This window comes from Variovorax sp. GW458-11-26-14-LB1, from assembly GCF_059423965.1.
Genome location: NZ_JBWKYW010000046.1, coordinates 1 through 52,630, shown reverse-complemented (window position 1 = coordinate 52,630; position 52,630 = coordinate 1). Strand labels below are relative to the sequence as shown.

Sequence of the window (52,630 nt, the reverse complement as noted above, 5' to 3'; positions counted from 1 at the left end):
GGGGAAAGATGGGGCCGCCCATTGTGGCCCCGTCGCCGACTCAGCCTGCGAGGGCCTTGACTGCGATGCGCGTGGCCGAGGCGACCACGTCGTTGCGGCCCTTGGCGTCCTTGTCGGGGAAGGTCAGGTAGACCGACAGCACCAGCGGCGCGCCCGACGGCGGCCACAGCACGCCGACGTCGTTGGTGGAGCCGTACGAGCCCGCGCCGGTCTTGTCGCCCACACGCCAGCCTTTGGGCACGCCGGCCAGGAAGCGCTCGGTGCTGGTGGTGTTGCCGAGCAGCCATTCGCGCATCTGCTCGCGCTGCGGCGCGCCGAGCGCGTCGCCCAGCGCGAGCCGCTGCACGGTGTCGCTCATGGCGGCAGGCGTGGTCGTGTCGCGCGGATCGCCGGGGATGGCGGTGTTCAGCTCGGGCTCGGTGCGGTCGAGGCGGAAGGTGGTGTCGCCGATGCGCCGCGCAAAGGCCGTGACAGCGGCCGGCCCGCCCAGCACCTTCAGCAGCAGGTTGGCGGCGGCGTTGTCGCTGTACTGCATGGTGGCAGCGCACATCTCGTTCACGGTCATGCCGGTGGCGAGGTGCTTCTCGGCGACCGGCGAGTGCGACACCAGGTCGCCCTTGCCGACACTGATGCGGCGCCCGAGCAGGCTGGCGTCGGTCGTGCTGCGTTCGAGCACCGCCGCGGCTAGCACCAGCTTGAAGGTGCTGCACAGCGGAAAGCGCTCGTGCGCGCGGTGTTGCAAGCGCGCGCCGCTGCCGGTGTGGAAGCCCGACACGCCCAGGCGTCCGCCGCAGGCGCGCTCGAGTTCGGCGAGCTGCGTTTCGGCGTCCGACTGCGCGCCCTTCTTCGGCCATGCGCTGCAGGCGCCGGCGAGCGGGGTCACGGCGGCGGCGAGCAACAGGGTGCGGCGCTGGATCAGAGGGTTCATGTGCGTGCGTCTTTCTTTTCGCGAGTGGATGGAATGAAAGGCATCGTAGGAGCGCCGCCGCCGCGCTTCCAGCGCCCGGAGCGCGCACGGCGTCCCGGGTGTATCAGGTGTAACGCCATTTCATCATTCAACCTTCGGGTTGAATTTTATTCGGAACCGATCTACATTCAACTTCATGGTTGAACTTGAAATCGAAGACGAACGGCTCGACGCCGTGTTCCACGCCCTGGCCGACAGCACGCGGCGCACCATGCTGCAGCTGCTTGCGCAGGGCGAATGCAGCGTGGGCGAACTGGGCGCGCCGTTTCGCATGTCCTTCGCGGGCGCCTCCAAGCACGTCAAGACGCTGGAGCGCGCGGGGCTGGTGTCGCGCACCGTGCAGGGCCGCGCGCACGTGTGCCGGCTGGAACCGGCGGCGCTCGCCACGGCCGATGCCTGGCTGCGCGCGTACGAAGTCTTCTGGAACCACCGCCTGGACGCCCTGGCGGATGCGCTGCGGCGCGATGCCCACGATGACGGCAGCAGCCGCGCATGAACAACGTCTCTCCCCTCATTCACCCAAGGAGCACCGCCCCATGACCACGACCCTGAAGCACAGCCTGGGCACGCAGACCGAGCCCGGCACCCTGCGCATCGAGCGCACCCTGCCCGCGCCCATCGACCGCGTGTGGACCTACCTCGTCGACCCCGAGAAGCGCCGCAGCTGGCTGGCCGGCGGCACGATGGCGCAAGCGCCCGGCGCGGTGTTCGAGCTGCGCTTCCAGCACACCGAGCTGTCGGGCGAGGTGGCGCCCGAGCGCTTCGCGGCCTACCGCGAGACCCATGTGCAGCACTCGCGCGTGCTGCGCATCGAGCGGCCGACCCTGCTGGTCATCAGCTGGGGCAGCGAGCGCGAGGACGCGTCCGAGGTCAGCTTCGAACTGTCGCCGCAGGGCGCGCAAGCGACGCACCTGGTGCTCACGCACCGCCGCCTGCCCGACCGCAAGGAAACGCTGAGTGTGGCCAGCGGCTGGCACGCGCACCTGGGCGTGCTCGACGAGGTGCTGCACGGGCGCGCGCCGCAAGGCTTCTGGACGCAGCTGGAGGCCGCCGAGGCGGCCTACGCGACGCACATCCGCTGAAGGGCGTCGGGCCGCGTCAGGCCCGGCGGGCGGGCTGCGAAGGCGCGCGGCAGGGCTGCACGCGGACTGCGCGGCTGATCACCTGGCGCTGCTCGCGCGCCCCCTTGAGCAGGCGCTCGGCCGCGACCCTGCCGTGGGGCACCGGCGCGCCCTCGCCCATTTCCGACACGGCCACGAACACCGTCTGCCCGCCTTCGAGCACGGCCTGCGTCTTCGGTTGCGACTTGCCCGCGTACAGCGGCGCGTCGTCGATGTAGGCCTCCAGCGAGTGCGCGCCCGGCGCCACGCACAGGCGCGTGAAGCCGTTGGGCATCAGCGCGGCATGGAACTCGCCATCGACATACACATGCGCGGCGCCCGTGCTGGGCGTGGACGTGGCGCGGCGGAAGAACACGACCTGCGCCAGCTCGGGCACCACCGCGGGCGCGGGCCGGTACACCGCCCCCTTGCGCGCGTTCGTGGCCGATACCGCGACGGGCACGGCCATGTTCATCGGCTCGGAAGGCGGCGGCATCGGCGGCAGGGGCACGTACGCCGTGACGGCGACGGGGCCGCAGCCCGCGACCAGCGTGGAGGCGGCAAGCAGCCAGCGGCCCGCGCGCAGGCGGGGATGGAAGGAAAGGAATCTGGACAAGGACATGGCGTGCTTCGAGCGCCTTCAGAAAAAAGGCAGCCATCTGGCGAAGAGAAGGAAGAGCGGGCCGGCCGGAAAACGGCCAGCGCTCAGGGAACGAAGCACTCTAGGAAAAACCACCGAGGCAGGCCATCGGACGAATCCGAAAGCGATGCGCGATGGCGTGGGCCCGCGCTGAAAACGCGGGCCCGGCGACGCGTCGGCTCAGGCCGCGCGCAGCCGGCCGGCCGCGATGCGCACTGGCATCGACAACAGGATCTGCGCCATGCTCTTGCCCAGCGGGTCGGTGCGCAGCGACGCCATGCCGCCGCCGCCCAGCGCCGCTTCGCAGACGAAGTTGAAGGCGCCGATGCCGGGCAGCTCGTAGCGCGTCACCTCGCCTTCGACCAGGTGCGACATGTAGGCGCGCACGGCCTGCGCGCTGAGCTGCTCGCGCAGCACGGGCAGGTAGTGCGGCTCGCGCGCGAGGATGCCGATGTTCGAGACGTCGCCCTTGTCGCCGCTGCGGCCATAGGCCAGGCGGATCAGCGGCACCTCGAGCCATTCGTCGTCCGCGTCCGGGTCGGTGGCGTCCGCCTGCGGCGCCACCTCATCGGCCACAGCGACCTCCGTCGCCTGCGCCCTCACGGCCACGGGCCACGACTCGCCCGCCATCTCGACCACGGGCGTGAACAGCGCCTTGTCCACGAGCAGCGGAAACTGCCGGATCGACAGCGCCACCGACGGCCGCCCACCGCCCAGGCCGGTGGTGCCGGGCGCCCACGAGGTGCCGGCCGCCGAGATCTCGCGCGCGAAGAGTTCGAGCGGCGGCTTGTCCGCGTGCGTCACGGCCACGCGCAGCACCGCCTGGCGCGGCGGCTGGGCGGTGGCGCGCGGGCCGTAGCATTGCTCGGCGCCCAGCACGTCGATGTGGGTGGCCGAGAAGTCGGCCCAGCCGCGCTGCGCGAACAGGTCGCGCGTGCGGCGCAGCATGGCTTCGCCGCTGCGCCGCGCCTTGGCGGCGGCGTCGAAGCCGACGATCAGCAGCTCGGCGTTGCAGCGGTAGCCCGCGGCGTAGGTCGCCGTGACCTTGTAGCGACCCGAGGGCGCACGTCCTCTCGCGCCCGAAACGCGCACCCGGTTCGCGCCCACGGCCTCGATCTGCACGGTGCGAAAGTCGCAGGTCACGTCGGGCAGCAGGTAGGCCGCGGGGTCGCCGATCTCATACAGCAACTGCTCGCCCACGGTGGCGCGGCTCACCAGCCCGCCGGTGCCGGGCGGCTTGCCGACGACGAAGCTGCCGTCGGCCGCGCATTCGACCACCGGGTAGCCGATGTGGGCCCAGTCGGGCACCTGCTCCCAGTCGGTGTGCAGGCCGCCGGTGGCCTGCGCGCCGCATTCGATGATGTGGCCGGCCAGGCTGCCGCCCGCGAGGCGGTCCCAGTCGTCGTCGTCCCAGCCGAATTCGTGCATCAGCGCGCCGAGCGTGACGGCGCTGTCGACGCAGCGGCCCGTGATGACGATCTGCGCGCCGGCATCGAGCGCCCGCGCGATCGGCACGGCGCCCAGGTAGGCGTTGGCGCTCACGAGGCGCTCGGGCAGCGGCGCGCCCGTGCTCATGTGGCCGATGCCCTGCGCGCGCAGCGCTTCCGCATGGGGCAGCGCATCGTCGCCCATGACCACGGCGATCCGCGGCGCGAGCCCCATGCCGGCCGCCAGGTGCGTGAGCGCGGCGGCGCAGGCGCGCGGGTTCACGCCGCCGGCGTTGGCGATCACGCGGATGCCCTGGCGCATCACGTCGGGCAGCACGGCGGCCATGGCGGTGGTGACGAAGTCGGTGGCGTAGCCGGCGTCGGGGTTCTTCAGCTTCGCGCCGGCCAGCAGCGACATCGTGAGTTCGGCCAGGTAGTCGAACACGAGGTAGTCGATGCCGCCGTGCGCCACGAGCTGCGGCGCGCCGGTGCTGCTGTCGCCCCAGAAGCCCGAGGCGCCGCCGATGCGCACGGTCTTCTGCTGCGTGTGGGGGCTGTTCATCGCGCGGCTCATTCGGGCTCGATGCCGGCAGCGCGGATCACGCGGCCCCACTTCTGCGACTCGGCGGCCTGGAACTTCGCGAGCGCCTCGGGCGTGCCGGTGGCGGCCTCGCCGCTGGAGATGGCTTGGTAGGCGACGATGGCAGGCGAGGCCGACACTTTCACCAGCATCTCGTTGAGCTTGCGCGTGACGGCCGCGGGCGCGCCCGGCGGCAGGTAGACCGCCGTCCAGTACGACATGTCGTACCCCTTCACGCCCGCCTCGGCCACGGTCGGCAGCGCGGGCACGGCGGCCAGGCGCTTGTCGCCGCTCACGGCCAGCGCGCGCAGCTTGCCGCTCTTGACGTGCGGCAGCGCGGTGGGCGCGTCGGCGAACATGAAATCGACCTGCCCGCCCAGCAGGTCGGTGATGGCCATCGGGTTGCTCTTGTAGGGCACGTTCACCATGTCGATGCCGGCCATCTGCTTGAGCAGCTCGCTCGCCACGCGGCTGGACGAGCTGCCGCTGCCGAAGTTGAGCTTGCCCGGCGACTTCTTCGCCGCCGCCACGAGGTCGGCCACCGACTTGATCGGCGAATCGGCCCCCACCAGCAGCAGCATGTGGCCCTTGGACAGCAGCGCGACGGGGGTGAAGTCTTTCACCGGGTCGTAGGGCAGCTTCTTGTACAGGTGCTCGTTGGCGGCGTGCGTGGTGTTGGTGGTCATGAGCAGCGTGTAGCCGTCGGGCGCGGCCTTGGCGACGTACTGCGCGGCCAGGAAGCCGCTGGCGCCGGCGCGGTTCTCCACGATCACCGGCACCTTGTACTCGGTGGTCAGGGCCTGCGCGATGCTGCGTGCCTGCTGGTCGGTGCCGCTGCCGGCCGCGAACGGCACGACGACGGTGAGCGGCTTGGCGGGATAGTCCTGCGCGTGGGCAGGAGCCGCCGCCGCGACCGCGAAGGCCAGGACCGCGCCGAAGCGGAAGATGGAAGTGCGCATGGGTGATGTCTCCGGTGGGATGTAGTTTTTGAGAAGGGAAAGGGTGCGGTCGCTCAGGCGCTGTCGCCGTGCGGCACCGGCGGCGCGCCGAGCGCCGCGTTGTGCTCGCCCAGCCGGGGCGCGACCGCGCGGTGCGCGGGCCGCACGCCGTCGATGGACATCGGCAATGCCGTGAGGCGGAAGTCTTCGCCCGGCACAGGCTGCAGCATGCCCAGCGCCTCCACCTGCGGGTGCGCGACGGCCTCGGGCACGGTGTGCACCGGCGCGCAGGGCACGCCGGCGGCGGTGAAGCGCGCCATCCAGTCGGCGCGGGCGCGCGCGCGCAGCAGCGGGCCGATCTCCTCGAACAGCGCCGCCTTGTGCTGCAGCCGCTGGCGGTTGCCGGCGAAGCGCGCGTCGGTGGTCCAGTCGTCGCGCCCGAGTTCGTGCGCGAACTTGGCGAAGAGCCGGTCGTTGCCACAGCAGATCAGGAGCGGCGCATCGGCGGTATCGAAAGATTCGTAAGGCACGAAGCCCGGGTGGCCCGAGCGGTGGCGCTCGGGCAGCCGGCCTTCGTTGACGTAGGCGTCGGCCTTCTGCCCGGTCCAGACCAGCGCCGTCTCCAACAACGAGGTGCTCACCACACCGCCCCGCCCCGTGAGGTGGCGCCGCTGCAGCAGCGCCAGCGCGCCGATCACGGCCCACATGCCGGTGCCCTGGTCGCAGACCGAGGCGCCGGTGCGCATGGGCGGATCGTCGGGCCCGCCGTTGATGCTCGACAGCCCGCTGAAGGCCTGGATCAGCGGCTCGTAGCCCGGCTGCATGCGCAGCGGGCCGGTGTGGCCGAAGGCCGAGATCTCGCAGTAGATGAGCCGCGGATGGCGCGCGCACAGCGACGGGCCGTCGATGCCCATGGACTGCGTGACGCCGGGGCGCAGGTTGTGGATGAGGATGTCGGCGCCGGCCGCCAGGGTCTCGAAGGCGGCCATGCCCTCTTCGCTCTTCAGGTCGATGGCGACCGAACGCTTGCCGCGGTTGAAGACGTGGAAATTGAGCGCGTCGCCGTGGCGGAACGCCGGGCCCATGTGGCGCGCGTCGTCGCCGCCCTCGACGCGCTCGAGCTTCACGACGTCGGCGCCGAGGTCCGCCAGGATCGCGCCCGCGAAGGGCCCCGCCAGCACCTGCCCGAGCTCGAGCACCCGGATGCCTTCCAGAATTTTGGTGTCCATGTCACGGGGGCGCGTAGGCCCCTTGTCTCCGTGTATCGAATGCGCCAGTCTCGGCGTCGCGCATTGATCTGTGAAGAACAATATTCCTATATCTGTGATAACTTGGATGGATCAATCCACCGCCACCTCGAGAGGCCCCGTTCGTGCGAGTCGACATCACGCTGCAGCAGCTCGAGGCCTTCGTCGAAGTCGCGAAGACCACCAACTTCCGCGCCGCCGCGCAGGCCCTGCATGTGTCGCAGCCGGCGCTGAGCCGCACGGTGCGCATCGTCGAAGACCTGGTGGGCGCGCGCCTGTTCGACCGCGACACGCGGCACGTCGAGCTCACGCCGGCCGGGCGCGAGCTGCTGCCGATCGCACTGCGCATCCTGGAGAACTTCAACAGCTCGTTCAGCGAGCTGTCGCAGTTCCTCGAAGGCCGCAGCGGCCACCTGACGATCGCGGCGCTGCCCTCGACCGGCGTGGCGCTGCTGCCCGGCGCCATCGCCGAGTTCCGCCAGCAGCATCCGCAGGTGCAGTTCTCGCTGATCGAAGGGCCGGCCGAGGCGGTGCGTGCCGCGGTGGACGAAGGCCGCGCCGACTTCGGCCTCAGCGTGCGCCCCGGCCCGCACGAGCCCCTGCTGTACCGCCACCTGCGCGACGACCCCTTCGTGCTGCTGTGCCGGCGCGACGACCCGCTGGCCGCGCGCGCCTCGGTGTCGTGGTCGGTGTTCGCGACGCGGCCCTTCATTGCGAGCAGCTTCCAGAGCAGCATCCGGCCGATCACCGACGCCGCCTTCCTGCAGCGCGGCCTGCAGGTGCAGCCCGCGCTCGAATACCCGAGCGTGGCCGTGGCGGGCGCGCTGGTGGCGGCCGGGCTGGGGCTCACTGCCCTGCCCCGGCTCGCGCTGCAGCTGTCGCAGAACGACGAGCTGGCCACCGTGCCGTTGCAGCGCCCGCTGATGTCGCGGCCCATCGGGCTGGTCACGCGCGCGGGGCGCTCGCCCTCGCCCGTGGGCCGTGCCTTCATGGACCTGCTGCACCGTCGGGAATCCTCCCGGCGCTGACCGGCGCACGGTGCGCTGCGGCATGATCGACGCCATGCACAGCACGCCCCCGTATCCCCTGGTCATCGTCAAGGTCGGTGACACCCATGACGCGCTGCGCGAAGGCCGCGGCGACTTCGAGCACTGGATCGCCGACGGCCTCGGCACGCAGACCCTGCCCCTGGTGGTGGTCGACCCGCGCCGCGGCGACACGCTGCCCGCACCCGGCCAGGTCGCGGGCGTGGTCGTCACCGGCTCGCACGCGATGGTGTCGCACCGCGAGCCCTGGAGCGAAACCACCGCCGCCTGGCTCGCCGAACTGGTCGCACGCGACACGCCCGTGCTCGGCATCTGCTACGGCCACCAGCTGCTGGCGCACGCGCTCGGCGGCGAGGCCGGCCACCACCCGCAAGGCCCGGAGGTCGGCACGGTCACCGTCACGCTCGACGCGGCCGCCGCCGGCGACGCGCTGCTGGGCGACCTGCCCGCGCAGTTCCCGGCGCAGGCGATCCACTGGCAGAGCGCGCTGCGCCTGCCCGAGGGCGCGGTGAAGCTGGCCCACAGCGCGCACGAGCCGGTCCACGCCTTCCGCGTGGGCGCGCAAGCCTGGGGCCTGCAGTTCCACCCCGAGTTCGACGCCCAAACCATGGGCGGCTACATCGACCTGCTGGCCCGCGACCTCGCCGCGGACGGGCTCGACGCCGCGGCGCTACGCGAAGGCGTGCGCCCCACCGACGCGGCGGCGGGCCTGCTCGGGCGCTTCGCACGGATCGTCGAGGCCAAGGCGCAGCCAACCGTCTGAGGGCGCCGACGGGGCGTCGGCGCGCGACTACAAAAAGCGGGCCCCGCTTGGGTTAAGGTGCGGTTCCTTTCGCAGCTTTCCCCGCCTCATGACCACGCCTTCGTCCCCGCCGGCCCGCAAGCACTTCTCGATGATTCGCGGCTTTCACCTGGCCGATGTGTTCACGCTCGGCAACGCGGCCTGCGGCGTCGGGGCGGTGTTCTTCGCGATGGCCTTCATGCGCAGCCAGTCGCTCGCCCACTTCTACTGGGCCGCGGCGCTCGCCCCGGCCGCCTTCATCTTCGACGTGCTCGACGGCCGCATCGCGCGCTGGCGCCAGACCCAGTCGGCGCTCGGGCGCGAACTCGACTCGCTGGCCGACGTGATCTCCTTCGGTGTGCTGCCCGCCGCGCTCGGCTTCGCCGCCGGCCTGGACGGCGGCTGGGACTGCGCGGTGCTCATCTACTTCGTCGGCTGCGGCGTGAGCCGGCTCGCGCGCTACAACGTGACGGCGGAGGCCCTCTCGGCCGGCGCCGACAAGGTGAAGTACTTCGAAGGCACGCCGATCCCGACCAGCGTGGTGCTGGTGGGCGTGCTGGCCTACGCGGCCTCGAAGGGCGCCCTCGGCGCCAACGTGTGGGGCGGCGCCTGGACGCTCGGCCCCTGGCAGTTGCACCCGCTGGTGCTGCTGTTCGCGCTCTCGGGCACGCTGATGATCAGCAAGACCCTGCGCATTCCCAAGTTCTGACAACCCGCCCATCTCACCCACCTGACAAAGGGGACCCCGCATGGCGATGAAGCTGTATTTCGACCCGCGCAGCCGTGCGCAGGTCGCCAAGTGGATGCTCGACGAGGCCGAGGTCGACTACGAGATCGTGCCCACGCTCATCCGGGAGGGCGCCCACAAGCGCCCCGAGTTCCTGAAGATCAACCCCGCCGGCAAGCTGCCCGCGCTGGTCGACGGCCGCACCCGCATCTTCGAGAACGCGGCCATCTGCATGTACATCGCCGAGAAGTACCCCGGCAAGCGCCTGGCGCCAGCGGTGGGCACGCCCGAGCGCGGGCGCTACCTGTCGCTCATGGTCTATTCGACCGCGCAGCTCGAGCCCTCGATGGGCGACAGCCTGCTGAAGATCAAGAGCAACAACAGCGCGCGCGGCTGGACCGATTTCGAGCAGGCCAAGGACGCCGTCGAACGCGAACTCGGCGACGGCCCCTACCTGTTCGGTGCCCAGTTCACGGCCGCCGACGTGATGATCGGCTCGATGCTCATCTGGCACCGCGCCTTCGGCGGGCGCACCAACCGGCCCAAGCTCGACGCGTACATCCACCGGCTGCAAGCGCGGCCCAAGGGCATGAAGTTCGGCTGAGGTAAGTGGCAAGGCGTGCCGCGCTGGCGACAGTGCGCGGCGGAGGTTCATCCTCTAATCGGTCCCTCTTTTTCGACCCTTTTCCCACCTCACGCCCGCCCCATGACTTCGAACACCTCGCGCTCCCGGTTCTCGTTGACGGCCCTCTCCCTGGGCCTGGTCGCCCTGCTCGGGGCCTGTGCCAGCACGCCGCCGCCCGGCAGCCGCAGCGTGAGCATCGAGCGCACCACCTTCGGCATCGCGCACATCACGGCGCCCAACTACGAAGGCCTGGCCTACGGCACCGCCTACGCGCATGCGCAGGACAACGTCTGCCAGACCGCCGAGCACCTGCTGACGCTGCGCGGCGACCGCGCGCAGTTCCTCGGGGCGCAGAACACCGGCGACTTCGGCCTGGGCCGCATGCCCAACGCGCAGATCGACCTGTTCGTGCGCTACCACATGGACGACGCGGCGCTGGCCCGCGCGGCGGCCACCACCAACGACGAGGTGAAGGCCGCGCTGCGCGGCTACGTTGCGGGCTACAACCGCTACCTGCAGGATGCGGGCCCCAATGGCCTGCCCGAAGCCTGCCGCGGCAAGCCCTGGGTGCGCCCGATGACGGCCGCCGACCTGGCGCGCGCCACCGAGCAATCGATGATCCAGGGCGGCCTGGGCGCACTGGCCGGCGCCGTGCTGGCCGCCGTGCCGCCGGCCCCGGGCGCCAAGACCGGCGCGGCGCCGGTCGCGCTGAAAGAGGCGGTGGCCGAGATCGGCCGCCACAGCTTCAACGCCAACCCCGAAGGCGGCGAGCTGGGCTCCAACGGCTGGGCCTTCGGGCGCAACGCCACGCCCGACGGCAAGGGCCTGCTGCTGGGCAACCCGCACTTCCCCTGGAACGGCACCAACCGCTTCTGGCAGATGCACCTGACCATCCCCGGCCAGCTCGACGTGATGGGTGCCACCGGCGGCCTGAGCCCGGTGGTGTCGATCGGCTTCAACAAGGACGTGGCCTGGACCCACACCGTGTCGACCGGCAAGCGCTTCACGCTGTACGAACTCAAGCTCGACCCCAACGACCCGACCGTGTATTGGGTCGACGGCCAGCCGAAGAAGATGGTCGCGCGCACCGTCGCACTGCCGGCCGCCGCCACGGCGGGCGGCGCGCCCGTGCAGCACACCTTCTACGCCACCGACTGGGGCCCCGTGGTCTCGCTGCCGCGCGCCGGCCTGGGTTGGACCGCCCAGAAGGCCTATGCGATCCGCGACGCCAACACGCTCAACGTGCGCTCGGCCGAGAGCTGGATGAAGATGGGCCGGGCCCGCAACGTCGCCGAGCTGCGCGCCGCCATGGGCAACCAGGGCATCCCGTGGATCAACACCCTGGCGGCCGACCGCGAGGGCAACGCGATGTACGCCGACCTGTCGGTCGTGCCCGACGTGTCGGCCGAGATGCTCAAGACCTGCGCGCCCTCGCCGGCCGCCGCCGCGCTGCTCAATGCCGCCGGCCTGCCCGTGCTCGACGGCTCGCGCAGCGCCTGCGCCTGGCACCGCGACCCCGGCGCCGCCGCGCCCGGCATCATCGCGCCGGCCCGCATGCCGGTCGTCGTCACGCCCGACTACGTGCAAAACAGCAACGACAGCTTCTGGCTCAGCAACCCCGAGACGGCACCGATGGCGGGCGTCTCACCGCTGGTCGGCCCGGTCGGCGTGCCGCAGCGGCTGCGCACGCGCAGCGCCATCATGGAAATCCGCGGCCGCCTCGCGGGCACCGACGGCCTGCCGGGCAACCGCATGGGCGCGGCCGAGCTGCGCAGCGTGATCTTCCGCGACAGGAACCTCGCCGGCATGCTGGTGATGGACGACCTGAAGGCCGCGTGCACCGCCACCGGTGCCGCGCTGAGCGCCGACCAGGCCCTGGGCTGCCGCGTGCTCTCCGCCTGGGACCGCACCAGCAACGCCGAGTCGAAGGGCGCGGCGCTGTTCCGCGAGTTCTGGCGCAAGGCCAAGGACCTGCCGAAGGTCTGGCGCGTGCCCTTCGACCCGGCGCAGCCCGTGACCACGCCCACCGGCATGGACATGGCCACGCCCGCCACGCGCGAGGCGGTGTTCAAGGCGCTGGGCGACGCGGTCAGCACCGTGCGCACCGCCGGCTTCGCGGCCGACGTGGCGCTGGGCGTGCCGCAGTCGCGCACCGTGCGCGGCCAGAAGATCGCGCTGCCCGGCGGCGACGAGTTCGAAGGCGTGCTCAACAAGCTCGAATCGCAGGGCCAGCCGCTGATCGACCCGAAGGGCTACGCCATCAACTACGGCAGCAGCTACATGCAGGTCGTGACCTTCGACGCGCGCGGCCCCGTGGCGCAAGGCCTGCTCACCTACGGCCAGAGCAGCGACCCGGCCTCGCCGCGCGCCTACGACCAGCTGCCGCTGTTCGCGGCCAAGCAGTGGCATCCGCTGCCCTTCCACCCGGCCGACGTGCAGGCGCAGCGCGAAGGCAAGCCGCTGCAGCTGGCGTACTGAACCATGTCCTCGCCCCCCGTTCCTTTTCCCGCCCACGCCGCCACAGGCATCGACCTGCTGAACCGCCTGGCCGCCGAGCAGCCGCTCGCCCCGGCCTGCGATCACTTCTACTTCCTGCGCCACGGCCAGACCGGGCGCAACGCGCTGCGCGTCTTCCAGGCGCCCGACGAGCCGCTGAGCGCGCTCGGGGAGCAGCAGGCGGTGCAGGCGGCCGAGCTGCTGGCCGGCGAGCCGATCGGCGCCATCGTGTGCAGCGACGCGCGCCGCGCCTTCGACACCGCCCACACCGTGGCGCGCGCCCTGGGCCTCGTGCCCAGCGCGCACGAGAACCTGCGCGAGCGCAACTTCGGCGCGCTCATCGGCACCTCGTCGGCCCACATCGACTGGGCCTGCGAGCCCGAGGGCGGCGAGACGCTGGCGCAGTTCGTCGACCGCAAGCGCCAGGCACTGGCCACCGCGCTCGCCGCGCAGCCCGCGCCGGTGCTGGTGGTGGCGCACGGCGGCACGCTCTACGCGCTGGCTGCGCTGCTGGGCGTGGCGGTCGATGCGAGCATCTTCGGCAACGCGCAACCCTTGCGCTTCACACGTGCCGGCCCCACATGGGCCGTGACGCCGCTGCAACAGCGGCACGCCGACGGCGGAGCCGCCCTGGCCTGAACCAGCGCCCGGTCGCCCTGTACGCCGTCCACCGAAAGGAATCACCACCACCATGGAATTCAAGGACTACTACAGCGCACTGGGCATCGAACGCACCGCGTCCGACGACGAGGTGCGCAAGGCCTACCGCAAGCTCGCCCGCAAGTACCACCCCGACGTCAGCAAGGAGCCCGACGCCGAGCAGCGCATGCGCGACATCAACGAGGCCAAGGACGTGCTCGGCGACAAAGAGAAGCGCGCCGCCTACGACGCGCTGGCCGACCGAGTCGCACGCGGCGGCCGGCCCGACGGCAGCTTCGAGCCGCCGCCCGGCTGGGACACCGGCTACGAGTTTCACCGCGGCCCGCGCCAGGGCCCGGCCGACCACGCCGACTTCAGCGAATTCTTCTCGTCGATGTTCGGCGACGCCGAGCGGCGCGGCGCCACGCGCCAGAACTACCGCGCGCGCGGCGAAGACCACCACGCGGCCATCGAGATCACGCTCGAAGACGCGCTGAACGGCGCCGAGCGCGAGCTCACGCTGCGCGCCCAGACACTCGACGCGCAGGGCCGTCCGCAGTGGGAGAACCGCACGCTCGCCGTGAAGATCCCGCCCGGCGTGCACCCCGGCCAGTTCATCCGCCTCGCGGGGCAAGGCATGCCCGGCCACGGCGGCGAGCCGGCCGGCGACCTGTACCTCGAGGTGCGCATCGCGCCGCACAAGCTGTACCGCGTGGAAGAGCGCGACCTGTACATGACGCTGCCCATCACGCCCGCCGAGGCCGCGCTGGGCGCGCAGGTGCAGGTGCCCACGCCCACCGGCGGCGTGGTCGAGGTCACCGTGCCGCCCAACGCGCGCGGCGGCATGAAGCTGCGGCTCAAGGGCCGCGGCTTCGCGGGCAAGACGCCCGGCGACCTGTACCTGCTGCTCGAGATCGCACTGCCGCCCGCCGACAGCGAGGCCGCACGCAACGCCTACGCACAACTCGCGCAGGCGACCTCCTCGTTCAACCCCCGCCAGCACCTGGGAGTCTGAGCATGGCGAACTTTTCTTCCGTGACCACCACCACGGCCATCGGCGTCTCGCACCCGCTGGCCGCGAACGAACTGGCGCACGCCTGCGGCGCCGACACCGCCTGGGTCGTGCAACTGGTCGAAGTGGGCATCGTGCAGGTCACCACGACCGACGCACCGCCCGAGCGCTGGGAGTTCTCCAGCACCGACCTGCAGCACGCGCTCGAAGCGCGCCGGCTCGAACGCGACTTCGGCGTGAACCTGGACGCCGCCGCGCTGATCCTCGACCTGCAACACGAAGTGCGGCGGCTGAAGGCGGTGCTGCAGGCGCACGGCGTGGGCTGAAAAAGCGACGCGCGCGCGTCGCGGGTCACGCGCGTGCAATGACTGCCAGATCCGCACAGCCGCCCGCCATTTGCGAACAGGATCGGTGAGCCCTCGGCCCTAGATTGCCGCTGCCTGCGAAATTTCGCATGGCAGGCCGGCGCGCAGGCAACCCTTCACACACGCCCGGCCTCCTCACACAGGAGACAAGAAGGCATGACCTCGCACAGGCTGAAGACCGCGCTCGACGCAACGCTGCACCAGACCGTTCACCGCCACGGCGGCGCCCCCGGCGTCGTCGCGATGGCGACCGACCGCACGGGCAATTTCTACGAAGGCGCCGCCGGCACGCGCGAACTCGGGCTCGACCGGCCGATGGCCACCGACAGCGTGTTCGCCATCTTCTCGACCACCAAGGCGATCACGGGCACCTGCGTGATGCAGCTGGTCGAGGAAGGCAAGATTTCGCTCACCGACCCGGCCGGCGCCTACGTGCCCGAGATCGACGAACTGCAGGTGCTCGACGGCTTCGATGCCGACGGCCGGCCGCGCACGCGCGCGCCACGCCGACGCATCACGGTCAACGACCTGATGCTGCACACCTCGGGCCTGGGCTACGAGTTCTTCAGCGAAGACGACCTGAAGTACCGCGCCGCGCTGAACATTCCCACGGTGGTGTCGGGCAGCTTCGAATCGATTCGCACCGTGCTGCTGCACGAGCCGGGCGCGGCCTGGACCTACGGCGCCAACATCGACTGGCTGGGCCGCATCGTCGAACGGCAGCGCGGCAAGCGCCTGGGCGAGGTGATGAAGGAGCGCGTCTTCGAGCCGCTGGGCATGCAGGACATCGGCTTCGGCATGTCCGAGTCGATGAAGGCGCGCCGCGTGACCATCCACGACCGCGCCGCCGACGGCCGGCTCACGCCGCTGCCCGAGCTGGTGCTGCCCGAGCCGCCGCCGATGGACATGGGCGGCCACGGCCTGTATGCCACCGTGGGCGAGTACATGAAGTTCATCCGCATGGTGCTGAACGACGGCGCCGGGCCGCACGGGCGCGTGTTGAAGGCCGACACGGTGCAGCGCATGGCACAGGACGGCCTGGCCGCGATGGACCTGTCGGTGGGCGGCTGGCGCACGTCGGTGCCCGCGCTGAGCAACACGGGCGAGTTCCTGCCCGGCACCGACAAGGGCTGGTCCTACACCTTCATGACCAACCGCGAGCGCGCGCCCACGGGCCGCCCCGCCAACTCGCTGATGTGGGCGGGCCTGGCCAACAGCTTCTTCTGGATCGACCGCGAGAGCGGCATCGGCGGCTACTGGGCGACGCAGATCCTGCCGTTCCAGGACTGCGCGAGCTACCCGGGCTTCGTGGCTTTCGAGACCGCGGTTTACCATCACCGCTGAACCGTCGAGCGGTGCGCGCCCCGAGGCGTGCACCTTCTTCTTTCCGAACCGAGGTGCGCGATGGATGCGATCCGCAACGTGCTGGTCACCGACGCCCGCGGGCAGCCGAGCGAGCGCCACCGCCTGGTGGCCTCGCACGACTGGGACGACATCCGGCGCTGGTCGGACCGCATCTACATGCCCTACCGCGTCACACCCATCGGGCGGGCGCGCACGCCCGACTCGGTGCTCGACGCCACGCGCATCGGGCACTTCACGCTGAGCCGCTTCCACTACGGCATTCCGGTCAACATCAAGGACTTCTCGCCCGACAGCGGCGTCGGCATGGTACTGACGACCGTGCGCGGCGCGGGCCGCCACTGGTCCGAAGCCAACGCCTATGCCGACACGGGCGTGGGCGACGCCTTCGTGGTCGACACCTCGCGCACGCATTACTGGGTGGACTTCGACGCCAACCACCTGCAGGTGAACCTCAGCTTCTCGCACGACGCGCTGGCCGCGCTGCATGCGCGCTGGTTCGGCGCACCCGCCGACGAGCGGCTGTGGACGCGCAAGTTCAAGTTCGGCGGCGCCCAGTCGAGCTGGATCGCTCTGCTGTCGTATGCCTGCCGCTGCGTCACCGAGCTACCCGAAGCGGTCGACACCGGCCCGCTGGGGCGGCACCTCGAGGAGATGATCGGCGTGCACGTGCTGACCCAGTGGCGCGAGCAGCTGGAGCACCCTGCCGAGGCGGTGCAGCACCGCATGGCGCCGCGGCATGTGCTGGCGGCCGAGCGCCACATCCGCGAGCACGCCCAGCACGCGCCCACGCTCGGCGAACTGGCGAGCGTGGCGGGCGTCAGCGTGCGCACGCTGAACAGCGCCTTTCGCGAATACCGCCAGGCCACGCCGATGCGCGCGCTGCGCGAGCAGCGCCTGCAGGGCGTGCGCGCCGAACTGCTGATGGCCGACGCCGGCGCGACGGTGCGCTCGGTGGCGCAGGCGTGGGGCTACGCCAACTTCGGCCTGTTCGCCGCGGCCTACCAGCAGCGCTTCGGCGAGCTGCCCTCGGCCACGCTGCGTTCACGCAAGACGGGCTGAGCCTTCATCTGATCTTCAGCTTGGAGCGCGCTCGCGCTCCCACAATGCCAAGCGGGCGCGGCACCTCGCCTTGCCTGGAACGCCCGGTCGCCATCGCCACCGGGCAACTCCCCTTCCCTCGATGGCATCTGGCATCGCGTCCGCGCCTGGATGCGACCGATGCCGAGCACCTCTTGAGCGAATGAACAACCCTCGCCCGTCCTTCTTCCCGGCCTGCGCGTCGATCGCAGCCACCTTTGTCCTCACGGCCTGCGCCGCCTCCATCCGGCCCGCCAGCGACGACCCCGACGTCGTGCAGGAGCAGGCCCTGCAGCAGTCGCTGTCGCTGAACCACCGCATGACGCTGCAGCGCCGGCTCGACGACGTGGCGATCCCGCTCCTGGAGCACAGCGCGCCGTTCTGCGGCGGCGACGTGCGGGCCAGCCTGGGCGCGCACATCGCCAGCCTGTGGAGCTTCGAGAAGGAAGAACGCGCGGCGGCGAAACAGACCTTGCACCTGGACGACCGGCTGACCGTGCTGTGGACACTCGACCGGAAGCAGGCGCCGGCCACACCGCTGCGCGCCGGGGACGTGCTGCTGTCCGTCGGCGGCAAACCGCTGCCCGCCGGCGAGAAAGGGATCGACCGGCTCAACGACGTGCTCATCGACGCCGCGCGCACCAAGCCCGCCAAACGCGAAGGCTGGCTGGAGGCCGTGGTGCAGCGCGAGGGCCAGTCGACGGCGCTGCGCCTGCCGTACACCACGGCGTGCAACTACACCGCCGTCACGCGCATGAAGAACGAGGTCCATGCGGAGAACGACGGGCACGAGATCGTCGTCAACTCGGCGCTGATGCGCTTCTTTCCCGACAGCCGCGACCTCGCGATCGTGCTGGGGCACGAGCTGGCCAACGGCGTGCTGTCGCATGGCGGCAAGACGCGCGCGGTGGGCATCGCGGCCGGCATCGTGGATGGCGCGCTGGGCGGCACCGGGCTGGCGCAAGAGGCGCTGTCGTCGCCCTTCTCGCAGCAGTTCGACGCCGAGGCCGACTACCTCGGCCTCTACATGGTGGCCGCGGCGGGCTACGACATCGACGGCGCCGAACGGATCTGGCGCGAGCTCGGCGTGCACACGGCCGGCGCGAAAAAGAAGGGCTTCATGAGCACCCCGCCGAGCTCCGCCAAACGCTTCGTCGCGATGCGGCGCACCATCGCGGAAATCCAGGCCAAGACGAAGAACGGGGCACCCCTGGTGCCCCTGGCGAAATCGAAATCCTGACGCGCCGCAGCGCCGGCCGCTACTGCATCTGCTGCAGGTTGCCGATGCGCACCAGCATCTCGGTGAACATCTGCATGTCGGCGTCGAGGTCGGGCACTTCCTTGTATTCCTTGGCGTTGTGCGCCGTGTACTTCTTGCCGGGCATCGCGGGGCCGAAGTTGATGGCGTTGGGCATCAGCTTGGCCGTGGTGCTGCCGGCGGTGGGCACGGGCTTGGCCTCCAGGCCGGTGGTGTCGCCGAAGATGTTGAGCAGGGTCGAGAGCCACGCGCCCTTCGGGTCGCGCGCCATCCAGTTGCCCTGGTCGTAGGCCAGCTCGAGCTTCACCTGGCTGGCCCTGGCCCAGCCGTTGACCTTGGCCGCCACCTGCGCCTTCAGTTCGTCGGGCGTGCGGCCGCGCGGCATGCGCACGTTGGCCGTCACCTCGAGGCGGCCGTCGGCGCCCATGCGCACCAGCGTGGGCGACATCGTGAGCGGGCCCATGAAGTCGTCCTGGTAGCCCAGCCCCATCTTCTCGCCAAGGTAGCCGGTGCCGTAGAGCGCATCGATGTACTGCACGGCCCGCAGGTAGGGGTTGGCGGCCAGCGGCACGCCGGACTCCTTCAGGAACAGCGCCAGCCGCGGCACGGGGTTCACGCCTTCTTCGGGTCGCGAGCCGTGGGCCGAGGTGCCCGTGACCTTCAGCTCGACGGCCTCGGCGCCGCGCGCGATGTCGATCGCGAACTTGCCGCCCTGGCTTTCGTACTTGCGCACGAAGGCGGCCTTGGCGGCCTCGAGCTTCGCGGCCACGGCCGCGAGGTCGCCGCCCTTGAGCGTGGCGGTCGCGGTCTGCGGGATCGCATTCGCTGAGGCCGCGCCGCTCATCGCCGTGATGGCGGTTGCGGCAGGGTCGGCCGCTTCCGCGGGGAAGAACACCTTGAGCGCGCCCGAGCCCTTCTCGGCCACGACCGCGGGGTACTTGCTGTCGAGCACGATGTTGTAGGCCGGCAGCGGCGTCTTGTCGCGGTAGTACTGCATCGCGTCGCCGCCGGTTTCCTCGGTGGTCTCGATCATCAGGCGCACGCCGCGCTCCACCGGCAGGCCGCTGTCCTTCACCGCCTTCATGGCGTAGAGCACGGCGGCGATGGAGCCCTTGTCGTCGATGGTGCCGCGCCCGTAGAGGAAGTCGCCCACGCGCGTCATCGCGAAGGGATCGAGGCGCGTGCCGTCGTCGAGCACCCATTCGGACAGCACGGCCGGCACCACGTCGGCGTGCGTGAGGATGCCGAACTCTTCGCTGCCGCGGCCCTTGAGGCTCACTTCGAAGATGCGGCCGTCGACGTTGCGGTAGCCCAGCCCGAAGTCCTTCGCCATCTTCTCGACCAGCTGGCCGAACGCGACCATCGGCGGGCTTTCGTGCGGCGGCACCTGCACGTTGCGCACGGTGGGCAAGGCGACCATGGTGCCGATGCTGGCGATCACGGCCTGCTGGTTCTGCAGCCGGTTGTACAGGCCGAGCAGGCGCGCGATGTTGACGAGGTCGTCGCCCGCCAGCGCCTTGCCGCCGGTGTAGGCCGCCACGCCGGGCTGCAGCGCGGGCTGGGCCTGCGCCGCTTGCGCCAGGAAAGCCTTGAAATCGGGCGCCGTGCGGCCGCCCTTCCAGGCGGCGGCGAGCTGGTCGAGCGCGGGCTTCTTCAGGGTCTCGGCACCGGCCGGGACAGCGACGGCGAGCGCCATGAGGGCCAACGAAAGCGCCGACAATGAAAAACAAGACTGCTGCATCAGGGTCACCCCCTCATTTCGAAAACATTCCCCGACGATAGCCGAGCCATGCCTCACGACGACAGCCTTTCCTCACTCCCGCGATGCGCCTGGGCCCGCACCGATCCGCTGCTGGCCAGCTACCACGACGCCGAATGGGGCGTGCCCGAACGCGACAGCCGCGCGCTGTGGGAAAAGCTGATGCTCGACGGCTTCCAGGCCGGCCTGTCGTGGCTCACCATCCTGCGCAAGCGCGACGCCTTCCGCGCGGCCTTCGAGGGTTTCGTGCCCGAGACGGTGGCGCGCTTCACGCCGGCCGACGTCGAGCGCCTCATGCAAAACGCGGGCATCGTGCGCTCGCGCGCCAAGATCGAGGCCGCCATCGGCAATGCCAAGGCCTACCTCGCGATGCAGGCGGCGGGCGAAGATTTTTCCGATTTCGTCTGGGGCCTGGCGGGCGGCCAGCCGGTCGTCAACACGACGGGCGCGGTGCCCACGCAGACGCCGCTGTCCGAAACGATGTCGAAGGCGCTGAAGCAGCGCGGCTTCAAGTTCGTCGGGCCGGTGATCGTCTATGCCTGGATGCAGGCCACGGGCATCGTCGACGACCACGCGCCCGACTGCCACTGCCACCGCAACCATCGGCGCACCTGAGCACAGCACCGACGTGAAAAAACCGGACGGTGCTATTGCACGGTCCGGTTCTTTCGGGTGGTGGTCTTGTTAACCGAGGCGGCTTGCGCCGCCGTCGATCACAGGCCAGCCTGGCGCGTGAAGCTGCGTGCCTGCGAGGGGATCACGCTGCCAGCGAAGGATTCGCGGCGCAGGTTCTGGCCGGGAGCGTGGGCAGCTGCCACGGCTTCGGCGCGGACCGAAGCGCGGTCCACCGACGAGGCCAGCACGGGGGCCACGCTGGCCGACACGGCGTCGCTGTATTCGTTGCCGGCACGGGCGGCGGCCACGGCTTGCGGTGCCACGTCGGCACGGCTGTAGCCGGAGGTCACGGCGTGAACGCCTTCGTAGGTCTCTGCGTGGGCGGCGCCAGCGGCGGCGAGCAGGGAGAGAGCGGCGGCGGCGAGGATGTTCGAGGTCTTCATTTCAATTCCTTCTTGATCGGGCTTTGGATGCCCTGAAGTGTGCGCCAAATTCCTAGGGTAAACCCCAGTCAATCTGAATCGCAGTGTTCACGGAATTGAAACAATCACGGGGAACTTTCCGACATGCGGGGTTCGCGTGAAACTTTTTCGTACAAACGCCCCCGAGTTTGCAAACTTTGGCGCGCTTTCGTCAAGTCTCAGGGCCGCCCCCAGCTGCGCACCAGGGTGCGGATCGCGACCGCGCCGCTGCCCTTGACCTCGGCGCGGTAGCTGCCCAGCAGCGCCTCGCGCTCGGCGGCGGCCTGCGGTTCGTTGCGCCAGGCGAGCAAGGCGGCCACGTCGGCGTCGGGCAGCGCCAGCAGCAGCGCCTGCGTGACCAGCTTTTCGAACTCGCGCGCCACGGTCATCAGGTTGCGCGGGCGCGGCGAGGTGACGCCGCGCGACCAGAGCGAATCGAGCGCGGTGTCGAGCGTGCGGTCGGGCAGCGAACTGAACTGCCCGGCATTGCCGCGCGCCAGCTGCTTGACCACCGCGCTCATGAGCAGCTGGCTCGAGAAATCGATCTCGCGCGCCTCGGCCACCGTCATGCGCGCCAGCAGTTCGACGCGCGCCGGGTCGGCCGGCCGCGCGTGCTGCTGGTGGAAGAACGCCACCTTGGCGGGCTCGTCCATCGCGGCGTAGTCGGCGCGCAGCTTCGCCAGGCGCGCCACGGCTTCCAGCACCGGAGGCGTCGGCGCAGCGGCGCCCTGCCCGGCCGCCGCCACGTCCTGCCGGATCGCGGCCACCGAGGCGTTCACATCGAAGGCACGACCGGCCGCCACGTCGAGCGACTGCAGGGCCTTGTCGGCCATGGCCAGGTCGGGCGGCTCCAGCAGCTCGCGCGCACCGCGCGACAGGGCGCCGGGGCCGTAGGCGTTCTGGTAGCGCGCCTGCACGCCCTCGAACTGGAGCAGGGCCTGCGCGCGGTCCTGCGTCCACCCCGTCAAGGGGACGAGAAGCAACGACAGCAACAAGAGGCAACGGGGCGACGACAGGCGGAACAGCAAGGACATCCCGCATTATTGGCACGCCGCGATCCCGCGCCCTTCATCAGGCCTGCGCCAGCTCCCCGCGCAGCAGCTTCGCGGCCGCCACCATGTTCGACAGCGCCGCCTCGGTCTCGGGCCAGCCGCGGGTCTTGAGGCCGCAGTCGGGGTTGATCCAGAGGTTCTCGCCCGGCACCACCTGCGCGGCCTTGCGCATGAGGCGCACGATCTCGTCGACCGAGGGCACGCGCGGCGAGTGGATGTCGTACACGCCGGGGCCGATCTCGTTCGGGTAGCGAAAGCCGCCCTCGCCACCGAAGCCGCGCAGCAGCTCCATGTCCGAGCGGCTGGTCTCGATGGTGATCACGTCGGCGTCCATCGCGGCGATCTCCGGCAGGATGTCGTTGAACTCCGAATAGCACATGTGGGTGTGGATCTGCGTCTGGTCGCGCACGCTCGAGGCGCTGATGCGGAAGGCGCGCGTGGCCGCCTTCAGGTACGCCGGCCAGCCCGCGCGGCGCAATGGCAGGCCTTCGCGGATGGCGGGCTCGTCGATCTGGATGATGCCGATGCCCGCGCCCTCGAGGTCGTTTACCTCGTCGCGGATCGCCCACGCGATCTGCTCGCAGGTGGTGGCGCGCGGCTGGTCGTCGCGCACGAAGGACCACTGCAGGATGGTCACGGGGCCGGTCAGCATGCCCTTCATCGGCAGCGTCGTGAGGCTCTGCGCGTACGCGGTCCATTCGACCGTCATCGGCGCCGGGCGCGCCACGTCGCCAAAGATCACCGGCGGCTTCACGCAGCGCGAGCCGTAGGACTGCACCCAGCCGTTGGCCGTGAAGGCGAAGCCGTCGAGCTGCTCGCCGAAGTACTCGACCATGTCGTTGCGCTCGGCCTCGCCATGCACCAGCACATCGATGCCCAGTTCTTCCTGCTTGCGCACGGCGAGCGCGATCTCGGCGCGCATCTTCTCGCGGTAGCCGGCCGCATCGAGCTCGCCGCGCTTGAAGGCGGCGCGGGCCGCGCGGATCTCGGCGGTCTGCGGGAAAGAGCCGATGGTGGTGGTCGGCAACGCGGGCAGTGCGAAACGCGTGCGCTGCAGCTGCTGGCGCTGCGGGAAAGCGGACACGCGGCGGTCGTCGCCGGCCACGCTGCGCGCCAGGCGCAGCGCCACGTCGGCGCGGTGCACGCGCGGGCTGGCGCGGCGCGCGGCCGCGGCGGCACGGGCGGCCGTGAGTTCGGCGGCCACCGAGGCTTCGTCGCCATCGACAGCCGCACACAGCACGCGCAACTCATCGAGCTTCTCGATCGCGAAGGCGAGCCACGATTTCAGTTCGGTGTCGAGCTTCGTCTCGGCCGCGAGGCTGAACGGCACATGCAGCAGCGAGCACGACGGTGCGATCCACAGCTCGCCCTGGTGCTTCTCGGCCACGGGCCTGAGCTTGCCCAGCGCCACGTCGACGTCGGTGCGCCAGATGTTGCGGCCGTCGACCACGCCGACCGACAGCACCTTGTGCGCCGGCAGCCAGTCGGCCACGCCGGTCAGCTCCTGCGGCGCACGCACGGCGTCGACGTGCAGGCCGGCCACGGGCAGCTGGCAGGCCAGGCGCAGGTTCTCGGACAGCGGCGAGAAGTAGCTCGCCAGCAGCAGCTTCGGCGCATTGCGCGCGATCTGCCAGTACACGCGTTCGAAGGCATTGCGCCAGGCCTCGGGCAGGTCGAGGCCGAGGATCGGCTCGTCGATCTGCACCCACTCCACGCCCTGCTGCTTGAGCCGGCCGAGCACCTGCTCGTACACGGGCAGCAGCGATTCGAGCAGCGAGAAGCGGTCGAAGCCCGCCTCTTTCTCCTTGCCCAGGTACAGGAAGCTCAGCGGCCCGAGCAGCACGGCCTTGACCGCGTGGCCGGCCTGCTGCGCCTGCGCGACCTCGTCGAACAGGCGCGTCGAGGCGAGCCTGAACTGCGTGGCCGCATCGAACTCGGGCACGAGGTAGTGGTAGTTGGTGTCGAACCACTTGGTCATCTCGAGCGCGAAGGTGCCTTCGGCGTCGTGGGTGCAGCTGTCGTCGTGCACATGGCCCGCTTCGTCTTCCACGCCGCGCGCCATCTTGAAGTAGCGCGACAGCTCGGGCTCGTCGCCGCTGAAGCCGAAGCGCGCCGGCTCGCACCCCAGCAGCTGAATGTGGTTGGCCACGTGGTCGTAGAAGGCGAAGTCGCCCACGGTCACGAAGTCGAGCCCCGCGTCGCGCTGCGCCTGCCAGTGGCGCGCGCGCAGCGCCTCGCCGACGGCTTCGAGCGCGGCGTGGCCGGTTTCGCCGCGCCAGTGCTTCTCGAGGGCGAACTTGAGTTCCCGGTGGGCGCCCATGCGCGGAAAGCCGAGGATGTGGGTACGGGTGGTCATTGCAGGTAATCCGGTCGCTGGTCTTGGAAACCGGTGATGGTCGGCGTTTGGCGCATATGATTCAAACGAAACCTTTTGCCCGTTCGCTTGAATCATTTTCATGATGCAGTCCATCCTCGAGATCCGCCACCTGCGCACGCTGGCCGCGTTGCGCGACACCGGCAGCCTGGTGCGCGCGGCGCAGCTGCTCAACCTCACGCAGTCGGCGCTGTCGCACCAGATCAAGCTGCTCGAAGACCGCTACGGTGCCCAGCTGTTCGAACGCAAGTCGGTGCCGCCGCAGTTCAGCACCACGGGGCTGCGGCTGCTGCAGCTGGCCGACACCGCGCTGCCGCTCGTCGAAGAGGCCGAGCGCGACGTGGCGCGGCTGGCGCTGGGGCGCAGCGGGCAGCTGCGCATCGTGGTCGAGTGCCACACCTGCTTCGACTGGCTGATGCCCGCCATGGACGCCTTTCGCCAGCGCTGGCCCGAGATCGAGCTGGACATCGTCTCGGGCTTCCACCCCGACCCGATCGCGCTCGTGATGCAGAACCGCGCCGAGGTGGCGATCGTCTCCGAGCAGGACCCCGATGAAACGGTCGACTACCACGCACTGTTCCGCTTCGAGATCGTCGCGCTGCTCGCCAACGACCATGCGCTGACGGCCAAGGCGCACCTCACGGCCCGGCACTTCGCCGACCAGACGCTCATCACCTACCCCGTGCCCGACGAGATGCTCGACATCGTGCGCCAGGTGCTGGCACCCGCCGGCGTCGAGCCCGCGCACCGGCGCACGACCGAGCTCACGGTGGCAATGCTGCAGCTGGTGGCCAGCGGACGCGGCGTGGCCACGCTGCCGCTGTGGGCGGTGCAGAATTACCTCGACCGCGGCTACGTCACGGCGCGCCGCGTGGGCGCCCGGGGCCTGACGGGGCGGCTGTACATGGCCTGCACGCAGGCGACGTCGGCACGGCCCTGGCTCGACGACTTCGTGCGCGTCACGCGCGAGAGCTGCTTCAAGAGCCTGCCGGGGATCGAATTGCTGTGAACCCTGTGAGCCCGATGGCGGGAGGATCACGTCCGAATCCGGCCAGTGCGTGGTGGTGCACGGCCTGAAGATCGACCACCACCACGGACCGCCCCATGACATCGCCGAACACGCCCGACTCCCCCTCCGCACCACGCCACCGCTTCTTCCACGGCTGGCTCGTGGTCGCCGGCGCCTTCGCCGTCATGTTCGTGGGCTTCGGCTGCGCCTACACCTTCAGCGCCTTCCTCGATGCACTGCAGCGCGACTTCGGCGCCTCGCGCGGCGAGGTGTCGCTGGTGTTCTCGCTCGCCGGTTTCCTGTACTTCGGGCTCGGCGTGTTCAGCGGCCCGCTCGCCGACCGTTGGGGCGCGCGGCGACTGGCGGTCGCGGGCATGGTGCTGGTCGGCCTCGGGCTGGTGCTCGCGGGGCAGGCGCGCAGCCTGACGCAGATCTTCTGGGCCTACGGGCTCGGTGTCGGCCTTGGCGTGGGCGCCTCGTACGTGCCGGTGCTGGGCGCGGTGCAGCGCTGGTTCGTGCGCCAGCGCGGCTTCGCCTCCGGGCTCGCCGTGAGCGGCATCGGCGTGGGCACGCTGGCCATGCCGCCGCTGGCCTCGTGGTTCATCGACACGCTGGGCTGGCGCGACGCCTACCTGGCGCTCGGCGTGCTCGCGGCCGTGGTGGGCGTGGGCATGGCGCTGCTGGTCGAGAACGACCCGCGCGCACGCGGCCTCGGGCCTGATGGCGATCCACCGCAGGCGCAGGCGTCCACCGCGCTGCCACCCGGCGCCTCGGTGCGCGAGGCCGTGAGCTCAGGCCGTTTCGCGGGGCTGTACGCGGCCTGCCTCATCAGCTCGTTCGGCTTGTTCGTGCCCTTCGTGCACCTGGTGCCTTACGCGCTCGACCACGGCGTGGCCGCGTCGTCGGCGGTGCTGCTGCTCGGCGCGATCGGCGTGGGCAGCACGGCGGGCCGCTTCTTCCTGGGCGGGCTGGCCGACCGCATGGGCCGCGACCATGCGCTGCCGCTGATGTCGGCGGGCATGGCGCTGTCGCTGGTGGTGTGGGCCGTGTCGGGCGGGTTCTGGGGGCTGGCTCTGTTCGCCTTCGCCTACGGCGTGTTCTACGGCGGCTTCGTGGCGCTGCTGCCCGCGCTGGTGATGGACTGGTTCGGCGGGCGCCACATCGGCGCGATCATCGGCATCCTGTACACCAGCGTGGCCATCGGCACGCTGATCGGGCCGAGCGCCGCGGGCTTCGCCTTCGACCTCACGCGCAGCTACCTGCTGCCGATCCTCGTGGCGATCGGCGCCAACCTCGTGGCGGCCGGCCTGCTGCTCGCGATGGCGCGGCGCGGCCGGCGCGCCGTTCAGCCGGCTTTCTGAACCAGCTTCAGCACGCTCGAGAAATCGAGCGCGCCGTGGCCCGCGAGGCTGTGCGCCGCGTACAGGCTGCGCGCCAGGCCGCCCAGCGGCGTGGCCGCGCGCACGGCGGTGGCGTTTTCCTGCGCCAGGCCCAGGTCCTTGAGCATCAGGTCGGTGCCGAAGCCGCCGGCGTAGTTCTTCGAGGCCGGTGCCGCTTCCATCACGCCGGGCACGGGGTTGTACTTCTCGAGCGCCCAGTTGCCGCCCGAGCTGCGGCGCATGATTTCGGACAGCACCTTCGGATCGAGCCCGTTGGCCACACCCAGCGCGAGCGCTTCCGAGGTGCCGATCATCAGGATGCCGAGCAGCATGTTGTTGCAGATCTTGGCGGTCTGGCCCGCACCGGCCGCGCCGGCGTGGAAGATGTTGGCGCCCATCTTCTCGAGCACCGGGCGCGCACGCTCCAGGTCTTTGGTGTCGCCGCCGACCATGAAGGTCAGCGTGCCGGCAATGGCGCCGCCGGTGCCGCCCGACACGGGCGCATCGATCATCGCGACGCCCTTGGCCGCGGCGGCCTCGGCCACCTTGCGCGAGGTGGCGGCGGCGATGGTGCTGCTGTCGATCACGAGCGTGCCGGCCTGGATGCTGTCGAGCAGGCCGGGCTTGCCGGCGCCGCCGAGGAACAGGCCCTCGACGTGCGCACTGGCGGGCAGCATGCTGATCACCACCTCGGCGCCGGCCACGGTCTCGGCCGCCGACTTGGCGATCGGCAGGCCTTCGGCAGCGAACTTCTTGCAGGCTTCGGCCGAGAGGTCGAAGGCGCTGAGCGTGTGGCCTGCCTTGTGCAGGTTCAGGGCCATCGGGCCGCCCATGTTGCCCAGGCCGATGAATGCGATCTTCATGTGTCTTGTCTCCGTTGTTCTGTGCAGGGAATGGGGCCGGTCAGGTCAGCGAGGCCAGTTCCGCCGGCATCTCGCCGCGCGGACGCAGGTGGTCTTCGACGAAGGCCGGCGTGATCTCTTCGAGCGTGGCGGGGTTCCAGCGCGGGTTGCGATCCTTGTCGACCAGCACGGCGCGGATGCCTTCGGCGAAATCCTTGTTCGCGCAGAAGCCCAGCGAGGCCCAGTACTCGAGGCGGAACACCTCGGCCAGCGACATGCGCGGCACGCGCTGCCAGAGCTCGAAGCTCAGCGCGATGGAGCTCGGCGCCCCCTTGGCGAAGGTCTTCGAAGCAGTCTGCAGCCAGGCGTCGTCGCTTTGCACCTCGCGCAGGCGCTTGGCGATGTCGAGCAGGTCGTCGCCGGCCATCAGCGCGTTGATGGTGTCGTAGTGCTCGCGCACCTTCGACGCGGGCATCTCGGCGCCCTCGCCCGCCTGGGCCAGGATGCGCGACAGCGTGGCGCGGTCGGCCTTGGCGTCGCCGCCGGCCCACTGCGTGGACGCGATGGCCTCGATCACCGCGCCCTTGCGCTCCTGCGGCACCAGCACGTCGGCCAGGCCGCAGAAGATGGTGTCGTGCGCGTTGATGTTGGCGGCCGTGAGCGCCAGGAACAGGCCCGTGCGGCCCGGCGTGCGGCGCAGGAACCAGCTGCCGCCCACGTCGGGGTACAGGCCGATGTTGATCTCGGGCATGGCGATGCGGCTTTGCAGCGTCATCACGCGGTGCGAGGCGCCCGCCAGCAGGCCCACGCCGCCGCCCATCACGATGCCGTGACCCCAGCACAGGAAGGGCTTGGGGAAGGTGTGGATCAGGTGGTCGAGCTCGTACTCCTCGCGGAAGAAGTCTTCGGCGTAGGTGTTGCGCGCGGGGCCGCAGTCGAGCAGCGTCTGGTACAGCTGGCGCAGGTCGCCGCCGGCGCAGAAGGCCTTCTCGCCCGCCGCGTCGAGCAGCACGCCGACGATGCCGGCGTCGGCCGCCCACTCACGCAGCTTGGGCGTGAGCAGGCGCACCATGTCCACGGACAGCGCGTTGAGCGAAGCCGGCGCATTGAGCGTGGCCACGGCAAAACGCTGGCCGCCGGCGGTCTTGATTTCGTTGAAGAGAACTACGTTGTCGGTCATTGTTTTCAGGTCCTGGGTGCGGCGGGGTCAGCGGATGTCGCTGTCGCCTTCCAGCAATTTTCGCGCAACGATGACGCGCATGATTTCGTTGGTGCCTTCGAGGATCTGGTGCACGCGCGTGTCGCGCACCAGGCGCTCGAGCGGGAACTCGCTCAGGTAGCCGTAGCCGCCGTGCAGCTGCAGCGCGTCGTTGCAGACATTGAAGCCCGCGTCGGTCGCGAAGCGCTTGGCCATCGCGCAATAGGTGCTCGCATCCACATGCCCGGCATCGAGCTTGCTGGCGGCCAGCCGCACCATCTGCCGCGCGGCCACCAGCTCGGTCGCCATGTCGGCCAGCTTGAACTGCAGCGCCTGGAAGCTCGCGATCGGCTTGCCGAACTGCTGGCGCTCATGCAGGTAGCGGCGCGCCGCGTCGAGCGCGCCCTGCGCCGCGCCCACCGAGCAGGTCGCGATGTTGATGCGCCCGCCGTCCAGGCCCTTCATGGCGATGCGAAAGCCCTCGCCTTCCTTGCCCAGCAGGTTCTGCGCCGGCACGCGCACGTTGTCGAAGTTGATGGTGCGCGTGGGCTGGCTGTTCCAGCCCATCTTGTGCTCCTTCTTGCCGTAGCTCACGCCCGGCGCGTCGGCCGGCACCGCGAAGGCCGAGATGCCGCTGGCGCCCGCGCCGCCCGTGCGGGCCATGAGCACCAGCACGTCGGTCGAGCCGGCGCCGGAGATGAAGGCCTTGCCGCCATTGATGACGTACTCGGCGCCCTGCAGTTCGGCGCGCGTCTTGAGCGACCCCGCGTCGGAGCCCGCGCCCGGTTCGGTCAGGCAGTACGACGCCAGCTTGCGCCCGCTCGTGAGGTCTTCGCCCCACTGCTGCGCCACCGCGTCGGTGGCCCAGGTGCCGAGCATCCACGTCGCCATGTTGTGGATCGTGATGAAGGCCGTGGTCGAGGGGTCGACCGCGGCCATTTCCTCGAACACCAGCGCCGAGTCGAGCCGCGGCAGGCCCAGGCCGCCGATGCGCTCGGGCGCGTACAGGCCGCAAAAGCCCAGCTCCCCCGCCTTGGCGATGGCTTCCTTCGGAAAGATGGCTTCCGCATCCCACTGCGCGGCATGCGGTGCGAACTCGGCCTGTGCAAAGTCGCGTGCGGTCTGCGCAAAGGCGTTCTGTTCTTCGGACAGTTCGAAATTCATGGTTGACGACCCTTCCAGAGGTCCAGTTCGGCGGTGCGTTTGCGGGTCGATTTTTCCAGGCACGCGTTGAACACCAGCGGCCAGATCGAGCCGCCTTCGTTCGCCTTCGCGGCCCGCTTGCACCCGGGGTCGCGGCCCTTGAGCCAGGTCCGCTGTTCGGTGCGCAGCGCGACGCGCATCTGCGGCGAGAGCGTCTTCATCACCTCGCCGTAGCGGATGTTGAGCTCGGCGTCGGCCGCGCGGAAATCGCGCAGCGCGCAGTCGTTCATCTGCTGCTGGTTGCCGTTGGGGTTGCAGTCGACCGGCTCGTCGGAGCCGGCCGCCTGCGCCCCGCCGGCCAGCAGGGCAAGCGCCGCCGCGGCGGCCCAGGCTGCGACGCGAAGCCCCTGCCTCACTTGAGGCTGATGGTGGTGTTGACGCCCTGGCTCACGGTGCTGTCGTCGAACCAGCGTGCCGTCACGGTCTTGGTCTGCGTGTAGAACATGATGACCTGCTTGCCGTACGGGCCCAGGTCGCCGAGCTTCGATGCGCGCGAACCGGTGAACGAGAACATCGGGACCGGCACCGGGATCGGCACGTTGATGCCGACCTGGCCCACGTCGATGTCTTCCTGGAAGCGACGCGCCGCGGCGCCCGACTGCGTGAAGATCGCCGTGCCGTTGCCGTTCGGGTTGCTGTTGATCAGGTCGATGGCTTCGTCGATGGTCTCGGCGTCGGCGATGCACAGCACGGGGCCGAACACTTCCTGTTCGTAGATCGTCATGCCGGGCTTCACGCCGGTGAAGATCGTCGGGCCGACGAAGTTGCCCTTCTCGTAGCCGGGCACGGTCGGTTTGCGGCCGTCGAGCACCAGCTTGGCGCCGTCGGCTTCGCCGCGTTCGATGAGGCTGTTCACGCGGTCGTACGCTGCGCAAGACACCAGCGGGCCCACGTCCACGCCCTTTTCAGTGCCGGCGCCGATCTTCAGCGTCTTGGCCTTCTCGATGAGCTCGGGCACCCAGTTGCGCGCCTCGCCCACCAGCACCGCGACCGACACGGCCATGCAGCGCTGGCCTGCGGCACCGAAGCTCGCGCCGGCCAGTGCGTTGAGCGTCTGCTCCTTGTTCGCGTCGGGCATCACGATGGCGTGGTTCTTCGCGCCCATCATGCATTGCGCGCGCTTGCCGGCCAGCGTGGCGCGGTTGTAGACGTGCGTGCCGACCTTGGTCGAGCCGACGAAGCTGATCGCCTTGATGTCCTTGTGGTCGCAGATGCCGTTGACGACGGCTTCGCCACCGTGCACCACGTTCAGCACGCCCGGCGGCACGCCGGCTTCGAGCGCGAGTTCGCACAGGCGCATCGTGACCATCGGGTCTTGCTCGGAAGGCTTGAGCACGAAGGTGTTGCCGGTGACGATGGCCATCGGGAACATCCACAGCGGGATCATCGCGGGGAAGTTGAACGGCGTGATGCCGGCGCACACGCCCAGCGGCTGCAGCAGCGTGTAGGTGTCGACGCCATTGGCCACGTTGTTGGCCAGCTCGCCCAGTTGCAGGTTGCCGATGTTCGAGGCGTGCTCGACCACTTCGAGGCCGCGGAACACGTCGCCTTCGGCGTCGGGCAGCGTCTTGCCCTGCTCGGCCGTGAGGATCGCGGCCAGCTCGCCCATGTTCTCGCGGATGAGCTGCTGCAGCTTCAGGAAGATGCGGGCGCGGGCGCCCAGGGGCGTCTTGCGCCAGGTCTTGAAGGCTTCCTTGGCGGAGGCCACGGCGGCGTCGAGTTCAGCCTGGGTGGCGAAGGGCACGCGGGCCAGCACCTGCTGCGTGGCCGGGTTGACGACGTCGCGCCATTCGGTGGTCTTCGATTCGACGAACTTGCCGCCGATGAGCAGCTTGACGGTGGCGACCTGCGTCGAGGGGGTGGTGGTGGCGTCCATGGGGGTTTGTCTCCTGTGAATACGGGACCGGTTCGAACCGGTGCAGCCTGCATCCTAGCTTTGCAGATTTGCCATGACAATAGACAAATATGCGTCATCGCTTTGCAAAAATGCAAATCACCGCACGCCACCCCGCACGAGGCCGCACGCACATGGACTGGGACAACCTGCGCTACTTTCTCGAACTCGCCCGCTCGGGCACGCTGATGAGCGCGGCGCGCCGGCTGGAGGTCGACCACACCACCGTCGCGCGGCGCATCCAGGCGCTCGAAAAGGAGGTGGGCGCGCCCCTGTTTTCGCGCGAATCCGGCGGCCACCGGCTCACCGAGGCAGGCCGCCGGTTGCAGCCGCAGGTCGAGGCGATGGAGAGCGCCTTTCAGGCCGTGGAGAGCACCGCGCCGGCCTCGCAGGAGGGCCTGTCGGGGCTGGTGCGCATCGGCGCCACCGAGGGCTTCGGCACCGTGGTGCTGGCGCCGCAGCTGGCGCTGTTCGCGGTGCAGCACCCGAAGCTCACGATCGACCTGCTCGCGATGCCGCGGCTGGTGCACCTGTCGCGGCGCGAGGCCGACATCGTGATCTCGCTCGAACGGCCGGCGCGCGGGCCGGTGGTGGTGACCAAGCTCACCGACTACACGCTGCGCCTGTACGCCTCCAAGCAGTACCTGGCCGCGCACAAGCCCATCAAGACCCGCGAAGACCTGCGCGGCCACACCTTCATCAGCTACGTGGACGACCTGCTGTTCAGCAAGGAACTGCAGTACCTGGACGAACTGCACCGCCCCGACAGCTTCGCGCTGCGCAGCACCAGCGTGCTGGCGCAGCACCGGGCGGTGGCGGCGGGCGCGGGGATTGCGGTACTGCCGGCGTTCATCGCGCAGGACGACCGCGCGCTCAAGCCGGTGCTGCCGGACGCAGCGAACTTCACGCGGACCTTCTGGATGTCGATGCCGGCGGAAACGAAGCATCTGGCGCGCATGCAGACCGTGTGGGAGTTCCTGCGCGCGACGGCCACGGCGCAACAGCAGGTGCTGTTGCCTGACAGCGCGGTGAACGCCAGGTGACCGGCTCGCGCGCTCAGGAAAACAGGCGCTTCAGGAACCCAGGCCTGGCCGCCGGCGCCGGCGCCGCCGCCTTTTCGAGCAGGTCGATCAGCCCGTCCACGCGCGGCTTCTTGAGCCGGCGCGCGTAGTCGAGGTAGCTCTCTTCCTCGTCCATGCGATAGAACTGCGGCGGCATCGGCAGTTGGCCTGGCAGCGCCGCCAGCAGCACGCGCAGCGCGTCCAGCTGGTTCATGCGGATGGCGCTCATGATCGCGGTCTCGCCGAGCGAGGGGATGATCTCGTTGGGCTGCGCGAGCCCACCGGCGAGCAGGGGCTGGACTGCCACCGCATCACCCTGGACCGCCGCCGCGCCCAGCGCCTCGAGCGCCGCCAGCTTCTCGGGCGAAAGGCTGGCCACATAGGCGTCGCTGCGCTTGTCGTCCTCGTCGCGCGCGTCGCCGCCCTGCATGACCATGAAGTCGGTCACGAGCGCCACGGGCTCGCCCGCGGCGTCGAGCGCCCAGAAGCTCGGGTAGCTGCCGTCGCCCCAGCCCGCGCTGAAGATCAGCACGTTGTTCGCGCTGCCCGCGCCCAGCGGGTAGTGGTCGGCGATGTCGGACGAAGCCAGGTCAGCGCCGAGCACGTCGTCGTAATAGCTCACGTACTCGGGGTTGGTGGCGGATTCGCGCGCCTCGCGCTCCGCCATGGCCTTGGCCGCATCGGCGTCCATGAAGCAGCCGACGCCGGCATCGACCGGGTAGCCGTAGAACTCGTCGCTGCCGAGCTCGTCCTGCGACTGCCCTTCGAGCAGCGCGGCCTCCCAGCGCAGATCGTTCGCATGCAGGCTGCCTCGCTCACGCAGCCACAGAACGGCCAACGCATGGCGGCCGCCGCCTTGCAGCACCTCGACGGGGAATGCGCCCCGCCCGCTCACGCTGCGAACGAAGGGCTCGCGCTCAGGCTGCACCAGCGGGTCGCAGGCCACGATGCGGCCGCTCGTGATGTTCAGGGCCCCGCAAGGCTGGCGCTGCAGATGCCGTGCGCGCAGCGCCTCGTCGTCAAGAAAAATGCTCTGGAGGTTGTCGATGTCTAGGTAAGCCATGCGCCCAGTTTCTCATCCCCCGGCAGCGGCGGGCCACACAGGCGGATGGCTGCCCGGTGGCATCGACGGCCGCGGCCAGGCGGCCGGCGTGCGCGACAGCTGCGCGCTGTGGCGCACCGCCGCCAGTTCGCCGAAGCCCGAGGCGGAGGTCTCGAGGTACGGCGCGACATCGGCCCGCGCGATCGACAGCCCGCCGTCCACGCGGCCCAGTCCGCGCAGCCACTGCCCCGTCTGCGCCAGCGACACCTGCACATGCCAGCTGCCGCCCTCCTGCTGCTGGCGCCACAGTGCCGCGGCGGCGCCCAGGGCGATCAGGTAGCCGCTGGCTTCATCGAGGATCTGCATCGGCATCGGGCGCGGCTTGCCGTCGCCAGCGGCCTCGCCTTCCGCATGGTTGAAGCCCATCGCGGTCTGCACCAGCGAATCGAAGCCGCGCCGATCGGCCCACGGCCCCTGCGTGCCATAGGCCGTGAGCGAGACGCAGACGATGCCCGGCCGCTCGCGCGCCAGTGCCTCGGGGCCGAAGCCCAGCGCCGCGATGCCGCCGGGGCGGTAGCCCTGCACGAAGACATGCGCGTCGGCGACGAGGCCGTGCAGCACGGCGCGACCTTCGTCCGTGCACAGGTCCACGTGCGTCGACAGCTTGCCGCGGCTGGTGTCGGCGATGGATTCGATGTTCGGCAGGTTCGGCGAATTGACCAGCATCACGTCGGCACCGTAGGCCGCCAGCGCCCGGCCGCCGACCGGCCCCGCGAGGATGCGTGTGAGGTCGAGCACGCGCAGACCTTCGAGCGGGCGCTGGTCGCCCTGCAGCGGCGGCAGCGCGCGCGGCGGTGCATCGCCGATGCGCTCGATGGTGAAGAGCGGCTGCGCCGCCACCGCCTGCCCGTGCGGCGAGGCGTCCCATTCGTCGAAGCGGCGCAGTGCGGTCGCCACCAGGCCTTGCACGGCGGCGGCCGATTCGAAATCGACCGCGCGCCAACCGGCCATCGCGGCCTCGGCGTCGGCGCGCGTGGCGTTGGCCGGGTCCAGCTTCATGAGGCGCAGCGCGCCTTCGCGGTGGTGCTTGAAGTTGGCGTGGATGCGCACCCAGCCGTCGGCACAGCGGTACACGCCCGAGAAGGTGTCCCACAGATCGGGCACGCGGCCGTCGAGGCTGAACCAGCCCGTGCAGTCGAGCGCGGCGTGCAGCGTGTCGACCGCGACCTCTTGCCGCGCCACGCCGCGCCGGTGTCCCAGCTCGCAGGCCGCGAGCGCGGCGGCGGCGATGCTGGCCTGCGCCGCGAGGCCGACCGCGTAGGACGACGGCAGCACCGGGTCGGCGCCCGTGAGCCGCGCGAAAGCCAGCGCCTCGGCGGGCAACCCCGCCAGTTGCCAGAGACCGGCCAGGACTTCTTCACTCGTTGCCATGCGTCGCCCCTTCAGGGAAAAAAAGAAGAAATGAAAAAGGCAGGGTCCGCTTGCGCGGCCCTGCCCTTGTTGTCGTCGTTGCGTTCGCGACCTTGTGCCGATGGCTTACTGGATCAGCTTCGCACCGGTCTTGGCCTGCAGCGCGTCGAAGCTCACGCCCGGCGCCAGCTCGATCACCTTGAGGCCTTCAGGCACGACGTCCATCACGGCCAGGTCGGTGATGATGCGATCGACCACACCCACGCCGGTCAGCGGCAGCGAGCATTGCTCGAGGATCTTCAGGTCTTCGGTGCCGTCCTTCTTCTTGGCCACGTGTTCCATCAGCACGATCACGCGCTTCACGCCAGCCACGAGGTCCATGGCACCGCCCATGCCCTTGACCATCTTGCCGGGGATCATCCAGTTGGCGAGATCGCCCTTGGCGCTGACCTGCATCGCACCGAGGATCGACAGGTTGATCTTGCCGCCGCGGATCATCGCGAAGCTGTCATGGCTGCCGAAGATGGCCGAGCCGGGCAGCGTGGTGACGGTCTGCTTGCCGGCGTTGATGAGGTCGGCGTCGACGTTGTCTTCGGTCGGGAACGGGCCGATGCCGAGCATGCCGTTCTCGCTCTGCAGCCAGACTTCCTTGGTGCCGGTGTGGTTGGCCACCAGGGTCGGAATGCCGATGCCGAGGTTGACGTAGAAGCCGTCTTCGAGTTCTTGCGCGGCACGGGCCGCCATCTGGTCTTGGGTCCAGGGCATCTCAGGCTCCTTCTTTCTTGTTGACGGCCTTCACGGCCGATTCGCTGCCGGCGGCGGCGGCCTGGGCGATGGCGGTCTGGGCCTCGACCTTGGCGGCGGCGGCATCGACCGAGGCGCTCACGGTGCGCTTCTCGATGCGCTTCTCGGGCGTGGCGTTGAGCACCAGGCGGTGCACGTAGATGCCCGGCAGGTGGATGTCGTCGGGGGCCAGTTCGCCCACTTCGACGATCTTCTCGACCTCGACGATGCAGACCTTGCCGGCCATGGCGGCGGCGGGGTTGAAGTTGCGTGCCGTGAGACGGAAGCGCAGGTTGCCGGCCTTGTCGGCCACGTCGGCCTTGACCAGCGCCACGTCGGGCACCAGCGAGTGCTCCATGACGTAGGTCTCGCCGCCGAACTCGCGCAGTTCCTTGCCTTCGGCCACTTGCGTGCCCACGCCGGTCTTCGTGAAGAAGGCCGGAATGCCCGCGCCGCCGGCGCGCAGCTTCTCGGCCAGCGTGCCCTGGGGCGTGAATTCGAGGGCCAGTTCACCGGCCAGGTACTGGCGCTCGAACTCCTTGTTCTCGCCCACGTACGACGCGATCATCTTCTTGATCTGACGCGTCTCGAGCAGCTTGCCGAGGCCGAAACCGTCGACGCCCGCGTTGTTCGAGATGACGGTGAGGTTCTGCACGCCGGAATCCTTGAGCGCGTCGATCAGCGCTTCGGGAATGCCGCACAGGCCGAAGCCGCCGACCGCGAGCGTCTGCCCGTCGGCCACGACCCCCTTGAGTGCCGCGTCTGCGGAGGGATAAATCTTGTTCACTCGGGCTCCTTGATGGGTGGTGGAGAGTGGGTGGGAAAGGCTTCAACGATACTACCTACTCGTATACGTAGTATTTCGTAATGGTGACACCCGATGCCCGAGATCGATTACCGACTGGCTTTTGAACATGCACCCGTCGGCATGGTGGTCTCGAGCAACCGCACCATCGTCGCCTGCAACCAGCGCGTGTGCGAAATTTTCGGCGCGGAGCCCTCTGCATTGGTCGGGCATTCGTTCAGCATCCTGTACCCCAGCGTGGCGGAGTTCGAGCGCATCGGCAAGCGCATGGAGCCCTTTCTGAACGCCAGCGGCCACTACGCCGACAACCGCATGATGAAGCGCCTGGGCGGGCTGCACGGCGCGCTGGCCGGCGAGACCTTCTGGTGCCACGTCACCGGCCACGCGATGAACCGCGCGGCGCCGCACGAGGCCGGCATCTGGACCTTCGAAGACCTGGGTTCGCGCCGCGCGGTGAAGGCCGAACTCACGCCGCGCGAGCGGGAGGTGGCGGCGCAGGTCATGCGCGGGCTGACTTCGAAGGAGATCGGGAAGGCGCTGGGCATCAGCCATCGCACGGTGGAACTGCATCGGGCGCGGTTGATGCGCAAGTACGCGGCGGCGACGACTGCGGAGCTGGTGCAGAAGTTGATTGCGGGGTGATTCTTTTCAGGGCGCGTGCGCAGGCCACCGGGTACTTCCCTCCGCGAATGTCCCCCGGGCTTCGCCCTCCTCCTTGATTTCGCTGCGGGAAGCACCCAGTGTCCTGCGCACACTGAGCGCGGTCGTGGTGCGGGGCGCGCTAGAGCACCATCTCCATGCGCACCAGGTCTCGCAGCGGGATGCCGTTCTGCTTCGTCGCCTTGCCCCAGCGGCGCACGAAGTAGTTGACGTCGACCCCGACGATCCGAAATCCGAAGCGCTGGTAGAAGGCCAGCTCGCGCAGGCTGCTGTTGCCCGTGCCGACTTCGAGCCGGTGCGCGCCGCGCTGCTTGGCAAGAGCTTTCGCCTTCTTCAGCATCGCGGTGCCGATGCCCTGGCCCTTGTGGGCTTCGGCCACGGCGATGTTCATGACCTCCCAGGTGTCGACGCGCGTGGCCATGAGCACCATCTGGCCGACGACCTCGCCGGCCCATTCGGCCAGCCATTGCTCGCCGCGCAGCAGGTACTTTTCGATCTCGGGGCGCGGGCCGTCCGCGTCGAAGAGGAGCGGCCAGGGCACCGCGTCCGCCGGGGTGGCCCTGCGCATCGTCAAACCCGTTCCGTGTGTGTTTCGCTCTTTCCGTTGCATGACCCCATTCTGAGTTCTGGGCAGAAGTTCCCTGCCAGAGCCCCCGGATCGTTGCGAAAACGGAAACGCCGTGTCGACAAAAGCCATGCGCCATCGCCGGTCGAGAGGCCTATCGTGGAACCCACGCGAACACATCGTTCGCCCCACACAGGAGCAGACACCATGTCCACACCCCTTCATTCGGAAAAGAACCTCCTTCAGCAAACCAGGCTGTCCGTGGCCCAGGCCCGCGCGCTGGCCGGGCACCAGGTGCCCGTGGCGCTCGGCCTCGCGGCGGTGATCCTGTCGGTGCTGGGCGTCAAGCCCTGAGCCTGGCCGGGGGCGTTCACTCCGGCTTGATGTCGGCGCCCTTGATCACCTTCGACCAGGCCGCGAGTTCCTGGTCGACGAACCTGCCCAGCGTGGACGGGTCCATGTAGGTCGCGAAGGCGCCCTGCTCGTCCACCTTCTTGCGGAAGGCCTCGCTCTCGACGATCTTCTTGATCTCGGCGCTGAGCTTGTTCACCACCTCGGGCGGCGTCTTCGCCGGCGCGAACACCGCGAACCACGACTCAACCTCGTAGCCCGGCAACCCGGCCTCGGCCGAGGTCGGCACGTTCGGCATCGACGCGTGCCGCTTGCTGCCCGTGTACGCCAGCGCCTTGATGCGCCCGCCCGCGAAGTGGCCGATGACCGAGGGCGGCGTGGTGATGAAGATGTCGACATTGCCCGCCACCAGGTCATTGATGGCCGGCCCCGAGCCCTTGTACGGCACGTGCGTGGCCGGTTGCTTGGTCTGGCGCGACAGCAGCTCGCCGGCGATGTGCTGGATCGAGCCGTTGCCCGACGAGGCATAGAACAGACCGCCCTCCTTCTTCCTGCCGTACTCGATGAGCTCCTTCATCGAGCTCACCGGCAGCTTGCCGCTCACCGCGACCACGTGCGGCGCGCGCATCACCATCGCCACCGGCACGAAGTCTTTGGTCGGGCTCCAGCGCAGGTTCGGGTACAGCGACGGGTTGCCGACGTGGTAGCCCGAGTACTGCAGCAACAGCGTGTAGCCGTCGGGCGCGGCGCGGGCCACGAACTCGGTGCCGATGTTGCCGCTGGCGCCGGGCTTGTTGTCTACCACGACCGGCTGGCCCAGCGCGCGCTGCAGCGGGTCGGCGACCAGCCGCGCCATGATGTCGGTGGAGCCCGCGGGTGCCGTGGGCACCACGAAGGTCAGGGGTTTGGAAGGCCAGGTGTCGGCTTGCGAGGCGGCAGCGGCCAGCGCGAGGCCGACCGCGAGCAGGCGGTGAGCGGGTTTCATGGGTTTGTCTCCGGTGGTTTTTTGTGGATGTCTTCAGGCTGCGCGCGTCAGGGCGCCAGCTCCGATATCTCGATGAGATTCAGGTCGGGGTCGCGCACGTAGACCGAGCGGATGCGCGACGTGGCGCCCGTGCGCATCACAGGGCCTTCGAGGATCGGCACGCCCTGCGCTTGCAGCCGTGCGATGACTTCTTCGAGCGGCACGCTGGCGATGAAGCACAGGTCCAGCGAACCGGGCGTGGGAAGCTCGGCCTTCGGCTCGAACTCGTGGCCCTTCACGTGCAGGTTGATTTTCTGGTGGCCGAAGCGAAAGGCCTTGCGGCCGGCGCCGAAGGTTTCCAGCGTCATGCCCAGCACCTCGACGTAGAAGCGCACGCAGGCTTCTTCGTTGGCGGTCGTGAGCACCAGGTGATCCAGGTGGTCGATCATGCGTTCTCCTTCTTGATGGGGCGCGCCTTTGCGCGTTCGACGATGGCGTTGAAATCGGCCGGTGGCGCGTGCCGCGTCAGCCGGTGGCCGGCACGCGAGACCTGGCCGGACAGTTCGTGCTGCACGAGCGATTCGAGTTCAGCCGCAGCGCCGATCAGGCCTTCGAGGTCCATGCCGGTGTCGTAGCCCATGCACTGCAGCATGTGGACCACGTCCTCGGTCGCGACATTGCCCGTCGCGCCCGGCGCATAGGGGCAACCGCCGATGCCGCCGAGCGACATGTCGAGCCGGCGGATGCCGGCCTCGACCGCGGCGATCGTGTTCGCCAGGCCCATGCCGCGCGTGTTGTGGAAATGCGCCGTCCATTCCAATGCCGGATGCCGCGCGCGCACGGCCTCGCACACAGCGTGCACCTGCGTGGGATAGGCCATGCCGGTGGTGTCGCACAGCGTGAGGCCCTGCACGCTCAGCGCCGCGAAGCGGTCGGTCCAACCCAGCACTGTTGCCAGCGGCACCTCGCCCTCCATCGGGCAGCCGAACACGCACGAGAGCGACACGTTCACCGGCACCCTCGCCTGCTTGGCCAGCGCAATCACCTCAGCCAGCTGGGCGAAGGACTGCTCGCACGTCATCCGCAGGTTGCTGAGGTTGTGCGTCTCGCTGACCGACATGACGATGTTGAACTCGCCGATACGGCTTTCGAGTGCGCGCTCGGCGCCGCGCACATTCGGCACGAGCGCGGTGTAGACCACGCCGGGCCGACGGGCGATGCGTTGCATCACTTCTTCGCCGTCGCGCAGCGCGGGAATGGCCTGGGCGGAGGTGAACGAAGTGACCTCGATCTTGGCGTAGCCGAGCGTGCCGAGCCGGTCGATCAGCGCAACCTTGTCGTCGGTGGGAATGAAGCGGCTTTCCATCTGGAAGCCGTCGCGCGTGGCGACTTCGTTGATGAACAGCCGCGTGCCGTTGCCGGTTTTCATACGGCCTCGCTTTCCACGCCACGCACCGGCCAGCCCGCGCCCTGCAGGTCCGCCGTGTGTTCGCCCAGCCGCGGCGCCGCATGCGCAATGCGCCCCGGCGTGGCACTGAGCTTGGGCACCACGCCCGGCACCTTGAGCAGCGCGCCGTCGGAGCCGCGCGCCTGGACGATCATCTCGCGCGCCAGGTACTGCGGATCGGTCGCGATGTCGGCCACCGTGTAGATGCGCCCCACCGGCACGCCCGCCGCGTCGAGCACGGCCAGCACCTCGTCGCGGCTGCGCTGCAGGGTCCAGGCTTCGATGGCGGCGTCGATCTCTTCGACGCACAGCACGCGGCCGTCGTTGTGCACGAGGCCCGGGTCGTTCTCCAGGTCCGCGCGGTCGATGACGCGCATCAGCCGGCGGAAGATGCTGTCGCCGTTGCCCGCCACCAGCACGTAGTGGCCGTCGCTGCAGCGGTAGGCGTTGGTCGGCGCGATGCCCGGCAAGGCGCTGCCGGCCCGCTCGCGCACGGCACCGAAGGCGTCGTACTCGGGCAGCAGGCTTTCCATCACGTTGAAGACCGATTCGTACAGCGCCACGTCGATGAACTGGCCCTCGCCGCCGTGGGCCGTGCGGTGGTGCAGCGCCGTGAGCACGCCGATCACGCCATGCAGCGCAGCCAGCGTGTCGCCCAGCGAGACGCCCACACGCACCGGCACCCGGCCGGGCTCGCCGCTGAGGTAGCGCAGCCCGCCCATCGATTCGCCGAGCACGCCGAAGCCCGGCTTGTCGCGGTAGGGGCCGGTCTGCCCGTAGCCCGAGATGCGCAGCATGATGAGCCGTGGGTTCAGCGCATGCAGCTGCTCCCAGCCCAGGCCCCAGCCTTCGAGCGTGCCGGGCTTGAAATTCTCGATCAGCACGTCGGCCTCGAGCGCCAGCGCGCGCACGGCCTCCTGTCCTTCGGCGCTGCGCAGATCGAGGCACACCGAGCGCTTGTTGCGCGACTGCACCTCCCACCACACCGAGGTGCCGCCACGCAAGAGCCGCCACTTGCGCAGCGGATCGCCGACGCCGGCGGGCTCGACCTTGATCACGTCGGCGCCGAACTCGGCGAGCGTCTTGCCGGCGAATGGGCCGGCGATGAGCTGGCCGAGCTCCAGCACCTTCAGGCCTTCGAGTGCGTTCATCTTTGTCTGTCTCCAGGTGGGTTGCCCCGACTCTAGGAACAGATGGCGATGAACGGAATTGCTCGGATGGCAGCAGGCCTTCGCGAAACGCGAAGACCCTGCGGTGCGCCCTACTTTTTCTTCAGCGTGGACGCAGACCTGGCAACCACCGGTGGCTCGGCCGGCGTCTTGACCCAGCCGCGCAGCATCACGCCCAGGCAGATGCCGGCCGCGAAGATCAGCCAGTACACCCACGACGGCAGGTTCTCCACCCCGCTGTGCAGGTTCATGCCGAAGGCCGCGCCGATGGCCATGAGCGGAAAGGTCAGTGCGGCGATGGTGTTGAGCTTGTGCTGCGCACGGCTCATCTCGAGGGCCGAGTGCGCCTGCGCCTCGGCGGCGCGTGCGAGCCGGTAGTCGAGCGACATGCGCGTGTCGGCCAGCAGCAGCTCGAAGCCGCGTGCGATCTCCACCGCGAGGTCGCGCTGGTCGATGAGCATCAGGTCGCCCTTCACCGCATCGCGCGCGGCCTGCAGCGTGTCCTGCATGTTCCGCGCGGCGCGGGTGAGCGGGATCAGCGGGCCGAGGATCTGGAACAGGTCTTCCGAGGTCTCCGCGGCCTGGTGGCGGATCTCGAAAGTGCTGAACGCCGCGCGGTAGCTTTCGAGCAGCTTGGCGAGCGCGCGCTCGCCGGGGTTGTTGCCCTTGTGCAGCCACGCGCCGTCCGGCTTGCGCAGGAACACGATGGGCTTGCGTTCGGCGCCGGTACCCGAGGGCGGCTCGTGCAGGATCACCATCAGGTGCTCCTGCTCGTGGATGATGCGCTGCGCGCCGTAGGTGCTGCCGCCCAGCCGCTGCTGCATGGCGGCGGGCAGCTCCCAGTCGTAGTCGATTCGTCTTGGCATCAGGGGGCCTGCAGTTCTTTCCACAAGGTGTCGAATTCGTCCGCGAAGCGGCGCACCAGCGGCGGGTCGTTGCTCAGCACCAGGTTCTCCTCGTTGTACTCGCAGGCGCTGCGGGTCCAGTTGTAGCTGCCGTTGAGCAGCCGCGCGCCGTCGAAGATCGCGAACTTGTGGTGCATGTGGGCCTCCGTACGGTCCACCGCCACCGGAATGCCGGCCGCGCGCAGCTGGCCGACGTCGCTGCCGCGGTCGTATTCCTTGTCGTTGTCGGTGATGAAGCGCACCGTCACGCCGCGCCGGTGCGCGGCCAGCACCTCGGCGGTGATACGGTCGTCCGAGAGCGTGAACACGCACAGGTCGACCGCGCGCTTCGCCGTTCGCAGTTGCTGGTTGATCGCCTGCAGGCAGGCGGTGCCCGGGCTGAAATAGGCCTGCGAGCGCACCGTGACGCTGTCGGGCGAGCGGCCGGTGTCGATCGCACGCACCACGCCTTCGAGCCACTTGAGCAGCGACAGCTGCTCGGGGTCGGCGGTGCGCGAGCGCACGAGGTCGAAGGCGCGGTTGCGCAGCTGGCGCAGGCCGTCTTCGGGCGGCGAGGCCTCGCGCAGGGTGTGGACCAGCACGCGGCGCTCGTCGTCGCTCAGGCGCGCGTCGGCCAGGGTGGCGTCGAGTTGGGCCAGCAGTTCGGGCAATGCGGACATCAGTGATCCTTGTCGGCTTTGGGCGGAGATGGCGGCGGTGGCACGCGCTTGGGCGCGGCCCGCGTGGCCTGCACCTCGGCGGCGAGGCGCTCCATGTCCTGCTTGATCGAGCGGTCGAGTTCGAGCCGGCGTTCGGTGGCGGTCACCAGCGGCAGGATCAGCTCGCGGTAGGTCACGGCGATCTGCAGCATGGCGTCGGCCAGGCGCTGGCTCTCGTTCGGACCCTCGGCCGGTGGCATGGGCTCGGGCTTGAGTGCATCGACCGCACGCGCCACATCGAGCATGCTGCTCGCGATGCGCTGGCTGCCGTCCACGTCGGCGCCACCGAGCTTGCGCTGGCGCACGAACTCGTCGCAGATGGCGGTCCAGCGTGCGCTCTCCTCGGCCGTCGGGCTACCGAGCAGTTGCGCGAGGCGCAGCAGGTTTTCTTCCGCGCCGGTGGTCAGCGTCTGGGCCTCGCCGCGGTAGTGGTCGCGCAGCAGTGCGTCGAGCTCGTCGTCGCGCATCAGCGGCGTGATCTTGCCGGCGAGCTTGGTCATGTTGCGGTAGCTGCCCTGCAGCTTGAACGGCGGCGCGACACGGTAGGTCTCTTGTTGCGCGGCCGATTCGATGTACGCGAGGTTGACCTTCAGCAGCAGGTCGCGCGCCCGGAACAGGCGCTGCAGCAGCGCCTTGATCTCTTCCAGCTCCACCGAGCTGTAGGCGTGCGAGAGCGCGCTGCTCGGCACGTCGTGGCCCTGCGCCATCTTCACCAGCAGCTGCACGTCTTTCGGGTCGCGCGAGGCCAGCGGCATCAGCGTGGGGTTGGAGGTCAGGCTGTTCTCGATGTACGAGAGCGCGAACGCCGCCTCGCGGCCCGAGAGCACATCGCCCAGGTTGTAGATGTCGGCGCGGTTGGCCAGCATGTCCGGGATCTTGAACACGTCGCCCGACTCGGTGTACGGGTTGCCCGCCATCACGATCGCGAAGCGCTTGCCGCGCATGTCGTAGCTGCGCGGCTCGCCGTTCCACACGCCTTCGATGCGGCGCGTGCCGTCGGCCAGCGCGATGAACTTCTGCAAAAACTCGGGGCTGGTGTGCTGGATGTCGTCGAGGTACAGCATCACGTTGCTGCCCATGGCCAGGCCCAGGTTGAGCTTTTCCAGCTCCTGCCGCGCCGCGCTGTTGGGCGCGTTCGCCGGGTCGATGGCCGTCACGCCATGGCCCAGCGCCGGGCAGTTGATGCGCACGAAGATCAGGCCGAGGCGGTCGGCCACGTACTCCATGAGCGTCGTCTTGCCGTAGCCGGGCGGCGAGATCAGCAGCAGCAAACCCATGCGGTCGGTGCGGCTGCCCTCGCCCGCCGAGCCGATCTGCTTGGCGAGGTTGTCGCCGATGATGGGCAGGTACAGCTCGTCGATCAGCTGGTTGCGCACGAAGGTCGAGAGCGGCTTGGCCTGGAACTGGCTGAGCTTGAGCCGCGCCTTCTCGCGTTCGAGCAGCTCGTGGCGCAGGCTGTGCAGCGCCTCGTAGCCCGGCACCGCGTGCATCGTGTGGAACAGGAAGCGGCGCCAGAAGTCGTTGAGGTTCAGCGTCAGGCGCCCTTCGGCGACGCGCGGGTGCTCGCCGCGCAGGCCTTCGACGGTGCGGTCGAGCGCCGCGTTGACGCGGGTGCGCTGCAGCGGCATGGCCAGCACGCTGGCCGCGTCGTCGGTCCAGTCGACCGATTGCGGCGCCTGGTGCGTCGCGTAGGCACGCACCCAGTCGCGCGCCAGGCGCCAGCGCTCGGCCGGCGGTGCGGCGTCGAGGTCGTGCTGCCACGCGTCGCGCCGGCCGCCGCGCTCCAGCTCGCGCAGCAAGGCCGCCGCGAGGTCCTCGCCCGCGCCCGACACGGCCCAGGTCTCGCCGCCATGCGGGCCGGCGAGTTCGCGCACGAGGTATGCGGCTGCCTGGTCGCACAGGGTGGTCACGCGGCCGTCGTGCGCGTCGCGTGTTTCGTCGTTTGCGGTGTCGGCCACAGGCAGCAGGTCGGGCACCACGTCGCGGGCGAAGTGGTTCAGTGCGCGCGCGATGTCGGCTTCGAGCTGCTCCAGCGCATCGCGCCGGCCGAACAGCGCCAGCATCTGCATCGCGGCGCGCGCGCGGCGCAGCATCGATTCGCGGTGCGCGATCAGGTGGCCGTGCTGCCAGTAGAGCAAGGCCAGCGCGCGTTCGGTCGGGCCCCAGGCGAGCAGGCCCGCCTGGTCCTGCATGCCGACGAGCGCGCCCAGCAGGCGCATCGCGTCGTCGTCGTGAATGCCCTTCTGGTAGCCCTCCTGGTAGCGCGCCGCAGCGAAGCGGCGAACCATGTCGAGCAGCTGCGGATGCAGCGGGTCTTCGGCCAGCAGCGTGAGCACCTCGGCCCACGTGCGCTCGGCCTTGCCGGCGAGCAGCGCCTCCAGCAGGCGGCCGGCGAGGTATTCGGCGCGCGACAGTTCAGGTGTTTCCGACACCAGCGACTGGTCCCAGTAGCGCTGCAGCGGCAGCAGCCGGGGCTCATCGACCGGGCTCTGGTAGTCGGTGCCCGTCACCTGGTAGGCCATGCCTTCGTCGCGGGCGACCAGTGTCAGGTCGACCGGCTGGCGGTGCACGGTGAAGGCGTGGCGGCCCAGGCGCAGCGTGTCGCCGCCCTCGCTCACCAGCTCGCGCTTGTCGCGGATGGAACGCAGGGCCTGGTCGCGCGCGGTCTTCAGGCGCGTGTCGAGTTCGTCGGCCGGCACCGCGGCGCCCAGCGTGCGCAGGTCGGCGATCAGCGTGTGCAGCTTGCCGATCATCGGGTCGGCCGCGAAGTAGCTGTGGACCTGCGTCAGGTCGCCGAACTGCGCGATGCGGCGCGGGATGCCGTCGAGGATGCGCCCTGCCGCGTCGACCACGCCTTGCGCGCGGCGCTGGCGGGCGTCGACCAGGCTCTGGCGGCGCGCGGACAGCGCCTCGTACACGGTCTCGCGCTTCTCGGCGATGTCGGCCAGGAAGTCTTCCTGCTCGGCGAAGCGGCCTTCGATTTCTTCGAGCTGGGCCAAGAGGCGCGTGAGCGCGTCGTCGCACTTCTCGGGCGTGTCGGCGAACTCCAGCGCGTTCTCGACCGCCTGGCTGAAGAGCTTGAACTGCGCGCCGAACTCGGCACGCGCCTCGGTCGCGCCCAGCGACTTGCGCCGCGCGCGTGCATCGGCACGCATGCGGTTGATGTCGGCGTAGATCAGCGAGATGCGGTCCAGGATCGACGTGCGAATCACCGCGTCGCCGCCCGGCAGGCTGCCCAGCTGCTCGGTCAGCAGATCAAGGCCGGCAGCTTGCTCGTCGAGCGTGGCGAGCATCTGCCCGAGCGCGGGCGACGTGGCCAGGTTGGGCAGTTCGAGCGCGAGCTTGTCCAGCGCCTGCCGCTGGCCGTGGAAGGCCGTGTCGGCCGCAAGGAACTGCATCGCGCGCTCGCCGATGCGCTGCTGCTCGACCTCGAGCGCGGCGTCCATCGCGGCGATGCGTGGCAGGTCGGCGTAGCGCAGCTCCTTGAGCATCTGCAGCGCACCACGCCGCTCGCGCAGGCGCCCGAGCGCCTTCACGAAATCGTCGGGTGCGCGCCAGAGGGTGCTGGCAATGTCGACCAGCAGCGCGTGCTGCTCGTCTTCCGCGCGGGCCAGCGCGCGCGCGGTTTCGCGGCGGATGGTGTCGACTTTTTCGAACTCGGCCAGCGTACTGCGCGCCACCTCGGCGATGCTGCGCAGCTCGCCCATGAGGCCGGTGGCCTCGGGCGCGTCGAGCCAGAAGTAGGCGTCGCTCACGCGGGTGCACTGGCGGATCAGGTCTTCGTAGGCGGCGCGCGTGGGCGCCTGCTCGCGCACCGCGCGGGCGATGCCCATGAGGTCGCTCACGCCGCGCACCAGTTCGGCGTTGCCGATCTTGCCGAAGAAGCCGGTGGCGGGCGGCTGCGCGCTCACGTGCTCTTCGCTGGCGAAGGGCGTCTGCCACAGCTGCATCGGGTGCACGCGCGTGGGCTCGACGTCGTCGCCGTTGAACACCAGCATGCGGCCGTCGGCAAAGCGCGCGTAGCCGTTGGCGATGATCGGCGTGGCGAGCTTCTTGTCGATCAGGTTGTAGTTGAAGAGCGCATAGCGCCCGGGCTTCGGGTCGTAGAACACATAGGCCACGTCCTCGCCGTTGGGCGAGCGCAGCATGCGCTTGAAGCGCAGGTTTTCCACCACCTCGGCCGGCAGGTCGAAGCGCTTGTACTCGCCCGACTGCAGGTAGTAGCCGCCCGGGAAAATGATGCCGTGGTCTTCGGGCAGCTGCACGCAGGAGCCGCCGATGGCGTCGATGCGCTCGACCTGCTGCGTGCGGATGTTGAACACCAGGTAGCGCGTGACCTGCTCGCGGTAGGGCTTCACGCGCAGCAATATCAGCATGCCCAGCTTGGCCCAGGCAATCTCGGCGTCGGTGAGCGACTGGCTCTTGTCCTCCACCGGCTCGCTGTAGATGCCCAGCCCGGTCTCGGTGTTGTTCTCGATCTTGACCGTGAGGTCGCCGCCCAGCGTTTCGACGAACACGGTGTCGAGCACGTTCACGTGCGGATGCTTGCCGCCCACGTGGTCTTCGCGCGTGGCGACGGTCCACTCGAAATCGTGGCTCGCGGGCAAGGCAATGTCGCGCTCGCCGCGGTTGTCGATGTAATTGATGTTGCCGTTGCGCTCGATGGCCCAGCGGAACACACGCACGTCGTGCAGCTGCTGGCCGATCTGGAACGAGGCGAGCAGCTTGTCCTGCGTCACGCGCAGCTGCAGCAGCGTGGCCTGCTTGTAGTAGGCGTAGAGCTCGCGGAAGTCGGAGGCGAAACGCGCGTCTTCCAGGAAGGTGCCGGCCAGCGGCACGGGCTGCAGCTCGTCGTTCTCGGTGGCGGCTTCGCCCGGCAATGCGAGCCGGTACAGGCCGAACACGTCGCCCACGGCCGTTTCCTTGCGCAGGCCGATGAAGACGTTGTAGCCGAACAGCAGCAGGTCGCCGATGCGCACGATGTCGCGCGCCACGGCGTTGTTCTCGGTGCGCGCGCGGGTGCGCAAAATCAGCGCCTGGTCGGAGCGGCCGAACTCGGCCAGCCGCTGCTCGTTGAGCGCCTGCGTCTTCTTGAGCAGGCCCTCGCCCTGGGTTTCGAGCCGCTTCTTCAGCAGGTCGTAGCTGCCACTGCCGGAGACCAGCGCTTCGGTGGGGTCGATGGGGGCCTGGGCGCCGGGCGGCGCTGCGGTGTCGTCGGTGGATTGCATGGATCGGCGCGGTCAGTCCGCGCGCAGCAGTGCGAGCAATTCGTCGCGGTGAGGCTGGGTGTCGAGCCAGGCGCGGATGCGGTCCAGCTCGTCGATGCAGTCGTCGCCGTAGCGGCGGCGCAGCGCGGCCAGGCGCGCCTCGCGCACCTCCTCGGTCTGCAGCCGGCGCTGCCAGCCGTCGGACAGCAGCTCGTCGAGCCGGCCGGCCAGGCCGCGGCTCACGAGGGCGCGCCATTCGCCCTGGTCGAACCAGAGGTTCTGGCAGGCCACGCAGCGGTCGATGCGGAAGTCGGGGCCCGCGCTCACGCGCAGGCGCTGCATCAGGCGCTCGCACTCGGGGCAGTGGCGCACGGCGGCGACGTCGAACACCTCGATCACCTCGTCGTCGACCTCGTGCGGCACGCGTTTCGGGTCGGCAGCCTTCCAGCTGCGCCAGTCGTCCATGTCCATCACCATGCCGTGGCAGTCGCCGCACTGCACGCCGAGCAAGGCTTCGGCGAGCGCGACGGGCTGCATCGCGGCATGGGCGGCGCAACTGCACTTCAGGTTCGGGTTCATCGCGCGCCCCCGGCTCAGTTGCGGAAGGAGGAGATCAGGTTCTGCAGCGCCGACTTCTGGCTTTCGGTGCCGTCGTTGGCGATCTTGCTCATCAGCGAGGCGACGCTGAGGTTCTGGATTTCGCCCGACGAGTTGCCCAGCGCGCCGACGATGTCGCGCAGGTCCTTCACCACGTCGCGCTCGCCCGAGAGTTGTTCCTTGAAGGCCACCTGCACGGCCTGGCTCTTGGAAATGACGCCGTCGATGCCCTTGCCCACGGAGAGCGAGCGCACGAAGCTGTCGAAGTAGTCGCCCGAGCCACCCACGATGTCGATCTTGGCGTTGGCGAGCGCGGTGCCCAGCACGTCGGCCTGTTCCTTGGCGATGGAGGTCTGCGCGTCGATGCCCTTCATGGTTTCGATGTGCGACTTTTCCAGGCGCATGCGGAACTCTTCGTGGTCGCGGGTTTCGGGGCTCATGGACTTCATGGCCTCGAACTTCTCGTGCAGGCCCTTGGCCTCGGCGTTGAAGCGCGCCTCGATGACCTGCGCATCGGCCTGGCCCGACTTGAGCGTGGCCTCGGCGTCGGCCGTGCGCACGTTGACTTCGGCGAGGCCGAGCTTTTCCTTGCCCGAGGCCTCGGCTTCGAACTTGGCCCGCATGCCGGCCGCTTCGGCCTGCGAACGGGCCTCGATGACCTGCGCGTCGGCCTGGCCGGCCTTGAGGATCGCGTCGGCATCGGCCTGGCGCACGTGCACGTCGGCCAGACCCAGCTTTTCCTTGCCCGAAGCCTCGGCTTCGAAGCTTGCGAGCTTGGCCTGGGCCGTGGCAATTTCGACCTTGGCAGCGGCCAGGCCCGGTGCGGCGGAAATGGCTTCCACGCCCTCGGCTTCGCGCTTCTTCGATTCGGCGTCGCGCTCGGCCACCTTGAGCTTAGCGTCGGCCAGCGTGAGTTCTTCGGCGGCCTTGTGGCGGGCGCGCTTCTCTTGCGTTTCGGCGGCCTTCACGTCGAGCACCATCTTCTCTTCGGCCTGGCCCTCGGCCATGATCACGACCGACTTCTTGGTGCGCTCGGCCTCGGCGACCACGCGCAGTTCCTTGATGGCTTCTTCCTGCTCGGCCACGGTGCGCTCGACCACGATGCGCTCGCGGATCACATCGGCAATGGCCTTCTTCTGCACTTCGACGGCCTTGTCCTTCTCGATGCGCTGCAGGGTCACTTCCTTCTCGCGATCGACGATTTCCAGGTCGCGGGCACGGGTGACCTTTTCTTCCTCGATGGCCACCGCGCGCTTGCGGTTGTTCTCGGCCACTTCCTTCTCGCGCTGCACGTTCTCCTGCTGCACCGAGACGGATTGCTCGGCCATGAGGCGCGCGGTTTCGGACTTGGTGCGCTCTTCCGACTGGATCTTGGAGGTTTCGGCTTCTTCGCGAGCGCGCACGCTGGCAATTTCGCGCTGCTGGCGCGCGGTGGCGTCGGCCTGCTGGCGCTCGAGTTCGAGCAACGCTTCTTGCGTTTCGACGTTCTTCTTCTTGATCTGCATTTCCTCGTTGCGGCGCAGCTCGTTGGTGCGCACATGTTCGACCGCCGTGAGTTCGGTGATCTTCTTGATGCCCTGCGCATCGAGGATGTTGTTGGCGTCCAGCTCCGACAGCGGGGTCTGTTCGAGGTAGTCGATGGCGGCGTCTTCGAGCACGTAGCCCGAGAGGTCATTGCCGATCTGGCTGATGATCTCGTCGCGGAAGCCGTCGCGCGCCTGGTACAGGTCGACGAAGTCCATCGACTTGCCCACCGTCTTGAGCGCTTCGGAGAACTTGGCCGAGAACAGCTCTTCGAGCGTCTCGTGGTTGGAGGCCCGCGCGCAGCCGATGCCCTGCGCCACCTTCAGCACGTCGTCGGCGGTCTTGTTGACGCGCACGAAGAACTTCACCTTGATGTCCGCGCGGATGTTGTCGCGGCAGATGAGGCCTTCATTGCCCGAGCGGTCGATCTCGATGGTCTTGACCGAGATGTCCATCAGCTCGGCCTTGTGGATGATCGGGTAGACCATGCGGCCGGTGAAGGTCACCTCGGGCTCGGCGCGCAGCGTGTTCACGATGAGCGCGTGGCCCTGTTCGATCTTGCGATAGAACTTGGCGAACATCGCGAACAGGCCGAGGATGACGACGGCCAGTATGACCACGGCGAAGATGATGGGCTCCATTTTTTCTCCAGATGCTTTAAGAGCGAGCGAACGAACTTGGGTGAGGGATGCGCGCAGTCAGACGGTGTGAACGAATCCGGCGTGGCCGATGAACGGACATGGCGGGGTCGTTCACGCCTTCTCAGACGATGTCTTCGTGCGCCGCGATGAGGTAGCGCGCGGCCACCTCGTCGTATTCGAGGATGAGCGCGTGCGAGCCGCGCTTGAGGGCGTTGGGCGTGGGCGCCCAGACGCGGATATTGAGGCTGGCGCCGCGGCGCGCCACTTCGGCGCGGCCGTCCTTCTCGTTCACCACGCCAGTGACGACGCGACAGACCTGGCCCACGAGCGCCGCATTGCTCACGGCCGTGTGGCTCACGAAGAGGCCCTTGAGCGGGCGGATGGCCACCGCCGTCACCGGGATGGCGAGGGCCGCGCTGGCCACCAGCAGCACCGTGCCGGCCACCAGCTTGAGCACCATCGTCGACACCAGCGGCAGCAGCCACTCGCCGCCCAGGCACGAGAGCGTCCAGGCCACGAGCACCAGCAGGCTCACGGCCACCGAGAACGGCACGCCGTTCAGGCCGAAGGCGACCACGTAGCTCGCGATCTGGCCCATGTCGCTGGTGTCGCCGTCGGCATGCGTCTGCAGGTCGACGTCGATCCCGCTGCTCTCGAAGTCGACCATGCCGACCACCGCGAGCACCCAATAGATCACCACGACGCCCAGCAGCACCGTGTAGATC

48 protein-coding genes are annotated in these 52,630 nt (G+C 69.5%); 19 read left to right on the top strand and 29 right to left on the bottom strand.

What is annotated here, in order from left to right; genetic code table 11:
* Positions 1–40 precede the first annotated feature (40 nt).
* A complete protein-coding gene (gene bla, locus AC07YS_RS24795; RefSeq protein WP_354347697.1) occupies positions 41–928 on the bottom strand; it encodes a class A beta-lactamase in 888 nt (295 codons plus the stop codon).
* A 175-nt stretch (positions 929–1,103) separates the two neighbouring features.
* On the opposite strand from bla, the gene AC07YS_RS24790 reads away from it, so the two are divergent.
* Both AC07YS_RS24790 and AC07YS_RS24785 read left to right on the top strand, forming a co-directional pair.
* The gene (locus AC07YS_RS24790) at positions 1,104–1,463 is read left to right on the top strand and encodes an ArsR/SmtB family transcription factor (protein ID WP_495268174.1); all 360 of its coding nucleotides are present in this window, start codon (positions 1,104–1,106) and stop codon (positions 1,461–1,463) included.
* 40 nt (positions 1,464–1,503) lie between these two features.
* On the top strand, positions 1,504–2,049 hold the full coding sequence (locus tag AC07YS_RS24785) for an SRPBCC family protein (protein WP_495268173.1): 546 nt from the start codon (positions 1,504–1,506) through the stop codon (positions 2,047–2,049).
* A gap of 16 nt (positions 2,050–2,065) precedes the next feature.
* Here the strand turns inward: AC07YS_RS24785 and AC07YS_RS24780 are convergent, their stop codons facing one another.
* The 4 genes from AC07YS_RS24780 to AC07YS_RS24765 form a co-directional block, all read right to left on the bottom strand.
* Positions 2,066–2,689 carry a hypothetical protein gene (locus tag AC07YS_RS24780; RefSeq protein WP_495268172.1) on the bottom strand — a complete coding sequence of 208 codons (624 nt, stop codon included), beginning with the start codon at positions 2,687–2,689 and terminating at the stop codon, positions 2,066–2,068.
* Positions 2,690–2,887: 198 nt separating this feature from the next.
* Positions 2,888–4,696 (bottom strand): acyclic terpene utilization AtuA family protein, encoded by a 1,809-nt coding sequence (locus AC07YS_RS24775; protein ID WP_495268171.1) that lies wholly within the window; start codon positions 4,694–4,696, stop codon positions 2,888–2,890.
* An 8-nt stretch (positions 4,697–4,704) separates the two neighbouring features.
* A complete protein-coding gene (locus tag AC07YS_RS24770; protein WP_495268170.1) occupies positions 4,705–5,673 on the bottom strand; it encodes a Bug family tripartite tricarboxylate transporter substrate binding protein in 969 nt (322 codons plus the stop codon).
* 53 nt (positions 5,674–5,726) lie between these two features.
* On the bottom strand, positions 5,727–6,881 hold the full coding sequence (locus AC07YS_RS24765) for a CaiB/BaiF CoA transferase family protein (protein WP_495268169.1): 1,155 nt from the start codon (positions 6,879–6,881) through the stop codon (positions 5,727–5,729).
* 143 nt (positions 6,882–7,024) lie between these two features.
* Here AC07YS_RS24765 and AC07YS_RS24760 point away from each other — a divergent pair, with 143 nt between their 5' ends.
* The 11 genes from AC07YS_RS24760 to AC07YS_RS24710 all read left to right on the top strand — a co-directional run bounded on the left by AC07YS_RS24760 (position 7,025) and on the right by AC07YS_RS24710 (position 18,272).
* A complete protein-coding gene (locus AC07YS_RS24760; RefSeq protein ID WP_492685373.1) occupies positions 7,025–7,927 on the top strand; it encodes a LysR family transcriptional regulator in 903 nt (300 codons plus the stop codon).
* Positions 7,928–7,961: 34 nt separating this feature from the next.
* On the top strand, positions 7,962–8,708 hold the full coding sequence (locus tag AC07YS_RS24755; protein ID WP_495268168.1) for a glutamine amidotransferase: 747 nt from the start codon (positions 7,962–7,964) through the stop codon (positions 8,706–8,708).
* Between the two features lie 88 nt (positions 8,709–8,796).
* On the top strand, positions 8,797–9,435 hold the full coding sequence (locus AC07YS_RS24750) for a CDP-alcohol phosphatidyltransferase family protein (protein WP_062475593.1): 639 nt from the start codon (positions 8,797–8,799) through the stop codon (positions 9,433–9,435).
* 40 nt (positions 9,436–9,475) lie between these two features.
* Entirely contained in the window at positions 9,476–10,057 is a 582-nt protein-coding gene (locus AC07YS_RS24745; protein WP_095744927.1) for a glutathione S-transferase family protein, read from the top strand.
* Positions 10,058–10,159: 102 nt separating this feature from the next.
* On the top strand, positions 10,160–12,556 hold the full coding sequence (locus AC07YS_RS24740) for a penicillin acylase family protein (protein ID WP_495268167.1): 2,397 nt from the start codon (positions 10,160–10,162) through the stop codon (positions 12,554–12,556).
* Between the two features lie 3 nt (positions 12,557–12,559).
* Positions 12,560–13,213, top strand: a complete 654-nt coding sequence (locus AC07YS_RS24735) for a histidine phosphatase family protein (RefSeq protein ID WP_495268166.1) — start codon at positions 12,560–12,562, stop codon at positions 13,211–13,213.
* A gap of 52 nt (positions 13,214–13,265) precedes the next feature.
* Positions 13,266–14,228 (top strand): DnaJ C-terminal domain-containing protein, encoded by a 963-nt coding sequence (locus AC07YS_RS24730; protein ID WP_495268165.1) that lies wholly within the window; start codon positions 13,266–13,268, stop codon positions 14,226–14,228.
* Between the two features lie 2 nt (positions 14,229–14,230).
* Entirely contained in the window at positions 14,231–14,551 is a 321-nt protein-coding gene (locus AC07YS_RS24725) for a chaperone modulator CbpM (RefSeq protein ID WP_062481866.1), read from the top strand.
* A 195-nt stretch (positions 14,552–14,746) separates the two neighbouring features.
* The gene (locus AC07YS_RS24720) at positions 14,747–15,934 is read left to right on the top strand and encodes a serine hydrolase domain-containing protein (protein ID WP_495268164.1); all 1,188 of its coding nucleotides are present in this window, start codon (positions 14,747–14,749) and stop codon (positions 15,932–15,934) included.
* A gap of 60 nt (positions 15,935–15,994) precedes the next feature.
* Positions 15,995–17,014, top strand: coding sequence for an AraC family transcriptional regulator (locus AC07YS_RS24715; RefSeq protein ID WP_487847227.1), 1,020 nt, complete (start codon positions 15,995–15,997; stop codon positions 17,012–17,014).
* A gap of 181 nt (positions 17,015–17,195) precedes the next feature.
* Complete coding sequence (locus AC07YS_RS24710) at positions 17,196–18,272, top strand: M48 family metalloprotease (RefSeq protein ID WP_495268163.1); 1,077 nt, start codon at positions 17,196–17,198, stop codon at positions 18,270–18,272.
* 19 nt (positions 18,273–18,291) lie between these two features.
* Here AC07YS_RS24710 and AC07YS_RS24705 read toward each other — a convergent pair whose 3' ends face one another.
* Positions 18,292–20,031, bottom strand: coding sequence for a dipeptidase (locus tag AC07YS_RS24705; protein WP_495268162.1), 1,740 nt, complete (start codon positions 20,029–20,031; stop codon positions 18,292–18,294).
* Positions 20,032–20,079: 48 nt separating this feature from the next.
* Between AC07YS_RS24705 and AC07YS_RS24700 the strand changes: the two genes are divergently transcribed.
* On the top strand, positions 20,080–20,664 hold the full coding sequence (locus AC07YS_RS24700; RefSeq protein ID WP_495268161.1) for a DNA-3-methyladenine glycosylase I: 585 nt from the start codon (positions 20,080–20,082) through the stop codon (positions 20,662–20,664).
* Positions 20,665–20,762: 98 nt separating this feature from the next.
* Here the strand turns inward: AC07YS_RS24700 and AC07YS_RS24695 are convergent, their stop codons facing one another.
* From AC07YS_RS24695 to metE, 3 genes are all read right to left on the bottom strand, one after another.
* Positions 20,763–21,107, bottom strand: coding sequence for a hypothetical protein (locus tag AC07YS_RS24695; RefSeq protein ID WP_062481853.1), 345 nt, complete (start codon positions 21,105–21,107; stop codon positions 20,763–20,765).
* Positions 21,108–21,304: 197 nt separating this feature from the next.
* Positions 21,305–22,159 carry a hypothetical protein gene (locus tag AC07YS_RS24690; RefSeq protein ID WP_495268160.1) on the bottom strand — a complete coding sequence of 285 codons (855 nt, stop codon included), beginning with the start codon at positions 22,157–22,159 and terminating at the stop codon, positions 21,305–21,307.
* Between the two features lie 37 nt (positions 22,160–22,196).
* A complete protein-coding gene (metE, locus tag AC07YS_RS24685) occupies positions 22,197–24,533 on the bottom strand; it encodes a 5-methyltetrahydropteroyltriglutamate--homocysteine S-methyltransferase (protein WP_495268159.1) in 2,337 nt (778 codons plus the stop codon).
* 100 nt (positions 24,534–24,633) lie between these two features.
* Here metE and AC07YS_RS24680 point away from each other — a divergent pair, with 100 nt between their 5' ends.
* The gene (locus tag AC07YS_RS24680; protein ID WP_495268158.1) at positions 24,634–25,560 is read left to right on the top strand and encodes a LysR family transcriptional regulator; all 927 of its coding nucleotides are present in this window, start codon (positions 24,634–24,636) and stop codon (positions 25,558–25,560) included.
* A gap of 95 nt (positions 25,561–25,655) precedes the next feature.
* Positions 25,656–26,921: an MFS transporter gene (locus tag AC07YS_RS24675; protein WP_495268157.1), complete on the top strand. Its 1,266-nt coding sequence runs from the start codon at positions 25,656–25,658 to the stop codon at positions 26,919–26,921.
* On the opposite strand, the gene mmsB is transcribed toward AC07YS_RS24675, so the two are convergent.
* Genes mmsB through AC07YS_RS24650 form a run of 5 tightly spaced genes read right to left on the bottom strand, consistent with a single transcriptional unit; the run spans position 26,906 to position 32,058 of the window.
* The gene (gene mmsB / locus AC07YS_RS24670) at positions 26,906–27,802 is read right to left on the bottom strand and encodes a 3-hydroxyisobutyrate dehydrogenase (RefSeq protein ID WP_070059330.1); all 897 of its coding nucleotides are present in this window, start codon (positions 27,800–27,802) and stop codon (positions 26,906–26,908) included. The two genes, AC07YS_RS24675 and mmsB, sit on opposite strands and share 16 nt — an antisense overlap.
* Positions 27,803–27,842: 40 nt before the next feature.
* On the bottom strand, positions 27,843–28,961 hold the full coding sequence (locus tag AC07YS_RS24665) for an enoyl-CoA hydratase/isomerase family protein (RefSeq protein WP_495268156.1): 1,119 nt from the start codon (positions 28,959–28,961) through the stop codon (positions 27,843–27,845).
* Between the two features lie 27 nt (positions 28,962–28,988).
* Positions 28,989–30,143 carry an acyl-CoA dehydrogenase family protein gene (locus AC07YS_RS24660; protein ID WP_341886844.1) on the bottom strand — a complete coding sequence of 385 codons (1,155 nt, stop codon included), beginning with the start codon at positions 30,141–30,143 and terminating at the stop codon, positions 28,989–28,991.
* Positions 30,140–30,538, bottom strand: a complete 399-nt coding sequence (locus AC07YS_RS24655; protein ID WP_070059333.1) for a lysozyme inhibitor LprI family protein — start codon at positions 30,536–30,538, stop codon at positions 30,140–30,142. The genes AC07YS_RS24660 and AC07YS_RS24655 overlap by 4 nt, the downstream gene beginning before the upstream one ends.
* Complete coding sequence (locus tag AC07YS_RS24650; protein WP_070059334.1) at positions 30,535–32,058, bottom strand: CoA-acylating methylmalonate-semialdehyde dehydrogenase; 1,524 nt, start codon at positions 32,056–32,058, stop codon at positions 30,535–30,537. Before AC07YS_RS24650 ends, AC07YS_RS24655 begins: the two co-directional genes overlap by 4 nt.
* A 152-nt stretch (positions 32,059–32,210) precedes the next feature.
* Between AC07YS_RS24650 and AC07YS_RS24645 the strand changes: the two genes are divergently transcribed.
* Positions 32,211–33,119 (top strand): LysR family transcriptional regulator, encoded by a 909-nt coding sequence (locus AC07YS_RS24645; protein WP_495268155.1) that lies wholly within the window; start codon positions 32,211–32,213, stop codon positions 33,117–33,119.
* 13 nt (positions 33,120–33,132) lie between these two features.
* On the opposite strand, the gene AC07YS_RS24640 is transcribed toward AC07YS_RS24645, so the two are convergent.
* The 4 genes from AC07YS_RS24640 to AC07YS_RS24625 all read right to left on the bottom strand — a co-directional run bounded on the left by AC07YS_RS24640 (position 33,133) and on the right by AC07YS_RS24625 (position 37,159).
* Positions 33,133–34,200 carry a DUF4241 domain-containing protein gene (locus AC07YS_RS24640; RefSeq protein WP_495268154.1) on the bottom strand — a complete coding sequence of 356 codons (1,068 nt, stop codon included), beginning with the start codon at positions 34,198–34,200 and terminating at the stop codon, positions 33,133–33,135.
* A 12-nt stretch (positions 34,201–34,212) separates the two neighbouring features.
* The gene (locus AC07YS_RS24635) at positions 34,213–35,610 is read right to left on the bottom strand and encodes a CoA transferase (protein ID WP_495268153.1); all 1,398 of its coding nucleotides are present in this window, start codon (positions 35,608–35,610) and stop codon (positions 34,213–34,215) included.
* A gap of 105 nt (positions 35,611–35,715) precedes the next feature.
* The gene (locus tag AC07YS_RS24630) at positions 35,716–36,354 is read right to left on the bottom strand and encodes a 3-oxoacid CoA-transferase subunit B (protein WP_056573812.1); all 639 of its coding nucleotides are present in this window, start codon (positions 36,352–36,354) and stop codon (positions 35,716–35,718) included.
* A 1-nt stretch (position 36,355) separates the two neighbouring features.
* The gene (locus AC07YS_RS24625) at positions 36,356–37,159 is read right to left on the bottom strand and encodes a CoA transferase subunit A (RefSeq protein WP_062476435.1); all 804 of its coding nucleotides are present in this window, start codon (positions 37,157–37,159) and stop codon (positions 36,356–36,358) included.
* Positions 37,160–37,252: 93 nt separating this feature from the next.
* On the opposite strand from AC07YS_RS24625, the gene AC07YS_RS24620 reads away from it, so the two are divergent.
* Positions 37,253–37,819 carry a LuxR C-terminal-related transcriptional regulator gene (locus AC07YS_RS24620; protein ID WP_062476432.1) on the top strand — a complete coding sequence of 189 codons (567 nt, stop codon included), beginning with the start codon at positions 37,253–37,255 and terminating at the stop codon, positions 37,817–37,819.
* Positions 37,820–37,958: 139 nt separating this feature from the next.
* On the opposite strand, the gene AC07YS_RS24615 is transcribed toward AC07YS_RS24620, so the two are convergent.
* The gene (locus AC07YS_RS24615; protein WP_495268152.1) at positions 37,959–38,405 is read right to left on the bottom strand and encodes a GNAT family N-acetyltransferase; all 447 of its coding nucleotides are present in this window, start codon (positions 38,403–38,405) and stop codon (positions 37,959–37,961) included.
* 204 nt (positions 38,406–38,609) lie between these two features.
* Between AC07YS_RS24615 and AC07YS_RS24610 the strand changes: the two genes are divergently transcribed.
* Positions 38,610–38,756 (top strand): hypothetical protein, encoded by a 147-nt coding sequence (locus tag AC07YS_RS24610; RefSeq protein ID WP_167395007.1) that lies wholly within the window; start codon positions 38,610–38,612, stop codon positions 38,754–38,756.
* Positions 38,757–38,772: 16 nt separating this feature from the next.
* Here AC07YS_RS24610 and AC07YS_RS24605 read toward each other — a convergent pair whose 3' ends face one another.
* The 10 genes from AC07YS_RS24605 to AC07YS_RS24560 all read right to left on the bottom strand — a co-directional run bounded on the left by AC07YS_RS24605 (position 38,773) and on the right by AC07YS_RS24560 (position 52,629).
* A complete protein-coding gene (locus AC07YS_RS24605) occupies positions 38,773–39,738 on the bottom strand; it encodes a Bug family tripartite tricarboxylate transporter substrate binding protein (RefSeq protein ID WP_495268151.1) in 966 nt (321 codons plus the stop codon).
* A gap of 47 nt (positions 39,739–39,785) precedes the next feature.
* Positions 39,786–40,166 carry a VOC family protein gene (locus AC07YS_RS24600; RefSeq protein ID WP_495268150.1) on the bottom strand — a complete coding sequence of 127 codons (381 nt, stop codon included), beginning with the start codon at positions 40,164–40,166 and terminating at the stop codon, positions 39,786–39,788.
* Positions 40,163–41,146, bottom strand: coding sequence for a hydroxymethylglutaryl-CoA lyase (locus AC07YS_RS24595; protein ID WP_495268149.1), 984 nt, complete (start codon positions 41,144–41,146; stop codon positions 40,163–40,165). Before AC07YS_RS24595 ends, AC07YS_RS24600 begins: the two co-directional genes overlap by 4 nt.
* A complete protein-coding gene (locus AC07YS_RS24590; RefSeq protein WP_495268148.1) occupies positions 41,143–42,315 on the bottom strand; it encodes a CaiB/BaiF CoA transferase family protein in 1,173 nt (390 codons plus the stop codon). The genes AC07YS_RS24595 and AC07YS_RS24590 overlap by 4 nt, the downstream gene beginning before the upstream one ends.
* 110 nt (positions 42,316–42,425) lie before the next feature.
* The gene (locus AC07YS_RS24585; protein WP_495268147.1) at positions 42,426–43,199 is read right to left on the bottom strand and encodes a hypothetical protein; all 774 of its coding nucleotides are present in this window, start codon (positions 43,197–43,199) and stop codon (positions 42,426–42,428) included.
* A complete protein-coding gene (locus tag AC07YS_RS24580; RefSeq protein ID WP_159277368.1) occupies positions 43,199–43,897 on the bottom strand; it encodes a phospholipase D-like domain-containing protein in 699 nt (232 codons plus the stop codon). The genes AC07YS_RS24585 and AC07YS_RS24580 overlap by 1 nt, the downstream gene beginning before the upstream one ends.
* Positions 43,897–49,164, bottom strand: a complete 5,268-nt coding sequence (locus AC07YS_RS24575; protein WP_495268146.1) for a DNA repair ATPase — start codon at positions 49,162–49,164, stop codon at positions 43,897–43,899. The genes AC07YS_RS24580 and AC07YS_RS24575 overlap by 1 nt, the downstream gene beginning before the upstream one ends.
* Before the next feature lie 12 nt (positions 49,165–49,176).
* The gene (locus AC07YS_RS24570) at positions 49,177–49,722 is read right to left on the bottom strand and encodes a TFIIB-type zinc ribbon-containing protein (RefSeq protein ID WP_062476404.1); all 546 of its coding nucleotides are present in this window, start codon (positions 49,720–49,722) and stop codon (positions 49,177–49,179) included.
* 14 nt (positions 49,723–49,736) lie between these two features.
* Positions 49,737–51,905 carry a flotillin family protein gene (locus AC07YS_RS24565; RefSeq protein ID WP_062476401.1) on the bottom strand — a complete coding sequence of 723 codons (2,169 nt, stop codon included), beginning with the start codon at positions 51,903–51,905 and terminating at the stop codon, positions 49,737–49,739.
* Positions 51,906–52,026: 121 nt separating this feature from the next.
* Positions 52,027–52,629 carry a ubiquinone biosynthesis protein gene (locus tag AC07YS_RS24560; RefSeq protein WP_495273761.1) on the bottom strand — a complete coding sequence of 201 codons (603 nt, stop codon included), beginning with the start codon at positions 52,627–52,629 and terminating at the stop codon, positions 52,027–52,029.
* Between the last annotated feature and the right edge of the window lies 1 nt (position 52,630).

Excerpts from the sequence above, each read along its gene's own strand:
- bla (WP_354347697.1), bottom strand. The coding sequence starts at position 928 with ATGAACCCTCTGATCCAGCGCCGCACCCTGTTGCTCGCCGCCGCCGTG.
- AC07YS_RS24790 (WP_495268174.1), top strand. The coding sequence starts at position 1,104 with ATGGTTGAACTTGAAATCGAAGACGAACGGCTCGACGCCGTGTTCCAC.
- AC07YS_RS24785 (WP_495268173.1), top strand. The coding sequence starts at position 1,504 with ATGACCACGACCCTGAAGCACAGCCTGGGCACGCAGACCGAGCCCGGC.
- AC07YS_RS24780 (WP_495268172.1), bottom strand. The coding sequence starts at position 2,689 with ATGTCCTTGTCCAGATTCCTTTCCTTCCATCCCCGCCTGCGCGCGGGC.
- AC07YS_RS24775 (WP_495268171.1), bottom strand. The coding sequence starts at position 4,696 with ATGAACAGCCCCCACACGCAGCAGAAGACCGTGCGCATCGGCGGCGCC.
- AC07YS_RS24770 (WP_495268170.1), bottom strand. The coding sequence starts at position 5,673 with ATGCGCACTTCCATCTTCCGCTTCGGCGCGGTCCTGGCCTTCGCGGTC.
- AC07YS_RS24765 (WP_495268169.1), bottom strand. The coding sequence starts at position 6,881 with ATGGACACCAAAATTCTGGAAGGCATCCGGGTGCTCGAGCTCGGGCAG.
- AC07YS_RS24755 (WP_495268168.1), top strand. The coding sequence starts at position 7,962 with ATGCACAGCACGCCCCCGTATCCCCTGGTCATCGTCAAGGTCGGTGAC.
- AC07YS_RS24750 (WP_062475593.1), top strand. The coding sequence starts at position 8,797 with ATGACCACGCCTTCGTCCCCGCCGGCCCGCAAGCACTTCTCGATGATT.
- AC07YS_RS24745 (WP_095744927.1), top strand. The coding sequence starts at position 9,476 with ATGGCGATGAAGCTGTATTTCGACCCGCGCAGCCGTGCGCAGGTCGCC.
- AC07YS_RS24740 (WP_495268167.1), top strand. The coding sequence starts at position 10,160 with ATGACTTCGAACACCTCGCGCTCCCGGTTCTCGTTGACGGCCCTCTCC.
- AC07YS_RS24735 (WP_495268166.1), top strand. The coding sequence starts at position 12,560 with ATGTCCTCGCCCCCCGTTCCTTTTCCCGCCCACGCCGCCACAGGCATC.
- AC07YS_RS24730 (WP_495268165.1), top strand. The coding sequence starts at position 13,266 with ATGGAATTCAAGGACTACTACAGCGCACTGGGCATCGAACGCACCGCG.
- AC07YS_RS24725 (WP_062481866.1), top strand. The coding sequence starts at position 14,231 with ATGGCGAACTTTTCTTCCGTGACCACCACCACGGCCATCGGCGTCTCG.
- AC07YS_RS24720 (WP_495268164.1), top strand. The coding sequence starts at position 14,747 with ATGACCTCGCACAGGCTGAAGACCGCGCTCGACGCAACGCTGCACCAG.
- AC07YS_RS24715 (WP_487847227.1), top strand. The coding sequence starts at position 15,995 with ATGGATGCGATCCGCAACGTGCTGGTCACCGACGCCCGCGGGCAGCCG.
- AC07YS_RS24710 (WP_495268163.1), top strand. The coding sequence starts at position 17,196 with ATGAACAACCCTCGCCCGTCCTTCTTCCCGGCCTGCGCGTCGATCGCA.
- AC07YS_RS24705 (WP_495268162.1), bottom strand. The coding sequence starts at position 20,031 with ATGCAGCAGTCTTGTTTTTCATTGTCGGCGCTTTCGTTGGCCCTCATG.
- AC07YS_RS24700 (WP_495268161.1), top strand. The coding sequence starts at position 20,080 with ATGCCTCACGACGACAGCCTTTCCTCACTCCCGCGATGCGCCTGGGCC.
- AC07YS_RS24695 (WP_062481853.1), bottom strand. The coding sequence starts at position 21,107 with ATGAAGACCTCGAACATCCTCGCCGCCGCCGCTCTCTCCCTGCTCGCC.
- AC07YS_RS24690 (WP_495268160.1), bottom strand. The coding sequence starts at position 22,159 with ATGTCCTTGCTGTTCCGCCTGTCGTCGCCCCGTTGCCTCTTGTTGCTG.
- metE (WP_495268159.1), bottom strand. The coding sequence starts at position 24,533 with ATGACCACCCGTACCCACATCCTCGGCTTTCCGCGCATGGGCGCCCAC.
- AC07YS_RS24680 (WP_495268158.1), top strand. The coding sequence starts at position 24,634 with ATGATGCAGTCCATCCTCGAGATCCGCCACCTGCGCACGCTGGCCGCG.
- AC07YS_RS24675 (WP_495268157.1), top strand. The coding sequence starts at position 25,656 with ATGACATCGCCGAACACGCCCGACTCCCCCTCCGCACCACGCCACCGC.
- mmsB (WP_070059330.1), bottom strand. The coding sequence starts at position 27,802 with ATGAAGATCGCATTCATCGGCCTGGGCAACATGGGCGGCCCGATGGCC.
- AC07YS_RS24665 (WP_495268156.1), bottom strand. The coding sequence starts at position 28,961 with ATGACCGACAACGTAGTTCTCTTCAACGAAATCAAGACCGCCGGCGGC.
- AC07YS_RS24660 (WP_341886844.1), bottom strand. The coding sequence starts at position 30,143 with ATGAATTTCGAACTGTCCGAAGAACAGAACGCCTTTGCGCAGACCGCA.
- AC07YS_RS24650 (WP_070059334.1), bottom strand. The coding sequence starts at position 32,058 with ATGGACGCCACCACCACCCCCTCGACGCAGGTCGCCACCGTCAAGCTG.
- AC07YS_RS24645 (WP_495268155.1), top strand. The coding sequence starts at position 32,211 with ATGGACTGGGACAACCTGCGCTACTTTCTCGAACTCGCCCGCTCGGGC.
- AC07YS_RS24640 (WP_495268154.1), bottom strand. The coding sequence starts at position 34,200 with ATGGCTTACCTAGACATCGACAACCTCCAGAGCATTTTTCTTGACGAC.
- AC07YS_RS24635 (WP_495268153.1), bottom strand. The coding sequence starts at position 35,610 with ATGGCAACGAGTGAAGAAGTCCTGGCCGGTCTCTGGCAACTGGCGGGG.
- AC07YS_RS24630 (WP_056573812.1), bottom strand. The coding sequence starts at position 36,354 with ATGCCCTGGACCCAAGACCAGATGGCGGCCCGTGCCGCGCAAGAACTC.
- AC07YS_RS24620 (WP_062476432.1), top strand. The coding sequence starts at position 37,253 with ATGCCCGAGATCGATTACCGACTGGCTTTTGAACATGCACCCGTCGGC.
- AC07YS_RS24615 (WP_495268152.1), bottom strand. The coding sequence starts at position 38,405 with ATGCGCAGGGCCACCCCGGCGGACGCGGTGCCCTGGCCGCTCCTCTTC.
- AC07YS_RS24610 (WP_167395007.1), top strand. The coding sequence starts at position 38,610 with ATGTCCACACCCCTTCATTCGGAAAAGAACCTCCTTCAGCAAACCAGG.
- AC07YS_RS24605 (WP_495268151.1), bottom strand. The coding sequence starts at position 39,738 with ATGAAACCCGCTCACCGCCTGCTCGCGGTCGGCCTCGCGCTGGCCGCT.
- AC07YS_RS24600 (WP_495268150.1), bottom strand. The coding sequence starts at position 40,166 with ATGATCGACCACCTGGATCACCTGGTGCTCACGACCGCCAACGAAGAA.
- AC07YS_RS24595 (WP_495268149.1), bottom strand. The coding sequence starts at position 41,146 with ATGAAAACCGGCAACGGCACGCGGCTGTTCATCAACGAAGTCGCCACG.
- AC07YS_RS24590 (WP_495268148.1), bottom strand. The coding sequence starts at position 42,315 with ATGAACGCACTCGAAGGCCTGAAGGTGCTGGAGCTCGGCCAGCTCATC.
- AC07YS_RS24585 (WP_495268147.1), bottom strand. The coding sequence starts at position 43,199 with ATGCCAAGACGAATCGACTACGACTGGGAGCTGCCCGCCGCCATGCAG.
- AC07YS_RS24580 (WP_159277368.1), bottom strand. The coding sequence starts at position 43,897 with ATGTCCGCATTGCCCGAACTGCTGGCCCAACTCGACGCCACCCTGGCC.
- AC07YS_RS24575 (WP_495268146.1), bottom strand. The coding sequence starts at position 49,164 with ATGCAATCCACCGACGACACCGCAGCGCCGCCCGGCGCCCAGGCCCCC.
- AC07YS_RS24570 (WP_062476404.1), bottom strand. The coding sequence starts at position 49,722 with ATGAACCCGAACCTGAAGTGCAGTTGCGCCGCCCATGCCGCGATGCAG.
- AC07YS_RS24565 (WP_062476401.1), bottom strand. The coding sequence starts at position 51,905 with ATGGAGCCCATCATCTTCGCCGTGGTCATACTGGCCGTCGTCATCCTC.